Origin of the sequence: Vibrio sp. CB1-14, from assembly GCF_040412085.2 — a bacterium.
In the GTDB taxonomy this organism is placed as follows: Bacteria; Pseudomonadota; Gammaproteobacteria; order Enterobacterales; family Vibrionaceae; genus Vibrio; species Vibrio chaetopteri.
Genome location: NZ_CP115921.1, coordinates 1,383,685 through 1,441,355, shown reverse-complemented (window position 1 = coordinate 1,441,355; position 57,671 = coordinate 1,383,685). Strand labels below are relative to the sequence as shown.

45 protein-coding genes and 3 pseudogenes (2 of these 48 only partly in view) are annotated in these 57,671 nt (G+C 45.5%); 14 read left to right on the top strand and 34 right to left on the bottom strand.

Features of this window, described 5'->3' with window-relative positions; genetic code table 11:
- Together PG915_RS22245 and PG915_RS22240 are read right to left on the bottom strand one after the other, a co-directional pair.
- Positions 1-53, bottom strand: partial view of a DEAD/DEAH box helicase gene (locus PG915_RS22245; RefSeq protein ID WP_418642319.1) — the beginning only. Its footprint begins 1,240 nt before the window's first position; only the first 53 of its 1,293 coding nucleotides appear in the window; the start codon lies at positions 51-53; the stop codon falls past the left edge of the window.
- A gap of 81 nt (positions 54-134) precedes the next feature.
- Entirely contained in the window at positions 135-716 is a 582-nt protein-coding gene (locus tag PG915_RS22240) for an ACP phosphodiesterase (protein ID WP_353499156.1), read from the bottom strand.
- 359 nt (positions 717-1,075) lie between these two features.
- Here PG915_RS22240 and PG915_RS22235 point away from each other — a divergent pair, with 359 nt between their 5' ends.
- Positions 1,076-2,605: a hypothetical protein gene (locus tag PG915_RS22235; RefSeq protein WP_353499155.1), complete on the top strand. Its 1,530-nt coding sequence runs from the start codon at positions 1,076-1,078 to the stop codon at positions 2,603-2,605.
- Positions 2,606-2,661: 56 nt separating this feature from the next.
- On the top strand, positions 2,662-3,399 hold the full coding sequence (locus PG915_RS22230) for a hypothetical protein (RefSeq protein ID WP_353499154.1): 738 nt from the start codon (positions 2,662-2,664) through the stop codon (positions 3,397-3,399).
- 41 nt (positions 3,400-3,440) lie between these two features.
- Here the strand turns inward: PG915_RS22230 and PG915_RS22225 are convergent, their stop codons facing one another.
- Together PG915_RS22225 and PG915_RS22220 are read right to left on the bottom strand one after the other, a co-directional pair.
- On the bottom strand, positions 3,441-4,013 hold the full coding sequence (locus PG915_RS22225) for an NAD(P)H-dependent oxidoreductase (RefSeq protein ID WP_353499153.1): 573 nt from the start codon (positions 4,011-4,013) through the stop codon (positions 3,441-3,443).
- Positions 4,014-4,050: 37 nt separating this feature from the next.
- The gene (locus PG915_RS22220) at positions 4,051-4,422 is read right to left on the bottom strand and encodes a MerR family transcriptional regulator (protein ID WP_353499152.1); all 372 of its coding nucleotides are present in this window, start codon (positions 4,420-4,422) and stop codon (positions 4,051-4,053) included.
- A 224-nt stretch (positions 4,423-4,646) separates the two neighbouring features.
- Between PG915_RS22220 and PG915_RS22215 the strand changes: the two genes are divergently transcribed.
- Positions 4,647-5,255, top strand: coding sequence for a YitT family protein (locus PG915_RS22215; protein WP_353499151.1), 609 nt, complete (start codon positions 4,647-4,649; stop codon positions 5,253-5,255).
- A gap of 74 nt (positions 5,256-5,329) precedes the next feature.
- Here the strand turns inward: PG915_RS22215 and PG915_RS22210 are convergent, their stop codons facing one another.
- Complete coding sequence (locus tag PG915_RS22210) at positions 5,330-5,902, bottom strand: protocatechuate 3,4-dioxygenase (RefSeq protein WP_353499150.1); 573 nt, start codon at positions 5,900-5,902, stop codon at positions 5,330-5,332.
- 225 nt (positions 5,903-6,127) lie between these two features.
- On the opposite strand from PG915_RS22210, the gene PG915_RS22205 reads away from it, so the two are divergent.
- Complete coding sequence (locus PG915_RS22205) at positions 6,128-6,502, top strand: hypothetical protein (RefSeq protein ID WP_112480284.1); 375 nt, start codon at positions 6,128-6,130, stop codon at positions 6,500-6,502.
- Between the two features lie 63 nt (positions 6,503-6,565).
- Here PG915_RS22205 and PG915_RS22200 read toward each other — a convergent pair whose 3' ends face one another.
- Entirely contained in the window at positions 6,566-7,168 is a 603-nt protein-coding gene (locus tag PG915_RS22200) for a hypothetical protein (protein WP_353499149.1), read from the bottom strand.
- A 9-nt stretch (positions 7,169-7,177) separates the two neighbouring features.
- Complete coding sequence (locus PG915_RS22195; RefSeq protein WP_353499148.1) at positions 7,178-8,602, bottom strand: esterase/lipase family protein; 1,425 nt, start codon at positions 8,600-8,602, stop codon at positions 7,178-7,180.
- Between the two features lie 248 nt (positions 8,603-8,850).
- Here PG915_RS22195 and PG915_RS22190 point away from each other — a divergent pair, with 248 nt between their 5' ends.
- On the top strand, positions 8,851-10,830 hold the full coding sequence (locus tag PG915_RS22190; RefSeq protein WP_353499147.1) for a peptidase U32 family protein: 1,980 nt from the start codon (positions 8,851-8,853) through the stop codon (positions 10,828-10,830).
- 24 nt (positions 10,831-10,854) lie between these two features.
- On the opposite strand, the gene PG915_RS22185 is transcribed toward PG915_RS22190, so the two are convergent.
- Positions 10,855-11,031, bottom strand: a complete 177-nt coding sequence (locus tag PG915_RS22185; RefSeq protein WP_353499146.1) for a DUF6435 family protein — start codon at positions 11,029-11,031, stop codon at positions 10,855-10,857.
- A 289-nt stretch (positions 11,032-11,320) separates the two neighbouring features.
- Here PG915_RS22185 and PG915_RS22180 point away from each other — a divergent pair, with 289 nt between their 5' ends.
- Complete coding sequence (locus PG915_RS22180; RefSeq protein ID WP_353499145.1) at positions 11,321-12,706, top strand: TldD/PmbA family protein; 1,386 nt, start codon at positions 11,321-11,323, stop codon at positions 12,704-12,706.
- On the top strand, positions 12,706-14,049 hold the full coding sequence (locus PG915_RS22175) for a TldD/PmbA family protein (protein WP_353499144.1): 1,344 nt from the start codon (positions 12,706-12,708) through the stop codon (positions 14,047-14,049). The genes PG915_RS22180 and PG915_RS22175 overlap by 1 nt, the downstream gene beginning before the upstream one ends.
- An 88-nt stretch (positions 14,050-14,137) precedes the next feature.
- Here the strand turns inward: PG915_RS22175 and PG915_RS22170 are convergent, their stop codons facing one another.
- Complete coding sequence (locus PG915_RS22170) at positions 14,138-15,571, bottom strand: hypothetical protein (RefSeq protein WP_353499143.1); 1,434 nt, start codon at positions 15,569-15,571, stop codon at positions 14,138-14,140.
- Between the two features lie 293 nt (positions 15,572-15,864).
- Between PG915_RS22170 and PG915_RS22165 the strand changes: the two genes are divergently transcribed.
- Positions 15,865-17,172, top strand: coding sequence for a serine hydrolase domain-containing protein (locus PG915_RS22165; RefSeq protein ID WP_353499142.1), 1,308 nt, complete (start codon positions 15,865-15,867; stop codon positions 17,170-17,172).
- 95 nt (positions 17,173-17,267) lie between these two features.
- On the opposite strand, the gene PG915_RS22160 is transcribed toward PG915_RS22165, so the two are convergent.
- Positions 17,268-18,971 (bottom strand): protein adenylyltransferase SelO, encoded by a 1,704-nt coding sequence (locus tag PG915_RS22160; protein ID WP_353499141.1) that lies wholly within the window; start codon positions 18,969-18,971, stop codon positions 17,268-17,270.
- Positions 18,972-19,159: 188 nt separating this feature from the next.
- On the opposite strand from PG915_RS22160, the gene PG915_RS22155 reads away from it, so the two are divergent.
- Positions 19,160-20,338 carry a multidrug effflux MFS transporter gene (locus PG915_RS22155; RefSeq protein ID WP_353499140.1) on the top strand — a complete coding sequence of 393 codons (1,179 nt, stop codon included), beginning with the start codon at positions 19,160-19,162 and terminating at the stop codon, positions 20,336-20,338.
- Positions 20,339-20,355: 17 nt separating this feature from the next.
- On the opposite strand, the gene PG915_RS22150 is transcribed toward PG915_RS22155, so the two are convergent.
- The 10 genes and pseudogenes from PG915_RS22150 to PG915_RS22105 form a co-directional block, all read right to left on the bottom strand.
- The gene (locus PG915_RS22150) at positions 20,356-21,360 is read right to left on the bottom strand and encodes a substrate-binding domain-containing protein (RefSeq protein WP_353499139.1); all 1,005 of its coding nucleotides are present in this window, start codon (positions 21,358-21,360) and stop codon (positions 20,356-20,358) included.
- Between the two features lie 54 nt (positions 21,361-21,414).
- The gene (gene rbsK, locus PG915_RS22145; protein WP_353499138.1) at positions 21,415-22,335 is read right to left on the bottom strand and encodes a ribokinase; all 921 of its coding nucleotides are present in this window, start codon (positions 22,333-22,335) and stop codon (positions 21,415-21,417) included.
- A gap of 295 nt (positions 22,336-22,630) precedes the next feature.
- A complete protein-coding gene (gene rbsB, locus PG915_RS22140; protein ID WP_042497516.1) occupies positions 22,631-23,509 on the bottom strand; it encodes a ribose ABC transporter substrate-binding protein RbsB in 879 nt (292 codons plus the stop codon).
- Between the two features lie 78 nt (positions 23,510-23,587).
- A complete protein-coding gene (gene rbsC / locus PG915_RS22135; protein ID WP_042497513.1) occupies positions 23,588-24,580 on the bottom strand; it encodes a ribose ABC transporter permease in 993 nt (330 codons plus the stop codon).
- Positions 24,577-26,081 (bottom strand): annotated as a pseudogene (gene rbsA / locus PG915_RS22130) (ribose ABC transporter ATP-binding protein RbsA). Before rbsA ends, rbsC begins: the two are co-directional and overlap by 4 nt.
- A 49-nt stretch (positions 26,082-26,130) precedes the next feature.
- Positions 26,131-26,550, bottom strand: coding sequence for a D-ribose pyranase (gene rbsD, locus PG915_RS22125; RefSeq protein WP_353499137.1), 420 nt, complete (start codon positions 26,548-26,550; stop codon positions 26,131-26,133).
- 410 nt (positions 26,551-26,960) lie between these two features.
- Entirely contained in the window at positions 26,961-28,565 is a 1,605-nt protein-coding gene (locus PG915_RS22120; protein WP_353499136.1) for a sensor domain-containing protein, read from the bottom strand.
- A 245-nt stretch (positions 28,566-28,810) separates the two neighbouring features.
- Complete coding sequence (locus PG915_RS22115; protein ID WP_353499135.1) at positions 28,811-29,380, bottom strand: sugar O-acetyltransferase; 570 nt, start codon at positions 29,378-29,380, stop codon at positions 28,811-28,813.
- Positions 29,381-29,523: 143 nt separating this feature from the next.
- Complete coding sequence (locus PG915_RS22110; RefSeq protein ID WP_353500191.1) at positions 29,524-30,195, bottom strand: type 1 glutamine amidotransferase domain-containing protein; 672 nt, start codon at positions 30,193-30,195, stop codon at positions 29,524-29,526.
- A 148-nt stretch (positions 30,196-30,343) separates the two neighbouring features.
- Positions 30,344-30,961, bottom strand: a complete 618-nt coding sequence (locus PG915_RS22105; protein WP_353499134.1) for a glutathione binding-like protein — start codon at positions 30,959-30,961, stop codon at positions 30,344-30,346.
- A gap of 208 nt (positions 30,962-31,169) precedes the next feature.
- On the opposite strand from PG915_RS22105, the gene PG915_RS22100 reads away from it, so the two are divergent.
- Positions 31,170-31,766 carry a TetR/AcrR family transcriptional regulator gene (locus PG915_RS22100; RefSeq protein ID WP_353500190.1) on the top strand — a complete coding sequence of 199 codons (597 nt, stop codon included), beginning with the start codon at positions 31,170-31,172 and terminating at the stop codon, positions 31,764-31,766.
- Positions 31,767-31,824: 58 nt separating this feature from the next.
- On the opposite strand, the gene PG915_RS22095 is transcribed toward PG915_RS22100, so the two are convergent.
- From PG915_RS22095 to PG915_RS25130, 8 genes and pseudogenes are all read right to left on the bottom strand, one after another.
- Entirely contained in the window at positions 31,825-32,754 is a 930-nt protein-coding gene (locus tag PG915_RS22095; protein WP_353499133.1) for a PstS family phosphate ABC transporter substrate-binding protein, read from the bottom strand.
- Positions 32,747-33,385 carry an OmpA family protein gene (locus PG915_RS22090; protein ID WP_353499132.1) on the bottom strand — a complete coding sequence of 213 codons (639 nt, stop codon included), beginning with the start codon at positions 33,383-33,385 and terminating at the stop codon, positions 32,747-32,749. The genes PG915_RS22095 and PG915_RS22090 overlap by 8 nt, the downstream gene beginning before the upstream one ends.
- Positions 33,385-34,716: a TolC family outer membrane protein gene (locus PG915_RS22085; RefSeq protein WP_353499131.1), complete on the bottom strand. Its 1,332-nt coding sequence runs from the start codon at positions 34,714-34,716 to the stop codon at positions 33,385-33,387. Before PG915_RS22085 ends, PG915_RS22090 begins: the two co-directional genes overlap by 1 nt.
- Positions 34,717-34,734: 18 nt before the next feature.
- Positions 34,735-36,060, bottom strand: coding sequence for an HlyD family type I secretion periplasmic adaptor subunit (locus PG915_RS22080; protein ID WP_353499130.1), 1,326 nt, complete (start codon positions 36,058-36,060; stop codon positions 34,735-34,737).
- The gene (locus tag PG915_RS22075; protein WP_353499129.1) at positions 36,050-38,197 is read right to left on the bottom strand and encodes a type I secretion system permease/ATPase; all 2,148 of its coding nucleotides are present in this window, start codon (positions 38,195-38,197) and stop codon (positions 36,050-36,052) included. The genes PG915_RS22080 and PG915_RS22075 overlap by 11 nt, the downstream gene beginning before the upstream one ends.
- Before the next feature lie 19 nt (positions 38,198-38,216).
- Positions 38,217-47,432: a type I secretion C-terminal target domain-containing protein gene (locus PG915_RS22070; RefSeq protein WP_353499128.1), complete on the bottom strand. Its 9,216-nt coding sequence runs from the start codon at positions 47,430-47,432 to the stop codon at positions 38,217-38,219.
- A 166-nt stretch (positions 47,433-47,598) separates the two neighbouring features.
- On the bottom strand, positions 47,599-47,841 hold the full coding sequence (locus tag PG915_RS22065; protein ID WP_353499127.1) for a hypothetical protein: 243 nt from the start codon (positions 47,839-47,841) through the stop codon (positions 47,599-47,601).
- 90 nt (positions 47,842-47,931) lie between these two features.
- Positions 47,932-47,999, bottom strand: a pseudogene (locus tag PG915_RS25130) (putative quorum-sensing-regulated virulence factor); the annotation flags it as partial.
- Between the two features lie 344 nt (positions 48,000-48,343).
- Between PG915_RS25130 and PG915_RS22055 the strand changes: the two are divergent.
- Positions 48,344-51,522, top strand: a pseudogene (locus PG915_RS22055) (HD domain-containing phosphohydrolase).
- A 62-nt stretch (positions 51,523-51,584) separates the two neighbouring features.
- Here the strand turns inward: PG915_RS22055 and PG915_RS22050 are convergent.
- The 4 genes from PG915_RS22050 to PG915_RS22035 all read right to left on the bottom strand — a co-directional run bounded on the left by PG915_RS22050 (position 51,585) and on the right by PG915_RS22035 (position 53,697).
- The gene (locus tag PG915_RS22050; protein WP_353499126.1) at positions 51,585-52,550 is read right to left on the bottom strand and encodes a hypothetical protein; all 966 of its coding nucleotides are present in this window, start codon (positions 52,548-52,550) and stop codon (positions 51,585-51,587) included.
- 3 nt (positions 52,551-52,553) lie between these two features.
- Positions 52,554-52,838, bottom strand: coding sequence for a hypothetical protein (locus PG915_RS22045; RefSeq protein ID WP_353499125.1), 285 nt, complete (start codon positions 52,836-52,838; stop codon positions 52,554-52,556).
- A 276-nt stretch (positions 52,839-53,114) separates the two neighbouring features.
- Positions 53,115-53,330, bottom strand: a complete 216-nt coding sequence (locus PG915_RS22040) for a DUF3820 family protein (RefSeq protein ID WP_353499124.1) — start codon at positions 53,328-53,330, stop codon at positions 53,115-53,117.
- 46 nt (positions 53,331-53,376) lie between these two features.
- Complete coding sequence (locus PG915_RS22035) at positions 53,377-53,697, bottom strand: cupin domain-containing protein (protein WP_353499123.1); 321 nt, start codon at positions 53,695-53,697, stop codon at positions 53,377-53,379.
- A gap of 266 nt (positions 53,698-53,963) precedes the next feature.
- On the opposite strand from PG915_RS22035, the gene PG915_RS22030 reads away from it, so the two are divergent.
- On the top strand, positions 53,964-54,581 hold the full coding sequence (locus tag PG915_RS22030) for a TfoX/Sxy family DNA transformation protein (protein WP_353499122.1): 618 nt from the start codon (positions 53,964-53,966) through the stop codon (positions 54,579-54,581).
- A gap of 507 nt (positions 54,582-55,088) precedes the next feature.
- The gene (locus PG915_RS22025; protein WP_353499121.1) at positions 55,089-55,595 is read left to right on the top strand and encodes a hypothetical protein; all 507 of its coding nucleotides are present in this window, start codon (positions 55,089-55,091) and stop codon (positions 55,593-55,595) included.
- Positions 55,596-55,708: 113 nt separating this feature from the next.
- Here the strand turns inward: PG915_RS22025 and PG915_RS22020 are convergent, their stop codons facing one another.
- Entirely contained in the window at positions 55,709-55,858 is a 150-nt protein-coding gene (locus tag PG915_RS22020; protein ID WP_239670984.1) for a hypothetical protein, read from the bottom strand.
- A 140-nt stretch (positions 55,859-55,998) separates the two neighbouring features.
- Positions 55,999-57,060, bottom strand: coding sequence for an AmmeMemoRadiSam system radical SAM enzyme (gene amrS, locus PG915_RS22015; RefSeq protein ID WP_353499120.1), 1,062 nt, complete (start codon positions 57,058-57,060; stop codon positions 55,999-56,001).
- Positions 57,061-57,182: 122 nt separating this feature from the next.
- Here amrS and amrB point away from each other — a divergent pair, with 122 nt between their 5' ends.
- Positions 57,183-57,671, top strand: the 5' portion of a protein-coding gene (gene amrB, locus PG915_RS22010) for an AmmeMemoRadiSam system protein B (RefSeq protein ID WP_353499119.1). It continues 306 nt past the right edge of the window; only the first 489 of its 795 coding nucleotides appear in the window; its start codon is at positions 57,183-57,185; its stop codon lies beyond the right edge, outside the window.

Genomic DNA, 57,671 nt, shown 5'->3' with positions numbered 1-57,671 from the left:
TCATCAAAGGTGGACTGCTCACTGGCAGTATCGAGTAAAGTCTTGTCTGTCATAACGTCGCCAACAGGATGTATTCAAAAGGGTCGCGAGTGTACCAGAAACCGCGCGCTAGGTTAATGCTATTCTTATCGACTCTATTTGTTAGTTTGCTGTTTCGCTTTTTCTAGCACCTCTGGATACAACTGACTGAAAAACTCTGAAAATTGCTGATAGTTTTCCTGTAGTTGCTCTCCGCATTCCGCTAGTGGTGCCATTCGCATACTTCGCAGAGACATTCTCTCAAGGGCAAACTTGATGTTATCGAAATCTTGATACGACTCGAGCCAGCGCCCTTGCCACATATGAGTGCTCATACGAACAAATCGCTCTGGTAATGGGGCTGAAGTCTGCTTAATGGTCAGCTCTGCATGATCAACAAACTGCGCAAGCGGTTGGCGATGAAAACGAGTCCAATGTTTCGCAAGACAATGATCCCAAAACATATCCATCGCGATAGGCGAAAAGCGCTTTAGTTCGGCATCAAATAAGGTTTTGCACTGCTTCATAATGGGGTGATTGTCTGTATAGGAATCGACAAATCGATGCAGCATGATGCCTTCAGCAATTTCCTGTTGATAGGTCTTCGTTGGGTCACCTTTGACAAAATCCCCCAACAAGTTTCCCAGTAAACTGCTGTCACAATGCTCAGCAATATGTAAATGAGCTAGAAAGTTCATAGCACCCTAAGTTTTATGGCTTTGCTTTATTTTGAGTGGCTAATTCAGAGACGTCAAACTCAGAGGACTGCCAAGGTATAGATTCAACCTTTATATCGAGCAAAAACCTCGAAAAAACTGAAGTTTTCCAAAACAACAAAAATAAGTAAATCACATTACCCTCTGTTTTATAAAGATTTTCAACCCAGAAGCCAAATAATTAGCCAGGCGAATCAATCCATGAGAAATCATTTGTATGATGAAATGTTTCAGCGGTTACATTTTTGAAGTACAGCGTCCAAATAAATTCTTATAGGATCCTCGCCATAAATTTAAGGCTCGCTACGTAGCAGCTTTCACTGACCTCTCTGGTGTAATTAATGGAACACTTTTCGTATCTGATTTCGTTTAATCATTTATTGTTTTCAATGGTGGCTGTGGTCATCATGGTTCTGCTTTCAAGAACCATCGTCGCTAATACTAAGTACTCGGCTGTTCTCGTCATTGTTGTACTTGGTCTACTTATGGGTACATTGTTTGTAACAACGGGGCTTGCACAACCAGGGCTTCAAGAGTTCCCCGCTATCGTCCTATTGAGCCAAACTACGGTTATTGCACTCATCGCGACATTCTTTGTTGGTGGGCAAGAGATCCGTCGATTGCTGTCCAAGCAAACAGGCCATGTAGATGTGTTAGCCGTTCCTGCAAAGAATGAAGTGTTTTTTGGCACTACTAGCACTCAGTTCGTGTACATCATTCGAGCGTTCGTTTTGCTGATGGGCATTGAGATGATCTCGGCATTACTAACAGGTCGAAGTGGCGCCAACCCTATGGGTGATTCTTATTTAGCCATGGCGTACCTGTGTATTGGTGCAGCGATCATCTTCATCGATAGCAAAAAAGAAGTCGCTAAAATGCGCACTTATTTGGCCAAAGGTGCTGTAGAGATCCTTACCATTGTTATCATTATGATGCTGTCACTTAGACTTTCTCACCTTGTCGCCAGTGTAATTGGCTTGCCACAAATCTTCTTTGCCATGATCATTTCCTCAGGTTTAGGCATGCTGCTACCTAAATGGAAAGCAGGCCCGACATTGAACTCACTATTGTTCGCAGGCATACCAGTGCTACTAACTGGTACTTTCTTGGTTGGTGGTTCGCACATGTTGGAAGCGTTCAGCATTCCTGGTCTACAAAGCGTGATCGTATATGGCTTCGCGGGACAAATGTTCTGGATGTTCGGTGGTCTGACTATCCTTATCTTCCTAGCTAAAGCGAACCATGTTCGTAACCTCGCACCAGGCATGGCAGGTGGTCTATCACACTCAGGACTCACTGGCGCGTGTACTGCAGGTGACTTTGGCTACACTGCGGCAGCGCGTGCACCTATCATGATCAATATCCCATTCCTTGGTCATATTTTTGTATTTACGATTCTTGCCGCAAGTGCTGAGCGTGGCGCATTACTTGTTGGTTGGACACTACCTCTTGTATTAGCCGGATTAGCGTGTGTGTACCTTGCGACCAAAAATCTGCGCAAGGCCAATGGTGACCACGCAATCGAAGTTAAGGGACTGATGCAGTTCTCGTTCGGCTGGCAAATTGTGGCGGTATTCGGCAGCTTTACGATTCTGCACTTTGCAGGCATGCCTATTGAGCACGCATCGATGGCAGCGGCTTCTGGTCTGTCTCACTTCGGCTTGTTCGCAGCAACGCAAGGTGGAATGTTTGGTGATAATGCGGCAAGCATGATCACCTTTATCTTCGCCACACCATTCTTGGTGCACCCGTTGGTGTTTGGCCTGTTTGGTAAAGCGACAGAGAACAACGGTGAAATGTCGAGTAAGGTCGTATTGCTTATCTTCACTCTTGGTACGTTTGGTGTACTCTACTCTGCGCTCTCGATTTAACCATGAATATTGAGAACCCAACTCTTCGGTTGGGTTCTTGTTAAGCTTGAGAGGATATGATGTTTTCTAGTCTGCATTTTGTCATCACAACGTTACTGGCCATTTCCTGTGCCAAAGCGATTGGCGTGAGTGACGGCGATATCTCCGTTTTAGCATTAGCCATTCCCGCGCTGTGGATACTACCACGCAAAGGCGCAAGTGGACTTGTGCTCCTCGCTGGTATGCTGTGCTACGGTCTCACTCTGCCCCATCAGTCTATCTCGCTTTCTGTGACTCAATGGACGCTGTTCCCGCTGCTTTTTGTGGCATTCTCAAAACGCAGCAATCGCAACGTCAGAATCATTACCGCCAGCATTGTTAGTGCCTTACAGGCGGGAATCATGGTGAGCCAAGTGCTTGGCACATTGGAGGGGTCACCACTAATTACCCTAGTTCAAATGATCTCAATCTTTGTTATTTGGTGGGCTGCGACACGCAGAAGCATATCGCATAAACAAAACTGGTGGGTGCTGGCTCTCATTTTTCCGTTGTGGTTTGCAGGTCAAGCGCAAACCATTGTCGTGGCTCTTTCCATCACTGGCATTATCGCGTCGCTGGACAGCCTATCGCACCTAAAAGGCTTTCGCTGGAACAAGCTGATCTACTGGACAGTGCCAGCGGTCGGTTTTGCGACCCTCGTTGTTTGGTCGAGAGTCGAAGTGCCTCATCAAGTTGTTGTCGTGTGGATGTGTCTACTCGCAACTGCTTGGATGACAGATTACATTCTCCGAAGTATGGAAGCGAGAAGGAGCTAGATGCACCTTCTCCTCTTCATGTAGACGCTGGATAGATTCCACTACCTCGACGCCGCTAAGGCCTCGACTTTTTGCAGCCACTTCTGGCGCTGCTGATCCGTTGAGTTGATCACCGGGCCAAAATAGTTGGCTGACACATTTTTAATGCCAGCAAAGTCAAGAATGGTGCGTTTTAGGTTTAAATAGATTGGGTTGCCTTGTATCCACTTATACCAAAACACGGGGGTATCTAAGGTAAAAATCAGTTCTGCCGTCCGCCCCTTTAGTAGCTTCTCTGGAATGGCTTTGCCTTTGACATAACGAAATGCGAAACCCGGTAGAAATGCCCTATCAAACAGTGCTTTAAGTTTTGCTGGCATCGTGCCCCACCAAACGGGCGAAACAATGACAATATGGTCTGCCCATTCTACCGATTGCTGGAACTCTTTGAGCGATGGCTCAAGCGCCATTGTTTCTTCGTAGCCCATATCGAGAGATAACTGAAAATCCATGTCCCCAATATGCAAAACCTTTGCCTGCTTACTTTCAGAGATGTTTTCTTGATAACGCTCGCTTATCGCTTTGCACAAGCTATTGGCTTTTGGATTGGCGTTAATAATAAGGATCTTGTTCATGGCGAGTCTCATTGTCTAATTAACTAATGGGACTAGCTTAAACCCTTACCCCAGAGTCAGAGTCAAGGGCGGCATAGCAATCATCAATGTTTTTTTTGTATTGCTTAATCTGACCTTTTTGATTCTCTAATGCTTGGATCTCTTCATCAATCAACGCAATTTTACGCTCCATCCACTTTCCCACCTGTCGCCAGTCTAAGTCATGGTTGCCATCTTTTAACTCAACCAGTTCCGAAAGTTGCACACCGAGCGCTTGTGCCTGTTTAATTAGTTGAATGAATTCCACATCTTGTTGAGTGTAGGCTCGATACTTTCCTTGCCTGTCTACCTTCAATAAACCCATTTCTTCATAAAGTCTGATTGCTCGCTCTGACGCGCCAGTCAACGTCGACACTTTACCGATATACACGTTTCTTCTCCGCTCCAATAGTCGCCCAAGCGTATCCAAATAACGGGCTCAGCTCTAGCATCATTTGTACTCGTTGCGACCCATGTGTAAATCTGACGAAACACTCAATAAAAATCAAAAATCCGCCTCGTTATCGACATAAGTATCCATAGAAAGCTAACATCGCCGCAAATCACTTCTTGTAACACGCTATTTTTGGCGTTTTTGAAATTGGAATTTTCTTTATGGATAAAGATCATAGCCTGCGCGAGAATTTGCTCGCCCTCACGCTTGGTAGCGCTTTAGTGTCTCTTGGCGTTATCTTCTTCAACCAAGTTGGCCTTCTGACAGGCGGTACTGCAGGTTTAGCCCTGTTTATCACCAAAATCACTGCCCTTAGTTTTGGTCAGGTTTTCTTCGCAATTAACCTGCCATTTTATATTCTATCGGTCACTCGAATGGGCTGGCGTTTCACTATCAACACCTTTATTGCCGTGAGCATTGTCTCCTTTGCGGTGGATCATTTACACCATGTCATTCAAATCTCACACATTGAGCCGATTTATGCGGCTTTGATAGGTGGCGGCATGATTGGTATGGGGATGCTGATCATTTTTAGGCACAAGATGAGTTTAGGTGGGTTCAATATACTCGCTCTGTTCTTGCAGGAACGGTTTGGCATTCGAGCGGGTAAAGTTCAGATGGCGCTTGATTGCTCAATCGTCGTGCTGTCACTGTTCGTGGTCGACATTTACCTGATTGGACTCTCCATCTTGGGTGCCATTGCCACTAACCTGATTTTGGCGATGAACCACAAACCAGGGCGCTATCAACCGATTCAAAGCAACGCATAAGCGGGTATCAAGGCAAGACATTCCCGTCTTGCCTTTTTCATTGCATGCTGTCAAATCCACTAAACAGTCACTCGCTATACCACGAATTGAAACTGAGTCATTTGATTTCCCTTTGCATCTTTAGCAACGTCCATTTGTAGCCAATCACGCTCGCTGCCTCCCCACCACTCATTGCCCGTTTCACCTTTTAGATAGAGCTGGGTAGTTAACATTTCATGCTTACCGTGCCATAGTTTTACGTGAATGTGTGGCGGTCTTCCCGTGTACGGAACTGGATACAAGGTTTGGAATTGGCATAGACCATTTGAATCCGTTTCAAGTGCGGCAAAACCCGCAAAACTTGGATCAAAGCGCTCTACTTCTGGTTGCCGAGGGTGTTCATACACGCCTTGCCCATCACACTGCCATATTTCCACACGTATTCCGGACATTGGTTTACCAGTATCATCGACTACACGCGTTGTAAGAGTCATGGGCTCACCGATCAGGCTCGATTCATCGAGGACTAAGCTTTCACGCAATGGAATCGAAGTAACCGGATAGAATGGACCTTCCGCCTGTGATGGCGTTTTCTGTATCCGAGAGTTCGCTAACACCGGCCAAGCAACAAATGCTGAGCACAGCGCTAGAAATTGTCTTCGCTGCATAATTAGACTCTCATGTGGAGGGGTATTTAGATTGTGGTACGCAAAGTACGCCCTTGCTAGTGCAAAATCGAACAAGAAACTACCAAGTAAATCGTCAGACCAGAGTTACCCTACTAATCAAAATGTTTTTCTGTCATTATGAACAGCATTGACGGCCGCCCTTGTAACGATAAGAAGCAGGTTAGTGCCGAGTAAAACATCCCAGTCGAAGGAGTAGATTCAGCGATGACTTACGAAACAAAAACCATGGAAGTACCGGTCGCGATTGCAGACCGAGTACAGGCATTGATCGACGGCCACATCGCCAAAGAAAAGTTTAATGCTGAGCGACGCGAGGTCGTGAATAACCTACTCGCTATGGATGGTCTTAGCTGTGAGATGGCCGTGTACAGCCTACCTCAAGACGAACTGATGAATACCTTGCGCTTTGTGTACGAACTATCAGGTACCAACAGTCGATTTGTCAAAAATATCCTGACTCAAACGCGTGAAAACCCGAACAAGAAACTCTCTGACTCTCAGCGATCTTCAGCGAAAAGCTTGCTGTTTAACCTGCTAAACGACCCATCCGTCGTTTCGGCTATGAAAGAGACGTCTTAAGCAAAAAATCCGCCTCACCAAATCATTCATTCGTGAGGCGGGCTCTCTATAGTAATCGTTGATTCATTGATTAGCCAAACCCTGCGATTCCGGTTGCCAACTCATCATGCTATCGAAGCCACTGCAATCAAACATGGCATCCGAAGCCGATTCAATAAATACCTGCTGCGCCTCTGACACTGGATACTCAAGATAGTCTGAGCATTTGGCACTCTGCCCATTCCCTACTACGACCGTCGAACCAACCTTTAGTGTACATTGCACCAGTTTGTCGAGCGGAGACCATTGATAGCAAATCTCATAGTCCTTCCGATAGTCTGCCGTTTTCCCCGCGGGTTTCGTCAATGCCCACCAGCTTCCAAATTGACTCCCAGGATTAGTACTATTCCAAGCGCGATAGATAGTTACCTCTTCCGTGCTTTGATAGACCGCACCTTGACACAGCCCTCCAGCCAGAGGCTCGCCCATCGCTTTATCTAGCAACTTCGGGTCATCTACTGATTTAAACTTTCCCGCTAGCGGACTTGGCAACAACACAGAGCCTTCACAGGAGGACGCGTTGGCAACTGTCGTCGCGGGCTGTGTTGCACACCCCTGAACCAGTACCATTAGGGCGCTCATGATCAGCCATTTCACAGGTTGATCCCTATATACTCGTTTGAACATAGCTCCCACCTATTTTACTTCTTTGCCCGTCGGCTTTTGATGAGTAAAGTCATAGCGTGTTTCCGACTTAAATATTACTCCCTCTTTTCTAAGCTTTGGATCGCTAGCTTCATCAAACAAAAACACGCCTTGGTCTACTCTTCGGCGCAATTCAACTTCAATGTACAAGGTTTCATTGGGATGTAAGAAGGAGTCGACCACCGAGCTCTCCACCCGATACTCCACGGCGTGATAAAAACTGAACCCCTCGCTAGGACGCGCAATTACACGAAATCCTGTCAGGTTTGTTTTGGCGATCACATCATAATTTACATAGAAAACAATATGGTTCGGGTTAGCGGCGTTCTTCTGTTTGTCTAAAAAGAAGCCCTTTTTGAAACCCTTTGGATCGCGGTCGGGACCTGCCAGAAAAATCACGTCATAGTCTGTAACCGCGTGCCCTTGATCATCTGTGAGCACGAACACTAAGTTGATAAAACGTTTGGTTCGCTGTTGTGTTGTCGCGGTGAGTGTCTCAAGTGATTGCACCCTCGCTTGATAGTCTTGCGCACTATTAACCTTGAGGCACTGAAGGATCTCACTCACTTGCGGTTTGCTTGAAGTGGGACTCAGCACGCTTCGCATGATACCTTTGCTCTTACCCGAGTGACTGGCTTTTGGCACCACGCCTAGTGGTACTGCCTGAGGTCGCTGCACTGCTCCCTCAAGAGAAAGCAAACTCACTGGCAAGTCATCTTCGGCATGTTTCACCTCAGCTCTTTCTTCCGTCTCAACAAACTTTGCGATGGAGTAATTCATATTGGCACCAGATACTCGAACCACGCCATCCGAACCAGGCTCAGTAAGATAACTGTTGATAAAGTCATAGAAAGCCTTATCAATACTCTCCCCAGTCAATACAAACGGATAAAAGCCATTACTCGCTGGTTGATAGGTTAGATAGGCCTTAGCCAGATCTATTTGTGGCTGACTCCCCAGTGATAACCAGTCAAGCACTTGTTGCCCTGGTTCAATATCATTGAACCAGGCCTTAATTCGCCCGACTCGCTGCTTTCCAAGTGCAGCCAATGGTGAGCCATGATTGGCCGGTGCCAACATAACAAGATGGTTTAGAGGGCTTTGAGCGAGCTCCTCACTCCCATAATAACGGTCTAGCCATTCACGCACGACTGGGCCACCCGTTGAGTGAGTGATACATGAAAAAGCCTCAATCCCGTCGCCTTGTGGTATGGTGTCACGCAGCGCACTATCAAATGCTCGTGTGATATCTCCCATGTCTACCGCGTCATCAAAGCTGATATACCGTCCTAGCCATACATGCTTAATATCAACCGTTAAACCATAATCTGCGGCCTGTTTGGCAATCGCTTCCGGTAAAAGCCCATAAGTATTCGTGTCGGTAACACTCCATCCATGTACAAAAATAACGATCATTGTGACCTCCCATTATGAATAATGAGCCAGAGCCTGGATTGAGTTTTGCTCTCTGAGTTGAAATGAGTACCGCTGCAAACGCCTTTACCCTGACGATTAGTATTAAAGCTAGTCGAGGAAAGACTGATAATTTTGAATCAAGATCACATAGTCAACTAATTACATAAATATCGATAGATATGAATTTGAGACGAAATCTGGGGCAAATTGCTGTAGACTACGCCCTCATTTTTTGTAAGGGTATGGTTGTGACAAGAGATCAGTTTGAATTGTTGGCACCGGGTGGTGATGTTGAGTCAATCAAAGCAGCGATCGCAGCGGGTGCAGATGCGGTGTACTGCGGATTGGATCGTTTTAACGCTCGAAACCGTGCAGCGAACTTAACACTCGACAACCTTGCGGGCGTTCTTGAGCTTGCTCATGCTAATCAGTGCCAAGTGTTTCTGACGCTTAATGTACTGATCTTAGAAAGTGAAATTGCCGCTGTAATGCGCTTATTGGCGCAGTTGGTCAACACCGATATTGATGGCGTTATCGTTCAAGATCTTGGTTTAGCGTATTTGGTTAAACGTCACTTCCCAAGCTTAGACGTTCATGCTTCAACGCAGCTCAACACTCACAACACGGGTCAAATCGAGTTTCTCAAACAGATGACGGCCAGCCGCGTTAACCTTTCTCGTGAGCTTAACATTGATGAGATTGCGCATCTCGCTCATTTTGGGCATCAACATGACGTGTTAATGGAAGTGTTCGTTCATGGTTCATACTGCATCGGTTTTTCTGGGCTTTGCTATATCAGCTCGGCGCGTAATGGCGCTTCTGGTAACCGTGGTCGTTGCAGTCAGCCATGCCGTGAGCAATACCAAACCACCAAGCAAGGCTACGACTACCCACTCAACCTGAAAGACAACTCAGCATTTGGCGATCTTCAAGCGCTTGCCGACGCGGGTGTCTATTCACTCAAAGTTGAAGGTCGCATCAAAAAACCGCATTACGTTTATACCGTTGTCGACAACTGGCGCAAGCAAATAGATCGCTTGTGCGAAGGTGAAACGCTTTCAGAAGACACTAGCGAGCTGTACACCGTATTTAACCGCGATTTCTCTAACGGTTTTCTACAAGGTGAATACGGCAAAAGCATGTATATCGACAACCCAAGAGACAACGCGGTTACGCATTTCTCTAAGGTGTATCAATGCACCAGTACCGAGCAAGTACAAGCGGTTAAGCAGCGTCTTTACGACAAAAAAACCGATATCATCCAACATGTTGACGCACAAATTGCTGCCATGGATATTAACGCTGACCGCCCATCAGCGAGCTTGAAAGGCGCGATTGAAGCGCCAGAGTTAGAAAAATTAGCGCAAAACTCAGAGCTAAACCGCCAAAAACCACTATCAGTATTAGTTTCAAGCCCTGAAGATGCCGTTCTCAGTTTGGAAAGCGGTGTTGAGGTCTATTTTCAACTACCAATGGGGCTAAGTGCAGAACTGCCCGCTATAATTTCGCTGTTTGAATCTAACCCTAACCTAAAACCTTGGTTCCCAGCGATTCTCATCGGCGATGATTTTGAAGCGGCTAAAGCCTTCTTAGAAACTATTAAGCCATCACTACTTATTACCAATAACTCAGGTGTCGGTTTCCACGCTCAAACGCTAGGGTTAGATTGGGTAGCAGGGCCACACATGAATAGCACCAACTCGTACACATTGAAGTGTCTTCAAGAGGAGTACTCTGCCTCTGGTACATTCCTATCTAATGAACTGAGTAACAAACAGCTTCGCTACGTTAGAAGACCAAGTGGCATGCGTACGTTCTATAGTGTGTATCATCCGAATACGTTACTGACTAGTCGCCAGTGTCTGTTCCAACAAACGGAAGGCTGCAAGAAAATCAAAGTCAACAAAGGCTGCCTGAGACGCTGCAGCAAGCGTACGTCGATTATCAACCTTAAAGACAACCCTTATGTGGTTCAAAAGCAAAAAGGCTCGCACAACAGTCTCTATAGCGAGCACAATATTTTGAACCTAGAGGTACTGACTGACCATCGCGACCTTATTACCGATGTGTTTATCGACCTAAGAGATATTCAGACAGAAACAAAAGTAGACGGTAACAAACTTGAAGTCATTAACGCGTTCAAAGCACTACTTCTAGATGGCGACCTCAGTATCGTTGGTAACCTTATCCAACACACGAGCAACCAACAATACCAAAAAGGCATTTAGGATAAAGCTCCCCCCTCCTCAAACCTAGCTATTCGAAGCCGCAAGCTTTTTGATTTGCTCAAAGAGCTCTTCGGCTTCAGCGGTTAATTTTGAGTACAGTTTGATATCGCCATTTCTCTGGGCATGCATCGCTTGTTCTAGCAACATGGAATGGCGTTTTTTAAGTTTTCTAGCAGGATCGCGCTTTAAAAATGAGAACATACTGGGCTCCGTGTCGATGCTTTCAATAACTTACGAACACGCATACATATCAGATTAGTTTTTTCGACTATTTACCAGAAAAATCGACGGTATGTCCTTCTTCCTCATCATTAAACCATTCTAAACTTATCACTATGCTCGTACTATGAGTTACTCGTATTGAATGAAGAAAAGCCTTACATAAAGCCATTATTTTCCACAAGACCATTTGTTTGATAAATGTTAACATTCTGATATGCCTCAACTTTCATTGAGGCTCTCTCGGACGTTCCACGAGCAAGGAGATTTCATGCTTAATTCTGTAACGGCGAAAGCAGTGATTGACCACGCCCTATTCTTAGGGGCAGATTTTGCTGAACTATTCGTCGAGCACCATCAGACAAATTCGATCCAAATCGCGTCAGGCGAAGTGGACAAAGTAAACTCAGGCATCGATTTTGGTATCGGGATCCGCCTATTTTTCGGCCACAAAGTACTCTACGGCTACACGAATAGCACGGATGAAAATGAACTGAAGCGAGTTACATCATTGCTCGCTGCAAAAGACAAACGTGAGCAAATAGCTACAGCAGGTGCGCTTAATCTTAATCGCTACCCTATCCAGCATGGTTGTCGTTTACCACTTAGCAAAGACGCCAATCTAGATTCAAAGATCGCATTCTTACTTAAAGCTGATGCAGCTGCACGCGCCGAAAGCGAATACATTACTCAGTTTATTGGTAATGTTTTACAGCGCGAGCAGCAGGTTTCCATCTTCAATTCTGAAGGCCTACATGTTGATGATACGCGCCACTACATTCGTGTGTCTGGTAACACCGTTGCCCAAAAAGGCAATGAGCAATCTTCTGGTTCAGAAGGCCCTGGTGCGCTGCAAGGCTGGGAGTTTAGCGAACAGCTTGATGCTCAGGAACTTGGTCAAACTATTGCCCAGCAAGCATTGATCAAGCTCGGCGCAGATGCATGCCCTTCCGGCGAAATGCCGGTAGTCATTGGTAATGGCTTTGGCGGTGTCATCTTCCACGAGGCGTGTGGTCATCTGCTTGAAACCACATCAGTGGCTAAAAAGGCTTCTGTGTTCCATGACAAAATGGGCGAGATGATTGCTCATACAGCAGTGAGTGCCGTTGATGATGGCACTATGACCAATGAATGGGGCTCTATCCATGTTGACGACGAAGGCATGGCAACTCAACGAACGCAACTCATTAAAGACGGCAAGCTGACCAGCTTTATGGTCGACAAAATGGGCGGAATGAAGACAGGCTTTAAACCAACGGGCTCTGGTCGTCGCCAAAACTACAAGTTTGCGCCCACGTCACGTATGCGTAATACCTTCATTGAGACAGGTGAACATTCTCTCGATGATATGTTAGCCGGTGTTGAACGTGGAATTTATGCTAAGAAAATGGGCGGCGGCTCAGTACAGCCAGGTACAGGTGAATTCAACTTTGCCGTTCGAGAAGCTTACTTGATTGAAAACGGAAAAATCACCAAACCTCTAAAAACTGCAACCCTAATTAGTACTGGGCCAAAGGTGCTTAAGGAAATCAGCATGGTTGGCAAAGACATGGCACTTGCCCCTGGTATGTGTGGTTCCGTAAGTGGTGCTGTCACGACAACGGTAGGTCAGCCTTCGTTAAAAGTAGATAACATTCTTGTGGGAGGTGGTAACTAATGAGCCAAGACAAACAACTTCTTGATGCCGTCGATTACGTCCTTTCTGAAGCCAAGCGCCAAGGTGCTGAAGCTGATGTCATTGTCAATCGTAGCAACAGCTTTTCGCTGAAAGCGAACCAAGGACAACTGGATGAGTACAAAGTGAGCTCAAGCCAGGTTCTTGGGGTTCGCGTAGTCAAAGATGCACGCATTGCCACCAGCTACTCGGAGTCATTAGAGACCGCTAGTCTCGACCTCATGCTGACAAACGCCCTTCAAAGCGCACGTTTTTCTAAGCAAGACGAACATCAAACGATTAGCTGTATCGATAGCAAAATCACCACAGATTTTGCAGAAATTGCTCAGCAAGATACCGCTTCCGTCGATGAGAAGATTGAGCTCTCACTCGCGCTAGAGCAAGGGGTTATTTCCCTACCCCACGCATCAAGCGCACCTTACAACGGTTATGCCGATGGAGAGACTCAGTTTATTCTCGCCAACACACAAGGCACACTCTGCCAGCATTTTGAGCGCTCATTTAGCTGTTACGCTTACACGCTATTTGAGAAAGAAGGCAAGCAATCTATGGCGGGCAAAGTCTCGGTGGGGCGCCGCTTTGATGAGCTGAATCCTAGCTACTGTATCGAGCAAGGCTACAACCTTGCGCGTGACTTACTCGACGGTGCTCCGGTTGCTACTGGTGAGTATTCGGCTATTTTCGATATCAACGCATTAAGCAGCCTATTCGGAGCCTTTAGCAGTGCATTCTCTGGTGTTAGTGCCATGAAAGGCATTACGCCACTTGGCAACAAGATAGGCGAGTCAATTGCGAGTGAGCTGATTACTCTGACAGATATGGCGTATATGCCAAACGGCATGGCAATCGCTAGCTTCGACAGCGAAGGCTTTGCGACTCAAGACAACGTACTAATCTCAGGCGGAAAGCTCAATACGCTATTGCATAATAGCCATACTGCAAGCTATCTAGACGCAGTATCCACTGCCAGTGCAGCACGTGGCGCGAAATCCAGCCTAGACGTTTCCGCCAACCATAAAGTGATCGCCTCTGGCTTAAGCAATGCTAGTGAAGTCAAAGCAGGCGATTATCTGGAGCTTGTTGAACTGCAAGGCGTCCATTCTGGTGCCGACCCAGTCAGCGGTGACTTCTCGTTTGGCGCTAGCGGTTTCTTGTGTCGTGACGGAGTAAGAGTCCAACCGGTACGAGGTATTACGGTTGCGGGTAACTTCTACAAAATGTTGCAAGAAGTGGATGCAGTTGGTGATAGCCAACTGATTAATGACAGCCGAACTTTCTTTGCGCCGGATGTGAGGTTTGCTCGGTTGAGTATTGGTGGTAAGTAGGCAGAAATGACGCCCAGCATTGGATTCAATGCTGGGCTCTATTTTTATGTAAGAATGTTTTATTAAAAACCTCTTTAATATGAATGAATCAATTCAGACAGTTCGCTTCGGATAAATCAGCTTCAGAAGCACCACATTCCGTTTTGTGCGTACCATTCTTATAGTTGATGATACGTTTCCACTTCCCATCGCTGGTATGGCTTGTCATTATTTGACTAGGATCATCACCAAACTCATTCTTGGTTCTATTCCAGAAATCTGCGCCGTGGCTTTCTTCGCTGTAGAAATCCGTGTTAACGGCACTGCGAACTGGAGTAAGATCCGATGCAACTACTGTGTCAGTCACTCCCACAAGATGTGAAAAACCGCTGTCATTTCCAGGCTCATACGTATGCTCTGAGTAGCTGATAAGGTCTTGTCCTAGATAATCTTTGGTCACTAATGCTTGTGTTGTATAGCTATTAGCTAGAACAGTGTTGCTGCAATCACTCCAATCCCCTACATTTCCATAAACGGTGTTTCGAACTCCAGAAGACAGTTGCACCGTGGTTTCCAACCATTCGCTAACAGAACAATCGTACTGGTTTGTGCCTTTACCCATCGAAACCACCTGTTCAATGTTCACCCCATCTCGAACGGTAGTCATCATGGAGCTTTTATCATAAAGACCAATAACAGTTGTTAAGTCATTCGACATCTCATTGGTTTGTGATTCAAAATTACCATTCGACATTTGCACAAACTGATATCGATACCAAGCGTTGTCATAGCTGTTATTTGAACTGTCCCACTTTCCTAAAAAGTACTCTACCCAAGCTAAGTTGGCTTGTGGATATTGACTATGCAACTGGCGAGTATCGGAATAAGATTTCTGTAGACCCGGGACAATGTCTTGCGCGATTTGATGTACTTCATTATTCCCTGAATCTATATAGTCTCCATACAACTCCTCGACGGTAATATTGTAACGGCGAGCAATACGAACTTCTTGCTCTGCCAAACGCTGGGCAATATCCTCTCGCAACTCCTGTTCCTGTAGTATTGATTCACAAGAAAGCTCAGTTGAGACATTTTCATATAGCTCTTTCTCCACTTCATTCCAGACAACAGAAGTCAGAGGTGTTAGGTTATACAAATCTGAATCTGTACTCTGGGCATATTTCGGAGCGATCACCATAGTGTAAGCTTCTTCAATTGGCGTATCTGGGAAATCCGTATCGATAGCACCTTGGGGTACGTCTACCACGATTGGAACATATTTTGAGCACTCGCGATAAACAGGCGGTACTTCTAAATTAAAATCACCTTGTTCCTGTGTGACAACGCGCGGTTCATTGTTATCTAATTGATTGTTGAAATTGACATCCAGATACACAGTCGCACCAATGACATACCCATCAATAACCTTCCCACTGAGGTTTGTAACACTTGCACCACCTTCATTGCCCCCACTATCACTACCTCCACCGCAGCCAACTAACCCAGAGACGAGACCACAAAGCACCAGCTTTCTCATATTCATTTGAATAAACACCTATATCGCTATTATTTTTTTTGAGTAAGTCCATTCCTACCCGGGGGCTAAATATACATAGATCAAACCGCACAATGTGTTGCACCACTCACATAAGCTTAAACTATCAATAATAAACAACGCTTTTCAGACTCACTTAATGCATAACCTAATTGGTATGAAATGCTATTATCTTTAAGGACTATTCAAACAATGATTAGGCGTGTATAAATCAGACTTCCTAGCAAGTTACATTCCTAAATTCGTGTCTTTGCCATAACGAAAATTGAAGAGAGACCAAAATGAGAATCGCGATTACATTATTAACTTTGGCGATAAGCAGTCTCAGCTATGCTAATAGCATCCCTTCTGCCACTTTAAATGCCGAAGCTTCAGATCCGGTTAAGATGAAGTGGATGGTTGGCTTTCCGCCACCAAAAGATAAGCTGATTATGCAGCCAGAATCCGACTTTTTCAGTTTCCCCAAAATGCGTTGGACTGTGTGTCATATTCGCGAATTGATGCCTACCAAGCAGGTCACCCGTGGGATTGGCGCACCCACTCCCTTTACGTATGCCAAAGATGACAATATCGACGCCATTACATTCCAGCCTCTCAACAACGAACGAGAAATGACATGGCAAGAATCGCTATCAGCAAACTATACCGATGGCATTCTTATTCTTCATAAAGGCCAGATCGTTTACGAACGTTACCTAGGCTGCCTAGATGAACTAGGTCAGCATGCTGCTATGTCGATGACCAAATCTCTGACAGGGCTTTTAGCTGAAATTCTGCTTGCTGAAGGTACTCTTGATGAAAACGCAAAAGTTACTTCAATTGTCCCAGAGCTCAAGGATAGCGCTTTTGGAAGTGCCACCGTACGTCAGGTAATGGATATGACTACAGGACTTGATTACAGCGAAGACTACGCCGACCCAAATGCTGATATCTGGATCTACTCTAAGGCAGCGAGTCCGCTTCCAAAACCGCAGGGCTACGATGGTCCAAATGGTTATCTTGAGTACTTACAAACCGTGGGCAAAAGCGGCGCTCATGGTGAAGCTTTTGGCTACAAGACAATCAATACAGATGCACTGGGCTGGATTATCGCAAGAGCGACCGGAAAAAACGTTGCTGAACTATTGTCTGAGCGAATCTGGCAGAAAATTGGAATGGAGCAAGATGGTTATATGACCGTCGACGCCAAAGGCATGCCATTCGCTGGGGGTGGTCTAAGCGCAAGTCTTCGTGATCTTGGCCGCATTGGGTCACTGGTGCTCAATAAAGGCAAGTTTGAGGGGCAATCCCTTTTCCCAAGTGAAGTGATTGAAAACATCATGGCCGGTGGTGATAAAGAGGATTTTGCGAAAGCTGGATACACAACTCTGCCTGGTGGTAGTTATAAGAGTATGTGGTGGATTTTTCACAACGCTAATGGCGCGATAGCTGCACGTGGTGTTCATGGTCAGACAATTTATATAGATCCAACCGCTGAGATGGTGATCGTTCGTTATTCCTCATTCCCAAGTGCCAAAAACAGTAAAATCGACCCTACCTCACTACCTGCCTATCAGGCGGTTGCAGAATACTTGATGAACAAGGATTAAATCAGAGCAACTGGTATGTGCTTTGGAGTAGCTTAACCACGGTGTGCAGTTGTGCTTATAAGCACAATTACACACCGTTTAACCAATACTCGAAGTTACGACGAACAACTATAATGTGTCACCCCACCTACATCGAAAAGCTTCAACGGGCGAAGCTGATAATACTTACCTTCCAACTCTGCCCCTTGCTCGCCATAAGGATCAGCAAACACCTGCTGCAACTCATGAATGAGAGAATATTCTCCCCGCTCCGCTTGCTTATAAGCCGGTACCACTAACCATTCACGCCACGTGTACTTGGGGTTAACCTGTTTCATTTTTGACATAATTTCTTTCTCTGTGTTTGCAGATGGAAGCTTTTCACGCCATTCATTTAGCCAGGCTTGCCACTCGATCATCGTGTCTTCATCAGGTTCGGTGTAAAAGCTTGCAGCAAGCGCAGAGGCATTGTCAGGTAGTTGAGACAGTTCGCGGAAGAAAATCGTGTAGTCAACGTGCGTCATCATCATGAGTTTGAACAGGTTTTGTAGCAAGTCGCTATCAAACTCTTCATAGCCGAGCTTTCTCGACCACATATGTTTGAGTTTGGCTTGCATCACTGTCGAAAATTCATCCTGAATTAGACCAAGTTTTTCTAACGCCGCTTCGTCCTTTACGATAAGGGGCATCAATGCAGAGCAAAAGGACTCGAAGTTTTTCTCTGCGGCCAAAGGCTGATTAAAAAACGAGAAGTGACGGCCGCCGCCAGTCCAAGGCTGGAAGTATGGCTCAAAGCGTTCGCAAAAACCGAACGGCCCAAAATCGAGGGTGAAGCCGCCAACGGCGCAGTTGTCACTATTAAAATTTCCTTGGCAGAAACCAACGCGCATCCAGTGTGTCACTAATGTGGTCAAGCGCTCTCTAAACTCGGTGGCGAGCGTGATTACTTTTTCTGGTAGGGGTAAACTTCGGTCTATCTGCTGTTTATATTCTCGCTCTATCGCGTATTCGACAATATGCTCAAGCTCTTGCATCGCCGTGGAATGGGCTTGACTGCGCGCTCGGCGTGCGAATAACTCAATTTGACCAACACGCAAAAAGGAAGAGGCAACTCGGGTCGTAATGGCAACAGGGCTGGGAACCATAATATCGGGGTTTTCAGAATGCGAACCTTCTCGATACCAAGGGCGGTCAACGGTTTCTGATTGTGAAGCAAATAAACATAACGAGCGCGTCGATGGAATACCAAGCGCGTGCATGAACTCTTGAGCTAGAAACTCGCGCACGCTGGAGCGCAATACGGCTCTGCCGTCAGCGCCACGGCAATATGGCGTCGTGCCGCCGCCCTTGAGCTGCATTTCCCATCGTTTGCCATTCAGTACACCTTCAAAGACGGAGAGTGCACGGCCGTCGCCATAGCCATTTCCTGTTTTGAAAGGGCACTGCTCGTTGTACTCCGTACCATAAATGGAAAGCGCGTAGCCTGTTGCCCAGCCAAACGGGTTTATTGGAGTGGGAACTCCAGACAAATCACCCGAAAACATTTCTGCAAAGTGTTTCTCTTGCGCCAACGCAGGATCAACCCCTAGTTCATCAAATAAGCTTGCACTGTGGCTGATGTAAGCAGGATTTCGGATAGGCGTTGGTTTCACCGGTACATAGTGACCCGAAAACACTTGTCGCGGCCAGTAATCTTCACCACTATCTGTTGCCCCAGGATCCGCATTAAGCGCCTCTAGTAGCGAGTAACTTGCCGTGTTTGCAAACTCATCCATATTGGTTATTGAGTTAAGCGTCTTTGGTGATTTTGGTTCGCTCATCGTCAATCCTACTCCGTGCAATGATGCGTGATTTTGTTGTCATGATACGAAGATAGCTCAATAAAGCCCAATAACCTTATGATATAGTTTGATTCATTTAGATTTACCCTAAACAACCTAAGGGCATTGGCTAAAGGTAGCCAAAATCTTGGGTTCTTCGCATTCGCCTCTCTAAGTATGGATTATTAATGGCTCAAGGAATTCGCTACAAAGTCATTCTTCTCGCGTGTCTCATTATCAGTATCGGTCAGCTCAGTATGGGGCTAGTGCTACCTTCGCTGCCTTGGATAGCGAAAGATTTTGGTATTAGCCTCGATCAAGCGCAACTGCTCGTCGGTATTTATCTACTGGGTTTTGGTCCCTCGCAATTCATTTACGGCCCTATCTCTGATGCTATCGGCAGAAAGAAGGTGCTGCTTGCTGGTCTAGTTATCGCCCTGCTCGGCCTTATCTTGATTATTACTATGAACCATTCGTTTGAAGGCATGGTTTTTGGCCGTTTTCTGCAAGGCGTTGGTACTGGCTGCTGCGCGGTTCTCGCACGAGCCTCAACACGCGATCAGTTTAGTGGGGCTCAGCTCCCTATTGCCCTCTCTTATATCGCGATGGCCGCTTCCATCACGCCGGTCATAGCACCCGTTTTGGGCGGGTTTATTAACTTTCACTTTGGTTGGAACATGGTGTTTGTGTCACTATTTAGCTATGTCGCTCTTGCCTGGGTTGTCATCACCATGCTGTTTAAAGAGACCGTCGCTGAAAAGTCACCGATCCCCTCATTCAAACGTGTCGTGAACCAGTATGACGAGCTTCTGCGCTCTAGCTACTTCATCAGTTTCGCCAGTATCAGTTGGCTCAATTTCAGTCTGATGATCACGGCGGTATCGGTCATGCCGTTTATCATGCAAAACCAAATCGGTATGAACTCAGACGAATATGCATTGTGGGTACTCATTCCAGCGTTCGGTATGATCAGCGGCACGACTATTTGCAATCGCGTTCGCCCTATCATCGGTACTAAGAAGATGCTGTTGTGTACTCCAGCTCTACACATTGCGTCGGCTATTTGGTTGTTCGTTTGCCCGATGGAGCCTTTATATATCATGCTAGGGCAAATGCTGATGATTCTGGGAAATGGCATCGCCCTGCCTTGCGCACAGGCGATGGTAATGCTGCCGTATAAGAAACAAGCTGGCGCCGCGGCAGCGTTATCGGGTGGTGGACAAATGATTGTCTCATCGCTAGTCAGTATGGGGTTGGTTCAGCTCGGCCTAAGTCAGCCTTGGCACCTATCGATTGTGATCACGCTATTTGCATTGGTGACGTTTAGTAATATTGTTCGTGGTTTTCGCGTTGCTCAGCCTCAATAGAGGCTGCGCACAAAACACTATTTAAGGTTTTTGACACTGCCACGTACGACTAGCGAAGGCTCTAGTTGCACGACATCTGCAGCAAGACTGGTTTTTTCAATTTTCGCAAGTAAGGTTTCAACGGCCGCTTTTCCTAAGCGATACTTAGGTTGATGGATCGTAGTGAGAGACGGTGACATGAACTTGGCAATGTGAATGTCATCGTAGCCAATGATCGAAAGATCGTTGGGAACATGTATACCTTTATCATGGGCTACATTGATAGCCCCCATAGCCATCATGTCATTGCAAACAAACAGTGACGTAGGCAGTGCCCCACGGTTGATTAATGTCTCCAGCGATTTTGCGCCACCATCACATTCAAAGTCCGATTCAACAATCCAGTCTGGATTAATCGCAATATGACGTTCACTCAACGCCTTCTTATACCCTTCATAACGCATTAAAGCTTGGTGCCGATTTAAAGGTCCTGTGATACAACCAATCTCTGTGTGCCCGCTTTCAATGAGATGCTTCGTTGCAAGATAGCCACCAAGAAACGAGTTGTCCTGGATCTTGTCGCTTTCAAAATGCATTGGTCCCCAGTCCATCACAACCACAGGAATGGATGGATACTGATCGAAAATATCCAGCTTCTCCCCCTCCAAAGTAGAGCACATCAAAATCAGACCATCGACACGCTTTTGAAGCAAGGTATCGATGGAAGCTTTCATGCGCTCAGTATCACCTTCAGTGTTACAAAGGATAAGGTTGTAGTTTTGATGATAACAACTGCGTTCGACCCCTTTTACTACTTCACCAAAAAACGGGTTGGTCGAGGTAGTCACTAACATTCCAATTGTTCGTGTACGATTCATTTTTAAGCTGCGCGCCAACGCAGAAGGCGCGTAGTTGAGTTCCTTTGCTGCGCTGTTAACGCGCTCAGAAATCTCTTCACTAACGAATCGTGTTTTATTGATGACATGACTCACGGTTGAGGTTGAAACACCCGCAAGTCTTGCTATGTCCTTCATCGTTGCCATTGGGCAAGGGTCTCCACTGCTTCTTCTTATAATTGAGCGCGTTAATTTCTCAACTTAGGCTTGCTGCTCTAAAAACTGTTGTACTTCATCTAGCGTTGGAATGGAAGTCTGAGCACCAAATCGCGTTACAGAGATAGCTGCAGCTGCGTGAGCAAATACCATTGCCTCTTCGATAGACTTTCCTTCAATTAACCCTGTCACTAAAGCGCCGTTAAAGGTATCACCTGCCGCAGTGGTATCGGTTGCTTCTACTTTGAAGCCCGGGATTCGCTCACCACGACCGTTTTGGCTTAGCCATACACCTTTCGAGCCCAAAGTGATCATGACGATTTCAATACCCTTTCGATGTAGAGCGTTCGCTGCTTCTTGCGCAGACTCATCATCGTTGACCGTTATTCCAGTCAGCACTTCTGCCTCGGTTTCATTCGGAGTAATGACATCAACACACCCCAGCAATGAATCAGGAAGCTCTCTAGCCGGCGCTGGATTGAGGACGACGTTAGTTTTTGCCGCCTTAGCAATTTTCGCTGCATATTCGATGCCTTCTATTGGCGTTTCTAATTGCGTTAGCAAGTAGTTCGCACCTTCAATTAGACCTTTGTGTGGCTCTACACGTGCGGTCGTGAGCTTGGCGTTGGCTTCCGCTGAAATACAGATGCTGTTCTCGCCACTATCTACTACTTGAATCATAGCTATACCCGTTGGCGTGCCTGGCTCTAATTGAACACCCGCGATGTTGATACCATCAGCTTTGAATGCTTCGCGAATATTAATACCAAATGCATCATCACCTACACATGCGATAAAACCTGTGTCACCACCCAGTCTTGCAGCGGCAACAGCTTGGTTCGCCCCTTTGCCACCAGGAATGACTTGGTAATTAGCACCATGTAACGTTTCGCCAGGTCGAGGGAAAGAAGGAACTTGCAGAACGTGGTCTGCATTCACACTACCCAGCACAATGAGTTTATTCATACTTTGTTCCTTTTAACTCTTTTGTTTATTACTGATTTTTTAGTATCAGTTTGATAGATAACTTGGGGTTGCCTTGGAGTGGCAAGCCGAAGGTATCTGGTTTTTGTAAGGCGATGCGCTGTGATCCGTTAGTTCCTCCCCTTTATAAGTGGAGGTTAGGAGGGGTGCTCTTGAAGTTCCGTCGACACATTAAGTAATGCACTTGGGGTATACTACAGCACACTTTACCCCCTCTAACTCCCCCTTATTAAGGGGGAGAACTACTGACGGCTGGCTCCTACCGTCGCTTCGCCGATTACTCAGCGACTACTTTTAGAGGTACTGGGATGTACTCTTCTACTTTCTCGCCTTTCAGTACTTTGTCAGCCGTTTCCACACCTAGTGCACCGATCATGTCTGGTTGCTGTGCGATGGTTGCTGCTAGTTTGCCGCGTTTCACCGCTGCCATACCATCTTCAGTGCCATCGAAACCAACGATCATCACGTCTTTCCCCGCTGCTTGAACTGCGCGAAGTGCACCGAGTGCCATTTCGTCGTTCTGTGCGAATACCGCTTGTACATCTGGGTTCGCTGCTAGAAGGTTTTCCATTACATTCAGTCCTTTAGTACGGTCGAAATCTGCTGGTTGGCTAGCAAGAAGTTCCATTTGAGAACCTTTTACTGAGTTCATGAAGCCTTCACCGCGCTCACGTGCTGCTGACGTACCTGCGATACCTTCTAGTTGGATAACTTTCGCTTTCTCACCTACTTTCTCCATGATGTAGTGACCAGCCATTTCGCCACCGACTACGTTGTCAGATGCAATGTGGCTCACTACGTCACCACGGCTAGCGCCACGGTCAAGCGTAAGTACTGGGATGTTCGAGCGGTTTGCCATGCGGATAGCGTTAGATACTGCGTCTGAATCTGTAGGGTTGATAAGAATTGCCTTAACGCCACGTACAGTTAAATCTTCGATGTTTGATAGCTCTTTGCTTGGGTCATTTTGCGAGTCCAAAACGATTAGGTTGTAACCTAAATCCTTGGCTTTCGCTTCCGCGCCCTCTTTCATCGTTACGAAGAACGGGTTGTTAAGCGTAGAGACAACAATCGCCATCGTGTCTTGTGCTGATGCAGCTGTAGACATAGAAGCAGATAGCACGGCAGCAGAGATTAAAGTGGCTAGTTTTTTCATCGTTTTAGTCCTTTGTGTAGGGGGCGGCTCAACTCATTGTCGAGCCTGTTATTGTAAATAATCTAGTGTTAATCGAAGTTACTTGTTTTTGTTGTCTACCAGTACCGCCAGCAAGATAACCACTGCTTTTGCGATCATTTGGTAGTAAGAGGAAACATCTAATAGGTTAAGTGCGTTGTTCAAGAAGCCGATGATCAGAGCACCAATAAGCGTACCCATAATTCGACCTTTTCCACCCATCAAGCTGGTACCGCCAAGAACAACCGCTGCGATAGCATCAAGCTCGTATCCCATACCCGCTGTAGGCTGAGCGGATGACAGACGAGAGGTAACGATAATGCCAGCCAGTGCAGCAAGCAGACCACAGATGGCGTAAACACCAATCTTCACTTTATCGACATTGATACCTGACAAGCGAGTCGCTGATTCGTTACCACCTAGCGCGTAAACGTAGCGGCCAAAGCGAGTGTGGTTAAGTAGATACCAAACGGATGCGAACACAACGACCATAATCCAAACTGGAACGGGGATGCCCAGAGCGTAACCCGTGCCAAACCATGCGAATGCGTCAGCAGTATCAGTAAAGCCCGTAGAAATTGGACGACCGTCGGTGTACACCATGGTCACGCCGCGCAGAAGTGTCATAGTCACCAAGGTAGCGATAAACGCCTGAACCTTACCCTTGGCAATGATAATACCGCTGATAGCACCAAGAGCTGCACCAGCAAGAAGTGCGGTTGGAACCGCAATCAGTACCGGAACTTCCATCGCTATCAAACTGGCCGCAAACGCGCCACAAAGTGCGAGTACCGAGCCAACACTCAAGTCGATGCCTGCAGTTAAAATGACCAATGTCATACCGACTGCGATAATTGCGTTCACAGAGGTTTGACGCAGAATATTCAGAATATTATCGACGGTGAAAAAGTTCGGGTTTAAAAAAGACACCACGACAATTAGGAAGATCAGCGCAATCAGTGATTTTTGCTCAATCAACCATTCTTTATTGAAAAGAGGCTTTTTGTTTTCCATTTCAACGCTCATCTCTTTGTTGATGGTTTTGTTGTTCATGCTGCTTCCTCACTTACATTTTTACCGACAGCGCATGCTAGTAGTTTCTCTTGGTCTGCATCTTGAGCCATAAACTCACCGCTTATATGCCCTTCATGCATCACCAAAATTCGATCGCTCATGCCAAGTACTTCTGGCATTTCAGATGACACCAAAATAATGCTCATGCCATCTGCTTTAAATTTGTTGATAAGTTGGTAGATCTCTTTCTTGGCGCCTACATCGACACCGCGTGTTGGCTCATCCAAAATCAGAACTTTAGGTTTGGTCATCAGCCCTTTTGCAATCGCCACTTTTTGTTGGTTACCACCGGAAAGATTGCCAATAATTTGATCGCGTGTTGGAGTTTTGATATTAAAAAGCTTAATGAAGTCTTCAACAGCAATGACTTCTTCGCTGTGTTGAATTTGCATGCCTTTCGACAACTGCTCCAACGCACAAATCGACATATTCTCTTTTACTGATAAGCCCAGAACTAAGCCATCACCTTTACGATCCTCAGAAATGTAAGCAATACCATTGGCAAGACCTTCTTGAGGGCTGTCTGGATTGATCGTTTTTCCGTTGAGAATCACCTCACCAGATTGGCGTTTTAGCGCGCCATAAATGATTTTCATCAGCTCTGTACGGCCTGCGCCCATCAAACCTGAAATGCCAAGAATTTCACCTTGATCCAGAGTGAAGCTCACGTCATTGACACCAGAACCTGAAAGGTTTTTCACTTCAAGACTGGTTTTACCGTGAACGGCATCAATTCGCGGATACTGCTCATCAAGCTTGCGTCCTACCATCATTTCGATCAACGTATCTTCGTCTGTTTCAGCCACTGTGCGCTGACCAATAAACTTGCCGTCACGTAATACCGTAATATCGTCGCAAATCTCGAAGATTTCTTTGAGGCGGTGCGAGATATAAACAATGCCGCAGCCTTGTTCGCGCAGTTCGTTGATCACGCTAAATAATGATTCCGTCTCCGTATCAGTGAGCGCATCAGTCGGCTCATCCATAATGATGACCTTAGACTCAAATGACAGCGCTTTCGCAATTTCAACCATTTGCTGCTCACCAAGACTAAGCTCACCAAGCGGCGTTTTCGCGCGGTGTTTCACATTAAGCCTCGCCAGTAGGCGATCCGCTTCGGCATACATCTGCGACCATAAGATGCGACCAAACGCGTTGGTTTTTCTCGGCCGAGGAAGATGTTTTCAGCAATAGTGAGCTCAGGAATAAGATTAAGCTCTTGGTGAATAATACTGATGCCCGCTTGCTGTGAATCACGCGGACCTTTAAACGAGACGTCTTGGTCTAGATAGCGAAGTTCGCCAGAGTCTTTCGAGTAGATACCCGTCAGCACTTTCATAAGCGTCGATTTACCGGCGCCGTTTTCACCAAGCAATGCCATCACTTTTCCGGGGTACACATTTAAGCTGGCTTTATCCAAAGCTTTCACTCCCGGGAAAGCTTTTTCAATCTCGCTGAGTTGTAAAATGGGTTGCAGCATGAGGATGTCCTGTATATTTCGCTGAACTGAACTCGTAATAAGTGGCGCTCTAAAAGACGACGCCAGCTTGGAAAATCACATTGGCATACGGTGTACACTCACCCGTTCTCACGACAGCTCTTGAATCCAAAGTTTTTGTCTTGAAGTCTTCGTGAGAAATATAGGAGATCGAAATTGCTTTACCGCTTGTTTCTCGCTCCTGCTCAATCACGGATAAAAAAGCATCATGCAACTCAGGGCTCACCTGCTTAAACTCTTCTGCCAAAATGACGCCTTCAATCTGAGCTTCAGAAAGGTACACTTTTACCGTATCCAAGAACGCTGGAACGCCATGGGTCAGAGCTAAGTCAATACGCTGAACTTCATCTGCAATCGGAAGGCCAGCGTCACAAATCGTTACCTCATCGGTATGGCCCAATGTCGACACCAAATAAGAAAGTTCTGAATTTATTAGGGCACTTTTTTTCATTTTTATACCTGCTTCATGCGGCTTTATTAAATCTGTAGGGCTTGAATAACCGTCAAACAACGGTTGCAAAAGTAGAGGTCATCACTACCTATTCACTGTTGATAAAACAATCATCGAAACGTTTCGATGGCAATCCTAGCGTAGCGTGTACAAAGATCGAGAGAGGTAGCATTTAACTGTGACTTAGATCGCCCCATCGAAACGTTTCGATGCATTTTTCGTGAATAGATTCAAATTCCTACTCAACGAGATTTTTGACTGGATAGAAGGGGTATGAAAGCGGCTTCACAGCCTACAAATAGGGCTTAACTGATTGCTAAAAAGGATGAGAATGCAAGGTAATGAATAGCATACCCAAGTAATCTCAAGACACAGATATCTAGAGATTAACTTGGACAAGATTACGCGAATTACATATTGGCAGAAATGTAGGGACCAGAGGCATAATGACAGCCAATAGCTTTTAGAGACTCTAGTTGCCCTGATGTTTCAACACCTTCGGCAATGGTCTCAATGTTTAGTACTTTGGCGAGACTTACAATCGCTTTCGCCACCTGCTCCACCGAGCGATCTTGTGCAATTTCTGCCACCAACTGCGCGCCAACTTTAAGTTTTTGCAATGGTAGCTCGCGAAGCTCGGATATAGAAATGTGCCCCATACCAAAGTCTGCCACGGTAATTTGACAACCAAGCGCCACTAATTGGTATAACTCATCCACACAACGTTTCTTAGACAACATGTCCTCGAACACTTCAAGCACCAAACAATGAGGTGGCAGATGATACTTGTTGAGAATCTCTGTCACTTCCTTAGTAAACAATCCATGACCAAAGTTCTTAGAGGAAACTTTTACCGCCACCGTTTTTAATTCACCGACCGAAGCGTACTTGCAGGCTTGCTCAATAGTGAATAAATTCAGTTTGCGGATCAGCTGAGACTCTTCAGCGATAGGAATGAACTCGAATCTATCAACATCACCGAACATCGAGTCACTCCATTCTAGTCGGCTTTTAAACGCAACAATACGATGCGTTTCAATCTCAACTACGGGTAAGAAGCTGACCTCTAGCCTGTGTGATTCGATAGCTTGCGAGAGACGTTGAGCCATCGCCGTTTTACGCCCCCACTGCTCACCCATTGCTTCGTCATAACTCATCCAGGTAGTTTGACACTGCTTGGCACGGTACATCGCAAGATCCGCTTGCTTTAGTAGCAAACTCGTTGGAACGTTGCGACTTACATTTGTAGTCACACCAACAGACGCAGAGCCTCGCTCAGATTTGTTACCAACTTCTATGAAGGCGATCGCGTCGACCAAATGCTGAGCGTAATGTTCCGCTCGACTTTGTGAGCAATTGGGTAGCAATGCGACAAACTCATCACCACCAAGCCTTGCGACTAGGCCGTTGTCCCCTACCGCCGCTCTAAAGCGCTTCGCTACATCTTGAAGGAACAGATCGCCGAAATCGTGTCCTTTACTGTCGTTAATAGACTTAAACTCATTGAGATCGATTAACAACAACGAATACGGGTGCTCCGCTTGTTGCTCTTCGACTAGAAAGCGTTGCAGATGCTCAAAGAAAGAGGTGCGGTTTGGAAGACGAGTAAGCGGATCAAAATAAGCGAGATCGCTCAGCTTATCGTTGAGGTGTTTTTCAGACGTCACATCACGTTTGACCGCAATGTAATAGGACTTGCCCAAATAGATGAAAGGACTGATATGAGCATGCTCGATAAACAGCGAGCCGTTTTTCGTTTTGTTAACCAGTTCGCCTACCCAATCTTTACCTTGAAGCAGCTTCGACCACATATCCTCATAGGTTGCTAATGTGGTTTTTCCTGACTTTAGCAGTTTCGGATTTTTGCCCAAGACTTCTTCGCGGGCATAGCCTGTTAGCTTGACGAACTGATCGTTGACGAAACAAATTTGAGCTTGTTCGTCGGTAATAATGACAGCAACAGACGCGCTTTCTAACGCAGACTCCATCAAACCTAACGACAATTCAAAATCCATATAATGCAACGCCATGTTTACAACTAGTGTTTTACCGAGTATTACAAAGCGAACATGATAGGGTTTAATGGAACCAACATCAAATAAAACGTCAAAAAGTCGATGATTTGGCAGCAGTTTTTTGACGCACCATAAACTATTGGTGCTAATTTGGATAACCAAAGAGAAAGTCACCTAACATGTACCCACATTAGGTGATCAAAAGACAAGTTGGCAAGCGCCAAAAAAGTAATTAGGAGGCAACTCTAATCGTTATTGATTTGTTTGATAACTCGACACGGGTTGCCTACAGCGAGAGTGTTAGCCGGAATGTCTTTGGTGACCACACTGCCTGCACCAATGACCGCATTGTCGCCAATCGTAACACCAGGACAAACGATCGCCCCTCCGCCAATCCAAACGTTATTGCCGATTTTAATTGGTAAGCCAAATTCAACTTCCTCTTCAACGCGGCCTTTTACATCTAACGGATGACCTGCCGTATATATTTGAACATTTGGTGCAAACAATACGTTGTCTCCAATTTCGACCACATTGACATCTAGAATCACGCAATTGAAGTTAGCGTAGAAGTTCTTGCCAGCATGGATGTTTTCACCATAGTCGCAGCGAAATGGCGGCTCAAGATATAGGTTGCCTTTACGGTTTGGGATCAACGCTTCTTGCGCTTCCTTCCACTCAGGCGTATTCGGAATACTATCGTTGAGTTTCTTTAGTGTATGACGGCACTTAACTCGCGCAGATAATAGCTCTTCATCCCAAGCTAGATAAGGCTCACCTGCCAGCATTTTTTCTCGTTCTGTTCTTGTCGACATCTTTTCTTCCAACAATGTTACGGACTGTTTGTATTCAAAAACGTAATATTGAGGACAATGTCAGAATCCTGTCATAGCGGCATTATATTTTCTTCGAATCGTAGCCGCCATCACACTTGGTGGAATTAAAATGATAGGTAGATTTAGTCGGTTAACAGTAGTTTTATCAGCGCTTTTGCTGCGGCTTCAGAACTGGCTGGGTTTTGACCAGTCACGAGCAGGTCGTCAACGACAACGTACTCTTGCCAGTTTGGTGCTTTTGAGAAGCTCGCACCACGCTTTACAAGTTCATCTTGCAGCGAAAAAGGCACAATATCTGTTAATCCAACGGCTTGCTCCTCGCTGTTACTAAAGCCGGTGACCTGTTTACCTTCAACCATTGGGGATTCGTCTTCATTGGCGGCATTAATGAGTACACCAGCCGCATGGCAGACAACCCCTATCGGTTTGTGAGCACTATAAAAGTCATCAATCAGTGTGACAGAGTCTGGATCACAGGTGAGATCCCAAAGCGGGCCGTGACCGCCCGGATAAAACACCGCATCATAATCGGCCTCTCGGACTTCAACCAAGCGTAAGGTGTTAGTCAGATGGGTTTTCGCGACCTCATCAGCTTCGAAACGTTGAGTGGCGGGAGTTTGCTGCTCGTCTAGTTGGCTAATTGGGTCAATTGGAGGGTGGCCACCAGCGGGTGAACATAAGGTGATATGCAAGCCGGCATCTTTGAACACATAGTAAGGCGCGGCAAACTCCTCAAGCCAAAAGCCAGTTTTATGTTCAGTCTCTCCCATCCGACTATGTGATGTTAGAACCATCAGAATTTTTTTTTGGCTCACTCTCTGCTCTCCATTAGGCGCTCTTTATAAACCTAGTGAAATGCTGAGATTTTTCAAATACAAAGGGATGAGCAATCTTCATCCCTTTTTCTTCCATTGGACACTTTCCAAAAGTGCGGCCTAAAATTTAGTTTTGTAGAGCTGGACGAGAAGACACATCATCAAACCAACGCTTGATGTTCTGGCTGGTCTCAAATACATCAACCTTGAGCGCATTGACCGCTACAAAAACAAAAATATAGGCACTGATGTCTGCGATGGTGTAATTGTCTGTCGCTACGTACTTAGACTGACCCAACTGCTTGTCGAGTTTAGGCAAGAACAACTCGACTCGATGCTTCGCTTCTTCTCCCCATGCTTCAACGCAATTCTCTCGGTCGGCGTAGATACCCGATAGATTTCTAAAGGCTTGGAATGCGTTTTGGATACCATCAATTTCAACAATGCGATTCCACATTTCAACCTTGGCTCGCTCTAACGTGCTAGCGCCAAATAAGTTGAGATCGTTCGGCGTAATTTCATCAAAATAGCGACTGATCGCTACTGTTTCGCTGAGGTAAGTGCCATCATCCAACTCAAGCAATGGTACTTTACCGTTTACGCTTTTGTCCTGATAGCTTTGGGCTAGGTTTCCCCCTTCCCTAACATTCACTTCCACTCTTTCAATATCGGTAACACCAATTTCTTTCAGAAATAGATTTAGGCGCTTCGAGCTGACTGTAACCGAGTGATCATACAATTTCATGTGTTCATTCCTTTTGGCACGTATGTTTTTAGAGAATTACCATCTTTATGAGAGTTTTTTTGATCAGCTTTGATTTCTAACCGATCGTTTAGATATACTCTATGCAATAACTAAACGATCGGTCAAGAATTAATTAGTGGATAATGGCAAGTACTTGTACAATGACCAGAAGGTGCAGTTTGATGCGGTTTTTATCTTAGAGGGACGTATGGCAAGAAAAGCCAATTTTTGTAAGCAAGAAAAGCTAGAACAAGCAATGATGCTGTTTTGGAGTAAGGGCTATGCCAATACGTCTATTAGCGATTTGACTGACACTCTTGCTATCAACCGCTTTAGTCTTTACAACAGCTTTGGTGACAAAGAGGCGCTTTATTACCAAGCGCTTGATAACTACTTAACCTCGGTGTCTTTTCCCAAGCTTGAACCGCTTCGAAGCTCAAACTCTGGAATTGACACCCTCTGTCAGTTTCTCAGCGCATTTGCCGACAAACAAAAGCAAGACAGCTGTGGCTGTTTTATTCAGAATGCTGTCGTTGAACATGCTGGTGAAAATGATGAGGTATTGAAGCGAAGCAACATGCTGTTCGATACCTTAGAGCAAGCTATCGTTTCTTCGCTATCCCACGCTCAGCAGCGCCTTGAAATCAGCGATGAGCAAGATGTGACAGCAATAGGACAATTTGTTATCTGTCAAATGCAAGGGATGCGCGTACTTGGAAAGGCTAAACGCCATAAAGAGATTGATGTAGCCACCAGAGTTCTTTGTGATTATCTGCGAAGGCTAAACGCAAAAACAGCCTCTTGAAGAGAGAATCCAAGAAGCTGTCTTAGTCTTACTGCGGTGATAAATATAACCAGATTGATTATTTGTAACCGCCTTCAATCATCGGCTCTGTTAAACGCAGACGAACTTTATTGCGCTGTATTGCCTCTGGCGGCAAGCTGATAAAGCCAAATTGGTTTAATGTTGGCTTTGGCTCATCAGACAGCGTCAGACTGATAAAGTATTCTTCCTGCTGATTAAAATGTTCTCGGTTCGGTGGCAAGTCAAGGTACATGTAGTAAACACTCGCCAGTGGATAGCGTCCCGACAAAATGGTTTCTTTATTCACATCGTACGACTCACCAAAGTTATTGATGACATTTAGCAAGTTTTGATCGTTAAGATCGTCGGTGTAAACCGAGTAACCAATCGCATCTGACTGCGCCGAGATTTCACTTAGCAATGCAGGCTTGTCGATAACAAAATTAGTCGTCGAAAACTCAGCATTGTCGCACGCAACCCACTTGGCAAACGTACCATGCCCCTTTAGTTGATTGTCGATAGCTAATGGAACCATGGCGCCAAGCTCTGTACCTTGACTATCACGCCAGCGAGTGACGTTAAGCTGCTGGTTGCAACCAAAAACGTCCTTGAGCTCAGCAAGGGTTACGGCTTTGGCCGGATTGTCTTGATTGGCAATAATGGCGATAACGTCAGCGGTAAAAAAAAGCTCGGTAGGTTTGTAACCTCTCAAATGGGTAAACTTTGCCACTTCATCATCTTGCCATTTACGTGAACTGATACCGAGTAGCAGATTATCTTTGGTTAAACTTGTCGCGATATCTTCACTGGCCTGGACATCAATATCAAGTTTCCTAGCTTGTATCAAGGCTTCCATAAGCGGTACGAGATTGGGTTCAACGGCCACTTTAGAATGCTGCGCATCTAATGTCTCTGCTGATAGCAATGGCGAGGCCATCATCCCACAAGAGAGTGCTGTTGCGCTGAGCGCTTTAAAAGTCTTAGTCACGAGGCGCCTCCACACTACTTGAACTGGTCAAACTTTTCTCTGAAGTAAAAATATCCCACTGCTGAGTGGCTGACATTTCAGGATGATAGAACACTGCAATGGTTCGGCGTTTACGTTGCTTGAGCTTTTCGGTGTAAAACGTCACCTCGGTAAACTCCTGCTCTGAGACTCGTGTGCTATCAATGCCTTTCTGCTCCAGCGCTTCTTTAATCGCTGCCGTTCTGCGCTTAGCTAAGGCGCGGTTATAATCGTTAGTGCCTTCGGAACTGGTATCTCCAATTAACACCACACTAGCTTGTGGAGTTTGTTTGAGCATATTTGAGAGTTCAGATACCTTTGGCTCTTGATCGGGACGTATCAGCGATTTGTCGTAATCAAAGTTGACCGTAACCACAACAGGCTTCTCTGAAAACTGCCATTCTGCACAGCCTTCATTATCGACAACAACACCAGTTGGAGTATCCAAGCAGCGATCACGCTGATTGATGATGCCATCACTGTCTTGATCGCGTAAATCATCAATCTGATGACGAGTGGTTTGTGTGTTTGGCGTTTCAGCACAACCGATGAGCAGGGATAAGGGCAAACACAGCGTTAGCACGAAAGACAAAGTCTTCACTGTTAGCTTCATTATGACTCCCCCTCTTTCTGCCACTCTTCTGGATGCTCGACGCGCAACGCGTACGTCAACACTCCCATCGCATTAAGCAATCGATAAGCTGCAAAGGTCCTATCGTATTTACTTCTCACGTAGTTTTGTCTCGCAAGAAACACTTCCACCTTGGCATCAAGTACATCAAGTAAGCTGCGACGCCCGACATTGAACTGCTGTATATAGCCGAGCTCGGCTATTTTTGCCGCGTCCACATTTTGCTCCAAAAGTCTTATTTGCTGCTCTAGCATCGAATAGGCATTCCAAGCGAGTTCTGTGCCTTCGCGCACTTCACGCTCAGTTCTTACACGTATGGCTCGCGCCTCTTCCAATCGCCATGCGGAAGATTCAACTCTAGCATCGGTCGAAAAGCCGTTGAATAGGTCATAATCTAAGGTCAGCATGGCGCGCATGTCTTCATCCGGCCCGATGACATTACCCACGTTGCGATTTTTGTTGGCATGCAACTCAATTTTAACCTCTGGGAAATAGTCCCCTTTTTCGCGTCGTATTTCTTGCCTCGCGGCGTCCATGTCTATCATGGCCGCTTTAATCTCCGGGTGGTTGTCGACCGCTTGTTGAATAGCAACATCTAAAGTGCTGGGAAGTAGTGCGCTATCAAATTTGGGAAGGACTAGGTCACTGCCGGGCTTGCCAACTTGGCGTAGAAATTGGGTTTTGAGGTCAAACAGGTTATTTTGTGCCGCAATTTGTGACGATTGCGCTGTTGCCACTCGAGCGGAAATCTGGGCTAAGTCCGAATTACTCGCTAGTCCTTGGCCTTTTTTGTCGAGTACATCTTTATAGATTTCTTGATGCTCAAGCACGTTGCGGTTAGCTAATTGCAACAGAGTTTCAGCCTCTAAAAGCTCAAGATACGTTCTGGTGACATCCAGGGAGACGTTTTCAGCGCGGGATATCAACGTCAAGCGCTCTGCTTCAGCTTCATAGCCCAAACGCTTAACATTGGCGCTAGTACCAAACCCATCAAACAAAAGCTGAGAAACACGCACACCCATCTCTGTTCGATTAAGTCGTCTATCGTCTGGGTCTATGAAGTTACCGTTGTTATATCGGGTTTCCTCTACACCCGCTGCGGCATACAAATTCACTTGTGGTAATCGGTCACCACCAGCAGCATCACCATCTCTGATAACGGATTGATATCGAGAATATTGCGCTAAAACTTCTGGACTGTAATCAATCGCAAACGCTACAGACTGTTCCAGAGAAATAGCGCTCGCAGCCGGAGTCAACGCTAGAGGGGTGATAGCAAGGCAACTCGATAGCACGAGTTTTGTCACACGCATACGCTTTCCTTATGGTTATTATCTTTCTCTCAATGAATTCTCTTTTGCTCTTAAGATTGGCTTAAGCCAATATTGCAACACCGTTTTTTCGCCAGTAAGAATGTCCACTGCGGCTTGCATACCCGGTATTACAGAAAAGTTCGCCTCTTGATCTTGTTGATTATTCAATTCTATGTGCGCTCGGTAGTAGGCCGTCCCGTCTTCAGTTTGCAATGCATCAGCACTCACATAGGTCACTTTGCCTTTTTGTCCGCCGTAGATAACAAAATCATAGGCCGAAAACTTCACCATTGCCTCTAAACCTACTGAAATAAAAGCAATATCTTGGGGCGCGATCTTAGCTTCAATGATGAGTGCCGAGTTTTCTGGCACCAATTCCATAATGGGTTCACCTGGACGAACGACGCCACCTATGGTGCGAACAAACACTTCTTTCACAGTACCATCTACTGGAGCAACGACATCGGTACGCCTCAATTGATCAGCGATTGCCTGGCGGCTCTCATTCAGTTGGGCAAGTGTGGCGGATATTTCATTTAATTGGCCTTGCGCTTTAGTTCGAAAGTCCAGAGCAATCCCACGGTGATCCGCAATCGCCTCAGAATAGGCCGCTCGTTGCTTTTGCTCGGTGACACGAGCACTCGATAAATCGCCCTCAAGACGAATGACATCTCGATTTAGTTTCAATAACTCAACTTCCGCTACTGCACCGCTTTCCACTACTACGCGCAGCAAATCGCGCTCTTTTTCCACAATAGCGAGACTGCTTTGTAAGGTTCGAATAGAGGTTTGAGTATCACTGACGGCTTGGGCTTGTTGCTCGATTCGTAGTTTTGATTCTTCAAGTTCGGATGATAACTGACTCAATCTCTCCAGATAGTTAGCTTGAGCATTAAACAAAGCTGGGCTGGGGTTATCTGCACCGATGATTGAACGAGGCTCAATTTGAACTTGTGTTTGCCAGTTGTTGCTACTGGTTACTTTGACGCTCGCCAGCTCCGCTTCCAATCTCAACCGCTGAGCAGTCAGGCTATCAAATTGCTTGCCTGTCTCTTGATAGGAAGCGCGAAAACGAGTGTCATCCAATACTGCTAAGCTTTGCCCAGCCTTAACACTGTCCCCTTGACGCACCAGTATGTTTTTTACAATCCCACCTTCCAAACTTTGTATCGATTGTACCGACTGGCTTGGCACCACAGTGCCCTCTCCCACGACGACTTCTTCAAGCGTCGCCCAAGATGCCCAAAGCAAAGCACTGACAAATAAACTGGCGATAATCCAAATAAGCCTGCGTGAACGGTACGCTAACTGGGTGTTGCTCCACTCGATATGACTAGTGCTCATCGTTACCTCCTTTGACGATAGCGATGTTCTTCACTTTGTGTTTTTGCTTACTTGGTGTTTCCAGAATAGACTTTGGTGGACCGTCCATGACGAGTTTGCCTTTCTCAAGCACTAAAACTCTGTCGCACAACGACAAGAGCGACTGACGATGTGAACTCATTACTATGGTCATGCTACGTGGCATACGTGCTAATGCTTGGTAGAAGCGTCGTTCAGCTTGATTATCTAGTGCGCTGGTCGGCTCATCAAGAACAAGAAACTTAGGTTGACGGTAGAGCGCTCTTGCTAGTGCCACCGCCTGACGTTGCCCCCCCGATAAATGTCGGCCGCCCTCACCAACTTGAGTTTCTAAGCCGTTTTCAAGGCGTGATAAATAGTCATTTAGTCCCGAGTATTGAATAGCGTAACCGAGCCGCTGCTCATCAATACTAGACTCACCAAACACAATATTTTCCAATACCGATCCAAACATCAGTACACTACTTTGCGCCACCCAACCGGATGCTTTGCGCACCACACTATGTGGCCATAATTTGGCATCAAGTCCTTCGAAGTAGATTTGTCCGCTGCTAGGCTCGACCTGCTTGAGAAGCAGTGACAATAACGTTGATTTACCAGCACCCGCAGATCCAATCACACCAATGCGCTCTCCCGCTTGAATGTTGACATTAATGTCACTCACTGCCGCTGAGGTTGCTTCCGGGTATAGATAGCCCACATTGCTGAGTTTGACGTTGCCTTGAAATTCCCCTCGGTCGATCACTTGTTGATCACTGGCCTCTTGCGGTAATTCCATGATTTGATTTAAACCGACCAACGCAGTTTTGGACTGCTGATAGCGCAGCACTAACATCGATAACTGATTAATTGCGTTTCCCGCTCGACCACTCAACATCACAATAGCAATCAAGCCACCCATGGTGAGTACTCCGGCTCCTATCTGATAGACGCCAAATACGATAAGTGACACCGTCACTACTTGCTGGCTAGATTGAATACAATGAGTGACTATATTGGTGTATGTACGCGAGCGCGTTTGCCATGTCGATAAGGAAGAAATAACGCTTTCCCAGCGCTTTTGCAGCAAGCTTTGAGCATTGTTTTGTTTAATTTCAGGTAGGGCGTTTAGGGTTTCAATCAACTGTGCTTGACGTTGAGTAGACAATCGCGATGTCTCTTCTAGCGTGCTCTCAACATTACGTTTCATTAGCACACTGACACCGACGAGCAATCCCATAACCACAACAGGGATCCACATCATGGCGCCGCCAAGCCAGCCAATTAAAACTAGGAATAAAAAGGTAAACGGCAAATCCACCAAGGTCACCAGCGTCACGGAAGTAAAGAACTCTTTTACTGCATCAAAGTCTTGTAACTGACGCGCAAACGCCCCTGTTGATTGAGGACGATTTTCTAACTTCATACCGATGGTTTTTGAGAACAGTGTCGCTGAGAGTTTATTGTCGATATAGCGCCCAGCCATATCTGTCACAGAGCTTCGAGCTTCTTTTAATATCCAATCAAACACAACAACGATCATTACTCCTGCAGCCAGCACCCACAGGGTACTCATTGCTTGATTAGGCACCACGCGATCGTACACATTCATGGTAAATAACGGGACAATGAGAGCCAGCAAGTTAATGACAAACGATGCCAACATTAAGTCACGATACCAAGGGCGAACTTCCTTTATCGTTTTCCACAGCCAACTGGTGGGTGTAGAAGGTTTAAGCTCCTCAACTCGGCTATCGATAGTGGAATCTCCACTTACTTGCCACAGTATCCCTTTACTCAATTGGCGAAGTGCATCTAGGGTTATTTCCTTCTGTTTAAACTCCTCAGCGACTTCAAGTAAAGTGACGCGCTGCCCCGTTACTTTGGTGATGATCAAAGGCTGTTCGTTTTTACTGTCTATCATCACAAATGGCGTGCTTGCTTTCGCTACTTCACGCGCATTGAGCTCAAGCGCCAGAAGTGGCGTGCTTTCCAACGCTCTTAAAAAGAGGGGCTCTGATAGCTGCCCATCATCTAACGGTAGTCCACTGACTATTTTAACCGGGTGACAACGCACCTCATGGTACTGGCACAACCATTTAATCGCTTCTAGCCAATTGTCCCTTTTTGACACTTCCACTGCACATCCTTACTGCTTACTAGTTTGACGACAAAATAAGATTTTGGTCATCCAGCATTTTTTGAATAATATCGCTCTCAGAAACACCCGCCGCATCCCCGCCATACAAATCGTTCAATATGGTGTTTTCGAGCACTATATGATGCCTAATCAGACCTTCATTTGGTCTTAAATCGATACGTAGGTCGGTGCCAACCTCAACTAAGTCGAGTTGCTTTTCTGCATCTGAAGCATTAGTAGCAGACAGGATTCGGCTGAGGTCGATACTGTCGCTATTCGCACTGGCATTGAAATCTGTGATGATATCCGTGTGCGCCAACAGACCAATATCTTCATTAGTAAATGCAAATGTATCGGCGCTTAGCCCGCCAGTGATGGTGTCATCACCGCTTCCACTTGAAATATAGTCTCGCTGGTAGTTTCCGATCAGCGTTTGATCGCCTTTGATAAACCATTCAACATCTATCGTCTCTACCGCCCCATCCGCGGTATTGCCTTTGAGCTCTGCTGAAGGCTTTAGAATTAAGGTAAAGTTGAGATCATTTTGAAGATTGTCATCGGCTTTAATCGCCAAGTCTGCAATCTCGCCTTGTAAGACCTCCCAATCATCGCCTACTCGCTGCCCAGCAGTAAGCTCTACCTCATCTGGAAGCCCTTCTATGGTTAGCATTCCCTGTTCATCGGCAGCAGGATTCACTAGGTTAAAACTCAACCCTAAAGGTGCATCGCTACTCGCTTCGGCGAGAATGTTGTCATGAGTTAAATCTAAAATTGGGGCATCCGGTTCCGGAGTGATTTTTAATCGGATAGTTTCTTGTTTTATCGGGCCAAAGTCGCCTTTATTGGAACCGAGTACAGTGGCCGTGTCTCTTGCGTCTGCACGAATAGTGAGGTCAATATCGCCAAAGGCATCGCCAGCGAATAGCTCAATGCTATTAATTGAACTTGCCGCTACGATAATAGTAGCGGTTGCACTGTCACCAACTTGGATAAATCGTGCAGTTTTTCCATCGATTCGAATACTCGCGATATCATCAATTGAGCTGGAATCATTCACAGCTTTTGCTGTTACCAATAGCGCGATAGATTCATCACTATTGGTCTCTTGGGAAACGATATCAATAGGGATATCGATGACGGCATCTTCGTCGCCGTTTACCTTTTCTGGGGCGTTAAAGAACTCAATCTCATCGGCAATAGGATTAACGCCTAGGGTAAATGCTGACTCTGTAATCCTAGTATCTCCGGTTGCAAGCTCCTGAGTAATGGCCTTGAGTGTCAACGGAATGTCCCCACTAAAATCAAGTGGCGGTAATATAAACGTATTATCGAGTTGGCTTGCCTCTAACTGCCACTCATACGTTGGCTTGCCATTGAAACTGCCTCCGTCCACTCCGTTGTTTGGCACTAACTCAAAGCTTGACCCCACTTGAACCACAACCACTGCACCTTCGGGAACCCCAGATAGACTGAGTGACATATTTTCGGAGCCATCTTGGTCAATCAGCTCTGCATCAAGACTTGCCAGCGAAATATAAGTATCTTCGTCACCAGTGAAGTCCGCAGACACCAAACTGGCAGGATCCACAATCGGATTGATTTCGATGACCTTTGTCACGACTTTAGTTTGGGTATCGGTTTCTGCTAAACAATCGGTTTTGTCGGTAATGTTTACTTCGGCAGTTAACGTTATTTCGCCACTAAAGTGGGTAGGAGGTGTGAGTACTACATCCGGTAAACGTGTCACATCTGTCACAGTCCAAGAGCCATCTCCGTTGTCGGTTAACCAGCTTGGGTCGCCAGAGAGCGTTGCTCCGTCAGATACTCGAATGGTAAACGAGTTAGCGGTTTCTTTACCTGTTGACGATTCTCCTTCACCGATGACCGTTTGACTGCCATCAAGCTTAATTGAATCGCCAAGCACCAACTGTAAATCAAGATCGGAAGCCACGTCCTCATCAATGCGGCTAAATGCCGTTGACAGAATAATGTCATCGACGATAGGACGAATTGCAATGCTAACTGTCTGCGTAGTCGTTAAGCTAGAGCCGTTACAAGTTGAGGTTTCAGTCGTTTCAATATCAAAAGTAATACAACCTGCAAAATCTTCATCAAGACCCGTAATTTTAAGGTTGCTCAGGCCTGTCTGGCTGATTGAATAGCCGATGATATCGCCATCGTTATCAAATACAGCAATCACACCATCACCTTCTAGTTCAACATCATCAGGTAGCGAGTCTGACGGAATAAAGAACGAAATCTCATTGTCCGGATCGCTCGCAATGTCTGGATCAAGGTATTGCCCTAGATCTAAGACTTCCGTTCCTTCATCGAATGTGATGTCATCTTCAGACTCGATCTCCCCAGGAGGACCAACGGGATCACAAGGCGTACCGCCACCACTGTGTCCGGTAATCTGAATTTGAAATTCCCCGTCAATATAACGCGAGTCTTCGCCATCAATGACTCTCGCTCGCACAACGATATCTAGAACCGGTGTATCTTGATTACTGGATATGGTCACATTGTCGAGAATAAACGCAGCCACATCTTGTACTGTGTCACTGGTTAAGCCTGCTGCAGGTATAATCCAATTACCATCTGGCGTTTGCTGTGCCTCATTTGTGCCGCTATTAACAACAATATCGTAGCCTTGGGGCACCTGAAGTAAGATGTAGTCAAGGTATTCGGATCCATCGATATCTTCTTCAATAAACCTAACAGCAGCGGATACATCAACCGGACGGCCATCGTCACTAATAAAGACCTCCGATGACGTTTCGAGACGAGTGTCCCCCTCAACCTTCGCATCCACTACCACGGTAAGTGACCCTGAAATCATTTTAGTCGTAATTTCACCAAGTTCAGAGGTATCAGTTACTTCATACCGCACTGGAATAACAAAGGTTCCACTCAAGTCCTGGGTGGCTTGCACACTTAAGCGCCCACTGTTAAGTAATGAATCTAAAGTTGGTGTCGTACTATCTATTAACCCTTCAAGATCTAGGCCTGTAGCTGGGACAGAGATGGGAGATCCATCAAACAGTAAAGTGAGGTCACTTGGCAGCGGGTCTATGAAGTAGCCTGTCAGCGTTTCACTACCATCACTATCGCCGCTGATCCTAGGCTCTAAATCCAGAGCGATTTGCCTATCTTCAAGACCTGTTGTCACCACAGTGACGCCATCGCTTTGGTCAACCTCTGGCAATAAATCAATTTGTACCTTGTAGTCGAATGTGCCGCTATCACCATCGGGCTCAGTGGAAACCACATTGGCATCAAAAGTAATGCGACCACTGAAGTCTAATTTTGGTTTTACAAACAGTTTGGCTAAATCAGCATTACTCACCTGATACACAGGGCCAGTTACTGGGTCTAGATCAGCGATTGTCAGTGCTACAACTTGCCCACTGCTGTCAACAATGGCAATGTCATCCGGTATATTGGTAATGAGGATATTTAAAGACTCTGATATATCATCATCAGAGGTCACAAACAGAAAGTCGAGTGGTACCAAGCCATCTTCGTAGAACGACGCCGCTGTTTCTATGGTTCTATTGGCTGCATCATACTGCCAATGGCCATTACCGCCATCCTGAGCGATGGGCTCATCCACGACACCTTTTAAGGTAATGTTGATGGTTTTCTCTACGCTGCTGGCTTCTTGATTCACTGGTGTTAAACCATCAATCGTAGATTCAACAGAAACCGCAGACACTTTAATAAACAAACTCTCAGTCACGGAACTAATGTCTGCTTTTGGTGTTAACAGCGCTGAGCCATTGGCTATCGCGTCAGATTCAACCCGATAAGAGTTGGTTCCTGTTTGCACAAAACCCGTTCCTGTAAATGACCAGCCATCTTGCACTTCAATGTCGTAAAACAACGATTCCGAGCCATCGGTATCCGTTAAGCTGCCAAAAATCGCATCACTCAAATCGATGTTGACGTCTTCAAGCCCTCGAATGTCACGAACCGACAATTCTGGCGTATCGGCATCAGGGGATACTTTAATCACTACCGGAGTGTCAATGTCGGCCGTTTTATCTGAGCTTTGCGCAAAGTCACTGCCCTTTTCCGTCGCGGTGGCTTTGAGGTCAAAACTAAACTCACCAGCGAGGTTTTTCTTCACTGTAACCGTCATTTGGTCGAGTTGCTTTTGTGTATAAGATTTGCCTTCGACTATGTTATTTCCATCCAGCTTTATCGTGATGCCGCTCGGTATATTGGTGATTTGGTAGCTCAGGGATTCAGAGCTGTCGGTATCGACCAATAACGCATCAATATCTAATGGGAAAGTACGACCTATATCTTCGGTCAAAACGTATTCAAGCTGAGAACTGCCCCACTCTGGCGTGTCGGCAACGGGTAGTACCGACACTTGTAAAGTTTGATTGCTGACAATCTCATCCGCAATTCCATTTCTGGCAATGGTCGCCCCAACACTCAGCGCCACCACATTTGAGGTAAGCGTGGTATTCGACTCATTAAGTTTTGGCAAATAGGTGATTGGTAGAGCGGACACGAAATAATTTTGTCCCGGTTGCTGCATAATTTGCGCGTCCGTCAAGGTAACGCTCCCACCAGCATCAGGAATGAGCTCAACACCACCATAATAAAGGGTTCCACCTTGTAAATTGGAAATGGTGATTTCGGTGACATTTTCCCCTTGATCAATATCACCAACAAACACTTTGATATCGACGCCAGCCAGCTCATCCTCGCGAACTTCAGTGTTCTCGACACGGATAAAGCCGCCAATGTCGTCCAATATTAAGTTGGCAAAGTTAGACACCGTATCGCCATCGCCGTCCGTTACAGTAAAACGAATCCTATCTTCCAAAGCAGGATCAGCGTCGACATTGGTGATTGTGGTGATGGTGTAACTGCCATCCGACTTTAACTCCAATGTGCCGTATATTGAGTTGGCGTCGTTCTCGTTAGTCAAGTTAATGAAGATAAGGTCAGTGGTACTAAAATCGTAATCAACACCTTCGTAACGAACCTCAGTAATTGAACCCCCATCAACACCAATGCGAGTTGCACTGAGTAGGTTGCCGCTAAAGCTGTCACCCTCAGTAATTTCTAGCGTTTGTTCAGTACCTGACGTTGGAATATCATCTGTAACTTCAACCGTTAACATTGTAGGGCTTGAGGTATCGCCATCTTTGTCGGTCGCAACTACAGGAAACTGTAAATTGAGTAGGTTCGCGCCATCACCTGCCGGATGGTCTAAAGGTTTAAACAGCAAAAACTCCGCAGAGCCATCGACATTTAACCGCAATCGAAAGACTTCTTGGTTGGTATTTTGTGTGGAACCAATAAACCAGCCATCGATATCTCGCTCGGCCAAAGCAATCGTTTCGCCCCCGCTTTGATAGCTGCCAAAATCACTAACATTGATGTCAAAAGAAACAATCGAATCTGAACCACGAACAAAGGTCAACGTATCCGATTGAATCACCTCAACTTCACCTGTAGCTTCGAGGTTGGCTTCTGCTACCGACAGAGCAATGGTTTCAATCGATGGATCAAGCCCGTCTAATATGGTTAAGGTAGAATCTTGCTGGGTCTGAGAGCCATCAAAATCCGTTACCACAATAGGCAGAGTGATGGAAAGCTCATCGATATCGCCCACACTGCCATGATCGATTTCTCTAAAAAGCCGTACCCCAATGTCTACAGACTGATTCGTAGAAGCAGGAATATCGATTTCAGCAGGTAGTGCGACTCTAAATACCACCATGCCATTCTCATCGACGGCGTCATAGCTGTTGTCACCATTATTACGCCATAAGATATCCAATCCATTACTCGTAATGGCGTTGCCTGAGCTATCAAGAACTAGACTTGCAGCAGTGATAGCGAGATCGATATCCACTATGTCATCTTGCGCTGCGGTAATCGAAATGCTAGCAGTATCAGAGTTGCTTTCTGTTATTGTCGTTTTCTGCGGGAGTTCGGTAACCGTCAACGTAGAACCTGTAAGCGTTGCATTGCCAGAATCAGACACACTCACGTTGAGCGTCAATTTCGCTTCATCGCCGTCTGAATCTCTCGCGGTCACAATAAAGGGGATCTCCAGTGGGTCGCTGGTATTATCGATATTTTGTAGCAGTACAAAGGTATAAGGAACGTCTCCTCCTACAGCAGCACTTGCTTGTGAAAAGCCGATTTCAAAAACAGGAATTTTGTCGTCATTTTCATCTAAGATATTGCCCGTTAGAATCGCCCCTGTTGCATCAATGGTATAAGTGATGAGTTGGCCATCACTCCAAACCTGTGGCTGATCCTGGATATCAAAAAACAGTGACGGATTGAGAGACATATTAGTATCGAGGTCATCTGCGCCGAGCTCCACGCGAAATAGCCCCATATCGACAACCGGATTAAAAGCGAGCTCGGCTTCCGACACCGATACGTTCGATATACTGGTTAGAATAGGATCAGAGCCATCAGCGATAATTAATGTGAACTCACCTTGTTCTAGCTCAGTGCCATCGGTGTCTCTACCGCCAATAAGCAGCGGCAGTTTTAGCAAATCGTTCTTGTTGGGCTGATTGAGTGGCCGCTCTTGTGTAATGGTCAGGTTAGCGGTCACAGAAGTCGCATCCGACGGTGTTACTTGCCCCGATAAACTTAGAGTAAACACGGTGTTGCCACTGATGGATGCAGTAACGGTGTTGCCAGCATCGTTTAGTTGGTATGTGAGAGGAATTGGGCTGGCACCGCTGGTTAACCCTAAACTGTCGAGCACGTTAAGTGTAGAAGTCGAGAAATAGAGACTATTGGGATCGGGATTGTCAGAGCCTGGCGATACTAAAAAGGTGGTTTCAAAAGTTTGTGGACTTTGATTGCTGTCGGGCTCGGTATATTGGTAACTGCTAGATTCAATGCTCCCCGCCTCGCCATCATCGATAAATATCGTCGCGGTTCCTTGCCCAAAATCATTCTCTTGATCACCTGCTACATAATCAAAGCTCACTCTCTGCCTTCCAGCAGAGTTATCTAAATTTCGATTGGCCGAAAAATTGTAGTGACCATTCGCAAATACGCTTAGCTCACCTTCAGGTAGAGAAATCAAGGTAGGCGTGCTGCCCGACACTGGGTATTCCGAGCCATCGATAATCACCCTAGAAACAATCAATGCTCCATCAAGATCAATATCATTGTTCAGCACATTACCAGACTTAACTTCGCCTTCGATCATGAAGGCAAAATCGTCAAAAATAAGGGGCTCTATATCGGCTATGTTGATGGGTAGATGCCCGATGACGACTTCTGTTGTGCCATCGGCATCCGTTTGGGTACCTTGGATCAAAAGAGCTGTCTGTATCGAATTTAAATCTGGAGATTGGTCGATAACTTGCTTGAACGCGACATCGACTTGATCGCCGCTCAAACTAGCTTCAAAGACCACTTCACCATCGCTTCGAGTCCCAATAACTCGATAATCAGATACCGAAACCGTGATTGAAAGGCCGTTAGATGTCAGTTCATCGACCAGCGATTGATCAGCAAAGAACACAAACTCAGCATCTTGAATTCTTACATCCGATTCTTTCTCTTGATTGCCAAAAATACCAATCACCGTATCACTGAACGTCAGCGACTCAGGTAACACTATCGTCGGCATATCATCTATGGCGGAGTTGCCTATCGCATTAGTAACTTTAGCGTCCAGAGTCCACTCAACAGAAAGATCCAAACTAGAAACGTCTATATCAACGACTAGCCAGTCGCCGTTGGCATCAACGGCGCTTTGAAATTCAAGTGTAGAAACCCCATCACTGACCACGACAGTAACAGGAAGTCCTTCTTCAACAAGATTGGTTGTGCCTTGTAAACTTGTTAGAGTACCGCCACGAAACGCAAGAATATTAAAACCCTGCAAAGTATCAATATCGATAAATGGCTTGACGGTATTGACCAAAGACGTATCCGTCGTCGTTGCAGGATTCCCAGCGATGTCTGCTGTCGTTGCGGTGACAGATAGCTCACCATCTTCAAACCTCGATAAGTCAACGTCTAGTATTGTCCAGCCGCCATTGACCACCGTTGTGGTTAGACTTATTGGGTCACCTTGGCTTCCAGATATGGTGATATTGACGCTTTGACCATCTTCAACATCGGTCACTGTTCCTGACAACGTGGTACCCGATATTTCAATTTCATTCACAATGCCGTCGATATCTTCAAACTGCACCGTAATATCAGCCTGCGTGTCTTTGACAATGGTATCCGTGGCGACCGCCGGGTTTCCAGCTATATCTATGGTGGAGGCTTCGACCGTAAGGACACCATCAGAGAGCCCAGAAACATCAAGATTAGAAATGCTCCAAAGACCAGATTCGGTGACGGACGCAGTTCCTGTTACCGTGCCGCCAAGTTCGTCAGTCACCACCCAATTGATAGTTTGTCCAGACTCCACAAATTCGGTTTTACCAGTAAATGCTGCATTGGGAGATTCTGCTGCGTTAACAAACTCATCTCCAAAGCCGTCCAGTTCAACGTTGATAATGGCTAACGTGTCTTTAATCGTCGTATCTTGAGCGGTAATACTGTTACCAAAATCATCAGAGATAATGGCATCGACCTTTAAAGGGCCTTCAACTAAAGAAGAAAGATCAACATCGGAAACTGAGTAGGCTTGATTGCTTGTGATGGATTGCAACTGAATGGTATTGCCATCTTGGTCAGTGACGGTGATAAGCACAATACGCCCATCACGTACGTCTGTTGCCGTACCTTGGATAACGACACTGGGAACTTCGAATTGGTTTTCATAGCCGTCGCCGCCATCAAGGATGTCTACCGTTAATTTGGCTTGATCAGATAGGATATCTAGTGAGGCTTGTTCTGAATTTCGCTCGTCGTCTGGCTCCGAACTAGGCCGCGTATCAAACCCGGCGCGCGCTATTGTCTCATCTAGCGTGGCTTTAATTGAAACCACAAAACCAGCACTATCGCTACTTCCTCCAGAGCTGAGGTCAACTTGTCCTTGTTGGCTGACTATATTGCTTGTAAGGTCGTTAAGCGTTTCGGACAGTGCTTTTTCAATCGCGGCAACTTGCTCTGAGGACAGCGTGCCTTCATCACCCAGTTCAACGATGGGTTGATTGACGACCTGAACACCCTCCAATAGAGTCTCATCGGGTGCAACGCGCTCCCACGTCCCATTGGGGAACACCTTCCAAACCACATCACCCATCTGAACATAAAGCACTGGCACCATCTTTGGTCTCCACTCGATACTAAGTCTTTCATATAAAGATAGTATTTAAAGAACGGAGCGTTGTGAAAAATGCCATTAAAATCGTAGAAAATACCCGTGGATTCCAATGTGAGACAAAAAGCACTCAATCCGCAATAATTAAAACCAGTTCGACTGCCCTTAATTATTACTTTGGCTGGTGCCCGGTCTTTGTCGCGAATTTTTGCATCGCCTCGGCAAAGGTGGTTGTTCCGCCCTTGGCTTGAACCTGCATTACTTTAAACCCCATTTTTTCCAGCGCTTCACGCTCCGCCATAACCACTTTGTCGTCTTGCTGACTGCCTTTGGCTGGCTGATGAATGTAACACCCCTCTAGTGGGACGTCTTCGACAAGTTGGTGGTGTTTCAATGCATTGATATCAAAATTCATAGTCACTCTTTCTATTTAAATAAATGGTATTTCTTCGGTAGGTTACATGCGTTTTAAGGACTTAACCAGACTATCCAGCCCTTCAATCTTTTACGCTAAGCAGAGTTTCAATAAGTCACCCAGTTCACTATTAGGGAAGCCTTTTTATCAAACCATCTTCCTTCAATATATTCGTCATCCTCATAAAAGTAAGGCTCTCTTACCGCGTGTAGATATCTGAAAATCATCGACCAAGTGACTGTCAGCTTTGCAACGCGCTGAATGAGACTCCCTTTTGCAAGGGAATGACTTGAAACACGGAAAGAAGCAAATTCGTATTACATGCCTCGGTCAGTACTGCTCTGGACAAAAGCCTGTCAGTTACATTACTAAATTAGGATATAACGGATTAGCTAAAGTATGGGAAAGGCCACGTTTTTCTTAGGGCACTTGGATAATGATAACCCCTTGCTACACTGTAAAAATTGAAAGGATTTCCTTACTTTAAGGCTAGGAGCTACAAATGCAGCGCAAACAGAGAAAAAAAATCTCTATTCGAATAACGGTAAGTGGGATGTTTATCATCGCTACATTTCTCACCGGATCGGTTGCTATTTTCCTTCAATATCACTTTGCCAAAGAGCTTTCAAAAGAACATATTTTCTCACGATACAATCGCACCGCTGCGACGATAACTGAGTATATTAATAAACTTGATTACGATGCCTCATACACCGCCAAGCTGTTTGCTAAGATCTCCGAACAACATTTTGAAGCAACAAATGATATTTTTCCGCTAGCTGAGTTATTTGCTGAAGCCCTTCGCGCCAACAACAATCTGTACAGTATTTATGTTGCAAATGAGAAAGATGAGTTTTTCCAACTGGTCAATCTCGATGCCTCTATATTAATTCGCGATAAAACCGATGCGATTGCTCAAGATCGTTGGGCAATGGTGACACACCTTTATGATGAGGCCGGGAATCGCATTAAGAAGTCCTATTTTTAAATGATGATTTTACGATTCGTGATACAAAAGTGGAGCCAAGTAATTATTACCCAACAAAGCGTCCTTGGTACAAAGTTCAAAACAACGAGACACCGACCAAAACGGAACCGTATTTGTTCCATAACTGGCAAGTGACAGGACAAACTTATTCTTTACCCATAGAAGGTCGAAAGGCGGTAATAGGTGTTGACATTGTTCTCTCATCTCTGGCAGCAAATTTCTCCGAAAACATTAAAGTGAATAATAAAGATGAAGCGGCAGAAGTGTATCTATACTCTGAAAATGGAGAAATTGTCGCATCAAATCAAATCTTGGAAGCAGAAACCATCATCCCGAGTTCAAAACCATTCGCGCTAACGGACAAGCAGCGTCAACTGATTGAGTCTACCCAACCGCTTAAGGTTTCAAACGAGAACGATTGGGCGCCCATTGATTTTACTTTGGCCGGTGAACCAAAAGGTTATGTAATTGATTTATTAGACATAATTGCTAACGATACTGGCCTGGAATTTGAATATATCAACGGCCGCAGTTGGGAAGAACTGGTCTCTGATTATCAAAATGGATCGATTGATATCTTGCACTCCATACAAAAAAACAGTAGCACGCAAGACGTCGGTGTATTTACTGAACCACTTTACCAATTACCATTTAGCTTAGTGACACAAGCCAACACAAAAACGATCGAGTATTTTGAAAGTTTGTCCGGGAAAAAAGTGGGCATGTTAGCTGGCTGGTCCATTATTCCTGATCTGAATCGCGCTTTCCCTAATGTACAAATTATGACGTTTCCTTCGCTTCACCTCGCCTTTGATGCCCTAAAAAATGGAGATGTTGATGCAGTATTGGAAAGCGATGCTATTGTTAAGCATAAAGCCGCACAGTCATTCGACTATAATTTGCAAGTGCATCCACCTTTGCGCGATGTTAATCAGCAATTTTCTAATCAGTTCTATATGGTCTTAAAACAAGCGGATGCGGCTCTGCTGCCTATTCTCAATCAAGCAATTACCAATATCTCAACTGAGCAACGAACTGCGCTAAGTCAAAAATGGTTAGAAGCAGAGTTTGGCAAGCCAAGTGCGGCGTTCTCTGCAATGGTTCCATATAAAAAGCTGATACAAGTAGCGGATGATAAAAGCGAGTTAGACAAGCTCATCTATGCCGAAATTGGTGGAAAACCGCAATATCTCTTTGTCACAACGGTCGGTAGCGCGAGTGGTATCCAAGAATACTTTGCTGTGGTTGTATCAGAGGAAATTGTTCTCAACCGAGTAAAAGACCGTGTGCAAACGTCTATCGCAATTACAGCAGGTATTATGTTGCTATTGTTGCCGTTAGCCTGGGTATTTGGAAGTCCAATTGTCCGTCCAATAAATTTGTTACGCGAGGAAACGTTGAAAATTCAAGCAAGGCAGTATGATCAACTTAAACTGATTGACTCTCCGATCAAAGAGATTTGGGATCTTTCAACCGCAGTTCATGATTTGGGCTTCAAGATACAGGCTCATGAGAAAACTCAACAAGATTTAATCGAGGCGATCATTAAACTTATTGCGGAAGCGATCGATGACAAGTCGCCGTATACTGCCGGACACTGTAATCGAGTTCCTGAGCTTGGAATCATGCTCGCTGAAGCAGTTGAAGCTTGTGATAATGGCAAGTTTAAAACCTTTAAATTCGCGAATGATGATGAACGCAGAGAGTTTAGAATTGCCGCATGGTTACATGATTGTGGAAAAATCACGACCCCTGAGCACATTATCGATAAAGGGAGCAAGCTAGAAGCGAACTATAACCGAATTCATGAGGTTAGAATGCGGTTTGAAGTATTGTGGAGAGATGCTGAGATTGATATGTTGAAACAGTTAATGCAATCACCAGATGACGAACTTCAGTTACGTCAAAAACTCGCTGTACTACAACAAGCGCTAAAAGATGACTTTGAGTTTATCGCAACTGCAAATGTTGGCGGTGAGTTTATGGATGATGAAAAGATAGAGCGTATTAAGCAGATTGCCGAACAGACTTGGACGCGTCAGTTTGATGATAGACTGGGTCTATCCCCTCAAGAAGAGTTAGCGATTACCCAGCCCTCAACGCCAGTTCCAACCAAAGAAAAACTGCTTCAAGATAGGGACGATCATATAACGCCTCGTACGGGTCCACGAGAGTATGATCCCGCGTTGAATATCAATGTGAAAGTACCAGAGCATCAGTATAACTTGGGTGAAGTTTATAACCTAACGATTCGCCGTGGCACGCTGACAGAAGAAGATCGCTTTAAAATCAATGAACATACGATAAGCGGCATTAAAATGCTCGAAAGATTGCCTTTCCCGTCAGAACTAAGTCGTGTTCCAAGATATGCATCAACCCACCACGAAACACTCAAAGGAACGGGCTACCCGAGAAAATTAACAGGTGACGACCTCTCAATTCCTGAGCGTATTTTGGTTATTGCAGATATTTTTGAAGCCTTGACTGCTTCAGACAGACCATACAAAAAAGCCAAACCTATCAGTGTTGCAGTTGACATCATGTATAGAATGGCACTGGATGATCATTTTGACATGGACTTGTTTAAGCTCTTTTTATCTAGCGGGATCTATCTCAGATACGCGGAAACGTATCTGCCAGAAAGCCAAATTGATGAAGTGGAACTGAGTAAATATATACATCAGCACTCATAAAAAAGCACAGCCTTATATTAAGGTATACTTAAACGTCACTTTCTGAATTAGATAGAAACAAGTTAAAGAATGCGGGTTCCATCGATGGCCTCAAAATAATCTGCATCCTCAGAAGTGATGAAGCTCATTATTTCGGATTCAAATGTGGCCAGCCATCGCTCTCTCATCTCCTGTAATGCAAGCTCGTGGACGTCTTCGCCTTCGTGCACATCGCCAACAAGGTCAATATTGTCGTATTTGGAGATAAAGGAATGTGGCACGATTCCTTCTGGGTAGAGACAGAAACTAGACTGAGGGGTTCGAGTGTTCATTAAATTAGCTAGCTCTTTGACTGCGAGTGAGTCTGCTCCGCCAACGTTCTCGACTCCTATTATTTGAATTCTAGTGTTCAGGCTTGTTATTGATTCAAGGGCTAATAGCGTGCGTTCACCAAATTGATCTACCGCAAAGATATGCTGCACTTCGAAATTACAATATCCAGCCCGGCCACTATTTCTCTCTAATTCGCACGCGTCTCCCCATCCAACATCTATCGTAGGAACCACAGCTGCTGCTCGTAGTACTTTTACTGCATCTCTACCGATTTTGCCAACCACTGAGAGCATTCCAGCTTCTATCGTTTGCCAAATAGTAGACATATCCAATGCGCTGACATCAGCTAAACCTAAAAGAGCACTTTCCAGAACTGATAACTCTTCATTTAATGTTAGTAATAATTCTTCATCGTTGGTGTTACTGGAATATGTGCCCGGAATAGCCAAGAAAGGCGATAGAATAATTGATTTGTCGAACAAACCATCGCCAATGAGTGTTGCTTTAGTGGCTATAGCTCCACCGACACTTAACCCAACAATTATCTTATCTGGGCCAGGCGCATTTTCAGCAAGTTCGACCATATCCTTAGCAAACTCTTCGTAAACCTCTGATTCTTTGGCTAAAAGGCTGCCTTCTTTGTCGGTGTATTTGGTTCCAAAATCGATGCCATGAGCGGGTAATAAAGGTAAAACGACATAGTATCCCTCTTGCATCAACTACTCAGCCCAATCAAGAAACTGCTGGTTACATGCGGTAAATCCATGCAGCATAATGACTGTGCCTCTGGTGTGCATAGCATCTGTGGGTTGCAATATTTTGGGTGTGCAACTTTCTTGTATTATCTCTTCTCCGAGAGGGTTGTACTTTGCGCTAATAGACTGAAAAAATGTCATAAAATTAGAAATGTCTGTTCTTGTTTCTGGGTCAGAGTTATCTCGGCAAGATACAAGAGCAAATGCAGACAGAATCACCACTAAGACGATGCTCAGTTTAGTACTCATAGCGTTATATCCTTCGAAACGAATAGCTTGAGTATAGACAGAGAAGTGTGCATGCGTAAGTCGAGTATTACATCGCTCCGATTGGTCAGAGATTATATGCTCTAACGCCAAAAGGGGAAAACTGAGTCAGCCTCGCGGTCTGACTCTTTCAATAGAAGAAAGACTTATTTTGGGAGAAACTAAGGGGGGGGGTTAGCAGATTACTTCCAGTTGATGAAGTCTCAATGCTTCGATACCAAAATTCATAGTAAGTCTTTTATTTAAGTCTGTGGCAAATTACATTCGCTTTAGGGGCTTTATGACACTATCTAGCCCTTCAATTTTCATCTCAAGGGCCAACGCCATCAAAAGCCCCAGCTCCCCTTCCGGAAAACCCTGCTTTCGAAACCAAAGCAAATACTCTTCCGGTAGGTCGATGAGTACTCGCCCGGCGTACTTACCGAAAGGCATTTGCATACGGGCTAGTTTTATTAAGTTTTCTTTCTGAAGCATTTCGGTTACCGTTTTCTCTTTGCGTAATAGTCTGTCTAAAAAAGGATTAGCCGTAAAAAATAGCCAGCCAAATCGTGACGGCATCAGCAGAGGTGGATTTAACGCGGTGTTTGATGTGCGCGGGAATATTCACGTAGTCACCAACATTTAGGGTCAGCATAGCACCATCATGATACTCAATGATCCCCTGACCTTGCATCACCATGACCCATTCGCTTTGCTCTTGATCGTACCAGTCTCCTTCTGGGGTAAAATGCCCATCAGAAAGAATGCGCTCTATTCTCAGGTTGTCAGTGGTGAGGAGATCCTCGAATATCTCTTCGGGTAGTTGAGATGGAATTTGGCTGAACATGTTTCCGGCCTGCATGTTTTACTCCTGGCACATCACCTCGTTCTGTGATGTCAAAATCTGAGTTGGAATTGGAATAGTATACTTGAAGAAGAACAAATTCTCATTGAACCTGACAGGATGACTCGCCGCCACATTCATACCTGTATCCAGCGGATTAAACAGCAAAACTCTCATAATTTTGTAACCAAGCTAAAAGTTGGAACACTTAATGCAAGATGTATCACAGTTTTAGTTTGATAGCCGTCATTTGAAGACGCTAAGTACATTTCAAGGAGAGAAATATGATGTTGGAAACCTTTGTAGAGTCTATCGAAGCTCATACCGCACTGGACGACATTAGCGTTCGTTCTGTTTTTGGAGGAAAAGGGGTGCTCTCTGGTGGGATCATGTTTGCACTAATAAAGGGCGACGATATCTACCTTAGGGCAAGCAGTTCAAGTTTGAAGGAAGAGTTTAAGGCGCTAGGGTGCACACCTTATGAGTTTAACTGGCGGGCGCATTCACGTAACTACCCTAGTCTATCGAACTACTACTCACTGCCAGAAACCGTCGCGCACAGTCAAAAGCAAGTAGCGACTCTATGCGAAGAAGTCTGGAGCGCGGGACTTAAAGAGAAAGTACGCAAAGAGACTCCAACGCGAATCAAAGACCTTCCAAACATGCAGTACAAAACCGAGCGTATGCTTCGCAAAGCAGGAATTCATTCTATTGACGAGCTAAGAGAGCGCGGTCCAGTCAATGCCTTCAAGGCAGTGTGTATCAGTCAAGACAAACACCCTGGAGTTAACCTACTATTTTGCATAGCTGGAGCATTAGAAGGTATTCATTGGACTATTCTACCTGAACCACAGCGCCAAACATTGACCCACCAAGCAGGCTGCGATTACGCAACACATTAATCAAATAAAAACGCCCTGCTGTTTTCACAGCAGGGCAAACATCAATACAATGTTGGATGTGTGTGGTTAATTGAAGTGGACAGAACAACTAAACACAGGTTTCATTAAATCACCCTAACCCGCGTGTTGGTAGCGAAGATGTTTATCAAACCGTTTCGAGCTAGTGTAAAACCGTGAAGCATTGTTTCCAAATGTGGCTGAGAGGGTAAGTTTCATTCAATTGGGCATTTTTCAAACAAAACACCCGCATTCCATCGCACCATTTTTACCTCAACGCCCAGAGTTAGTTCCTTTGCTCTAATAGACAACCTTAATTCTAATCTCCGCCTTATTCAGCTCCAAAATAGCCAACGCTCAAGTTTTATACACCAATTCATATAGCTATCAATAAGACCTTCATACTTCCAATATTCACTATGGTTGCCATTTTTTCCCTAGTGACCCAACACGCAACACACTATAGACTCCGCGCCCAAACTTCTTACATACACCCTATGAGAACAAATCATGAATCAAGTATTCAACTCAGCGCACATGACTAAAACGCTTATGCTAACGCTCTGGATCGTAGCTGGCACTGTTATCCTTCAGAAACTAGGTATCCACGACAAATGGCCTGCTTTCCTAGCGCTTATTTTCTTCTTTGAAGCGAAGTTCGACCTATCTAAGCTAAAGAACATCTTTGCAGCGGGTATCGTTGGTATCGCAATGGGTATGTTGATCCCAGCAACACTTGGTGCGCTAGCTCCAGTCGTTGGTGGTGAGAACGCATTCTACATCTACGTTGCTGGTGTAGTACTTGTCACTATCGGCATGGGTCCTATCGCTCACTTTGCATTCAGCTACATCACATTCGCGTACGTAGTAATGTGTATTCTTCACAAAGATCACGTTGTTGAGCACGGTTTCTCTTGGATGGCTGTAGCACTTCTTGGTGGTGCGATGTACATTGCTGGTGTTACTGCTATCGCTAAGTTTCTTGAAAAGCGTGCCCTAACAGCACAACAAGCTTAATTACGCAATTAAGCAACAGCGGCTAAATAGAAACTACTACGCACAAATAACAAAACCCCGCAAAGCGAACGCAATTGCGGGGTTTTATTTGTTAATTTAGTTGGTATTAAAATCTAAAGAACGCGTTCCACTTCACCTGTCGCTAGTTCAAAGCCTTCTTCTTCCTCAACCCAACACTCGACCATCTGACCTTCTAATTCAAGCTTGTCACAATCTTCAAGAACACCAAAACGTCCGTTGGTTAGCATTACGACTACATCCATGTCTATCTCCTGATACTCCGGTCTGTTTAACTACTACATTAGCGACTCAATCGGTAACGATCAACCCTTTAAGACTAAAGTATAATTTCCATTATCAACTTTGAGACGCTCTAAATTATTGCTGACAATTCTATGATTTACTAAATAATATCAACGGGTATTCGTCGTCTTCCGAAGGGTTTGGAATTCACGGCGAAACGCCCGGCAATTTGAGTATCGCAATGACTACACCGACCCGTTTCAGTAAGCGCCCAAGTTCCTAACTCAAACCAATTCCGACTCAGCACTTTATGACCGCAGTTTGGGCAATAGGTGCTACTGCACTGTTCATTATGGACATTACCGACATATACGTAATTTAGCCCATTTCGCAAAGCTATATGTCTCGCCATGACAAGCGTGTTCGAAGGTGTCCGAGGCGTTTCCATCATTTTAAAATCAGGATGAAAAGCGCTGAAATGAAGTGGAACATCGCCCCCTAAATGCTCGACAACCCACTGAGTCATTTGATCTATTTCGCGCTCACTATCATTTTCGCCAGGGATCAATAGCGTCGTCAGTTCAAACCACACAGATGTCTCTTGATGCAAATATTTGAGTGTGTCCAAAACAGGTGCGAGCGCTCCACCACAAACCTTTTTGTAGAAACGTTCTGAAAACGCTTTTAGATCAATATTAGCCGCATCTATCACTGAGAAAAATTGCTCTCTCGGCTTTTCATTGATATACCCAGCAGACACGGCAACGGTGTGGATATTCACTTCGCGACACACCATAGCGGTTTCGACCGCGTATTCTAAAAAAATAACCGGGTCGTTGTAGGTGAACGCAATACTGTCGCAATGATGAACGTTAGCGGTGTTTGCAATCTGTTGAGGAGTTGCTCGCCGACTCAATGACTCCATTTGACGAGATTTACTAATATTCCAATTTTGACAAAACTTACAACCGAGGTTGCATCCAGCGGTACCAAAAGAGAGCACTGAGCTACCGGGATAAAAATGATTGAGTGGTTTCTTTTCAATCGGGTCAATACAAAATCCGCTGGAGCGGCCATAGGTTGTGAGTACAATTTCACCTTGATGTGCCTGACGTACAAAGCAAGCACCGCGCTTTCCTTCTCTTAAAGAGCAGTAACGCGGACACAAAGTACAACGAATACGGCCATCTGGTAACGGCTGCCAATACTCTGTCGGGTACATGCTACCTACTGACCCCATCTCACACCTTGACCATCACATTGCTATTTCAGCCTGCACCTAGGCTCCACAAAATCTATACTCATTAGAGTATAGATTAGCCCTACAGGGATTATGGAGGCGACATGGAAGTGCGACCAACCGCTGTCGCGGGTCGATTTTACTTTGCCGATGCCAATCAGCTGCATCAACACCTCACGCAGTTGCTATCCCTTTATAACGAGGTCGCAAAACTCGATGACAACCATCCGTTGTCAGGGCTGATTGTTCCGCATGCAGGGTTTATCTTCTCGGGTTCTACCGCAGCTGCGGCTTATAGCCTACTAAAGGATACGAAAAATCAATTTAAACGAGTACTCTTAGTGGGTCCAAATCATCGTGTCGCCTTCCATGGTTGTGCGCTACCGAAACATCGCAGCTTTTCTACTCCACTTGGCAATATACCTCTCGACACTAGGGCGATCGAACACCTGGTCAACGACCCTCACTGTCACTACAATGATCATGCCCACGCTGAGGAGCACTGCCTCGAGGTGCAACTACCTTTTTTGCAGCATTGCTTGTCCGATTTTGAGTTGATTCCTTTGCTAACTGGCACGGTAGATCCCATCGAT

Coding starts and splice junctions, on each gene's coding strand:
- PG915_RS22210 (WP_353499150.1), bottom strand. CDS start 5,902: ATGCAGCGAAGACAATTTCTAGCGCTGTGCTCAGCATTTGTTGCTTGG.
- PG915_RS22230 (WP_353499154.1), top strand. CDS start 2,662: ATGATGTTTTCTAGTCTGCATTTTGTCATCACAACGTTACTGGCCATT.
- PG915_RS22170 (WP_353499143.1), bottom strand. CDS start 15,571: ATGAATATGAGAAAGCTGGTGCTTTGTGGTCTCGTCTCTGGGTTAGTT.
- PG915_RS22155 (WP_353499140.1), top strand. CDS start 19,160: ATGGCTCAAGGAATTCGCTACAAAGTCATTCTTCTCGCGTGTCTCATT.
- PG915_RS22050 (WP_353499126.1), bottom strand. CDS start 52,550: ATGCAAGAGGGATACTATGTCGTTTTACCTTTATTACCCGCTCATGGC.
- PG915_RS22040 (WP_353499124.1), bottom strand. CDS start 53,330: ATGCTTCAGAAAGAAAACTTAATAAAACTAGCCCGTATGCAAATGCCT.
- PG915_RS22065 (WP_353499127.1), bottom strand. CDS start 47,841: ATGAATTTTGATATCAATGCATTGAAACACCACCAACTTGTCGAAGAC.
- PG915_RS22025 (WP_353499121.1), top strand. CDS start 55,089: ATGAATCAAGTATTCAACTCAGCGCACATGACTAAAACGCTTATGCTA.
- PG915_RS22205 (WP_112480284.1), top strand. CDS start 6,128: ATGACTTACGAAACAAAAACCATGGAAGTACCGGTCGCGATTGCAGAC.
- rbsC (WP_042497513.1), bottom strand. CDS start 24,580: ATGAACAACAAAACCATCAACAAAGAGATGAGCGTTGAAATGGAAAAC.
- rbsK (WP_353499138.1), bottom strand. CDS start 22,335: ATGAATAAACTCATTGTGCTGGGTAGTGTGAATGCAGACCACGTTCTG.
- amrS (WP_353499120.1), bottom strand. CDS start 57,060: ATGTACCCGACAGAGTATTGGCAGCCGTTACCAGATGGCCGTATTCGT.
- PG915_RS22105 (WP_353499134.1), bottom strand. CDS start 30,961: ATGAAATTGTATGATCACTCGGTTACAGTCAGCTCGAAGCGCCTAAAT.
- rbsB (WP_042497516.1), bottom strand. CDS start 23,509: ATGAAAAAACTAGCCACTTTAATCTCTGCTGCCGTGCTATCTGCTTCT.
- PG915_RS22115 (WP_353499135.1), bottom strand. CDS start 29,380: ATGTCGACAAGAACAGAACGAGAAAAAATGCTGGCAGGTGAGCCTTAT.
- PG915_RS22175 (WP_353499144.1), top strand. CDS start 12,706: ATGAGCCAAGACAAACAACTTCTTGATGCCGTCGATTACGTCCTTTCT.
- PG915_RS22085 (WP_353499131.1), bottom strand. CDS start 34,716: ATGCGTGTGACAAAACTCGTGCTATCGAGTTGCCTTGCTATCACCCCT.
- PG915_RS22160 (WP_353499141.1), bottom strand. CDS start 18,971: ATGAGCGAACCAAAATCACCAAAGACGCTTAACTCAATAACCAATATG.
- PG915_RS22110 (WP_353500191.1), bottom strand. CDS start 30,195: ATGGTTCTAACATCACATAGTCGGATGGGAGAGACTGAACATAAAACT.
- PG915_RS22165 (WP_353499142.1), top strand. CDS start 15,865: ATGAGAATCGCGATTACATTATTAACTTTGGCGATAAGCAGTCTCAGC.
- PG915_RS22215 (WP_353499151.1), top strand. CDS start 4,647: ATGGATAAAGATCATAGCCTGCGCGAGAATTTGCTCGCCCTCACGCTT.
- PG915_RS22100 (WP_353500190.1), top strand. CDS start 31,170: ATGGCAAGAAAAGCCAATTTTTGTAAGCAAGAAAAGCTAGAACAAGCA.
- PG915_RS22035 (WP_353499123.1), bottom strand. CDS start 53,697: ATGCAGGCCGGAAACATGTTCAGCCAAATTCCATCTCAACTACCCGAA.
- PG915_RS22080 (WP_353499130.1), bottom strand. CDS start 36,060: ATGAGCACTAGTCATATCGAGTGGAGCAACACCCAGTTAGCGTACCGT.
- PG915_RS22225 (WP_353499153.1), bottom strand. CDS start 4,013: ATGAACAAGATCCTTATTATTAACGCCAATCCAAAAGCCAATAGCTTG.
- PG915_RS22120 (WP_353499136.1), bottom strand. CDS start 28,565: ATGGATTTTGAATTGTCGTTAGGTTTGATGGAGTCTGCGTTAGAAAGC.
- PG915_RS22090 (WP_353499132.1), bottom strand. CDS start 33,385: ATGAAGCTAACAGTGAAGACTTTGTCTTTCGTGCTAACGCTGTGTTTG.
- PG915_RS22185 (WP_353499146.1), bottom strand. CDS start 11,031: ATGTTCTCATTTTTAAAGCGCGATCCTGCTAGAAAACTTAAAAAACGC.
- PG915_RS22020 (WP_239670984.1), bottom strand. CDS start 55,858: ATGGATGTAGTCGTAATGCTAACCAACGGACGTTTTGGTGTTCTTGAA.
- PG915_RS22030 (WP_353499122.1), top strand. CDS start 53,964: ATGATGTTGGAAACCTTTGTAGAGTCTATCGAAGCTCATACCGCACTG.
- PG915_RS22200 (WP_353499149.1), bottom strand. CDS start 7,168: ATGTTCAAACGAGTATATAGGGATCAACCTGTGAAATGGCTGATCATG.
- PG915_RS22070 (WP_353499128.1), bottom strand. CDS start 47,432: ATGGTGCCAGTGCTTTATGTTCAGATGGGTGATGTGGTTTGGAAGGTG.
- PG915_RS22235 (WP_353499155.1), top strand. CDS start 1,076: ATGGAACACTTTTCGTATCTGATTTCGTTTAATCATTTATTGTTTTCA.
- PG915_RS22195 (WP_353499148.1), bottom strand. CDS start 8,602: ATGATCGTTATTTTTGTACATGGATGGAGTGTTACCGACACGAATACT.
- PG915_RS22150 (WP_353499139.1), bottom strand. CDS start 21,360: ATGGCAACGATGAAGGACATAGCAAGACTTGCGGGTGTTTCAACCTCA.
- PG915_RS22045 (WP_353499125.1), bottom strand. CDS start 52,838: ATGAGTACTAAACTGAGCATCGTCTTAGTGGTGATTCTGTCTGCATTT.
- rbsD (WP_353499137.1), bottom strand. CDS start 26,550: ATGAAAAAAAGTGCCCTAATAAATTCAGAACTTTCTTATTTGGTGTCG.
- PG915_RS22180 (WP_353499145.1), top strand. CDS start 11,321: ATGCTTAATTCTGTAACGGCGAAAGCAGTGATTGACCACGCCCTATTC.
- PG915_RS22240 (WP_353499156.1), bottom strand. CDS start 716: ATGAACTTTCTAGCTCATTTACATATTGCTGAGCATTGTGACAGCAGT.